Genomic DNA, 57,671 nt, shown 5'->3' with positions numbered 1-57,671 from the left:
CAGCCGGCGCAGCAGTTGCTTGAGCACCATGCGCAGGCGCAGCGGCACCCGGCGCGCGATGCGGCGTCTGAGGCCCGCCGGTACCAGGGTGCGGTACGCGCCTACCGCGGCGGAGGCCTCGGGGTTGCCCATGCTCACGGCTGCTTGTCCGTCTCGTCGTGTCCGTCGGTGCCCGGACCGCCCTCGAAGATGCTCGGGACGGGGAAGTATCGGTGCAGAAAGCTCGTGACGGCCTTGGTGCCGCCGCGGGCGCGGGCCTCGTCGGTGCCGAGGCCGAACAGCTGGATGTGCTGGCTGTCACGGCGGACCAGGAGCCGTTCCAAGTGGTTGGCGATGCCGGGCAGCGCGGCGTGCAGGGCCACGGTGGCCTCGCCGGAGGGGTCGGCCAGGCCCGCGGTGTGGCCGAGGTGGTGGACCACTCCGTCCAGCGGGTGTGTGCCGGGCACGACGGGCAGCCACTGCGCGTCCTCCAGCGGCAGCGGCGCGACGCCGGTGGCGGTGAGCCGGGCGAGCGTCTCGACGCGGTGCGGCTGGGGGCCGTGCGCGTAGCCGTGCGCGACGACGCGGCCGGCGGCCGAGTGGGCGGTGCGGGTCCACGGGGCGAAGGACTCCTGGGCGTTCCAGGGGCCGCGCCGTGGGCGGGTGGTGCCGTTCGGGGTGAAGTAGTCGAAGGGCCGCACCGGCCGGCCGAGCAGGGCGCCGGGGCGCAGCAGCAGGAAGTGCTCGGCCAGGTCGGGCAGTTGGTCCAGATGCCACTCGGAGCCGGGCCGGGCGCGGACGACGGTGAGCCGGTCGTCGGCGACCAGCCAGGCCGGCGGCCTCGCCTCGGCGACCACGTGGACGACGTCCACCCAGGGCGCGTACTGGTGCAGGGAGCGCAGTGCGGCCCGCAGCAGCTGCTCGCCCCAGGGGGTCGCGTGCTGCCACAGCAGGACGGCGTCGACGGGGAAGGTGATCTCCTCCAGGCGCAGGACGTCAAAGTTCTCCAGGGTGATCGTCGGCTCCAGGTCGCCGTCGATGTCGCAGTAGCCGGACAGCCGTTCCAGGCCGATCTCGACGCCGGGTGCGTCGCTGGGCACCGAGCGCTGCACACGGTTGGGCCGCGGGCCTACCAGCCGCTCGGTGGCCAGGTCGGTGTTGGTGCTCCAGAACTCGATCTCGATGCCCTGGTCGTCGCCGACCCAGAGGTTCTCGGTGGGATCGGTGCGCAGCCAGGTCAGGCGGATCACCTTGGCCCTGCCGTAGTGCTTCCACGCCTTGACATGGCTGCCGGGCAGCTCGCGGGTGTCGTTGTTCGCGGGTGAGACGCAGACGACGTAGCCCGTGTGGTCCTCCAGCAACGCGCGTAGTACGCGGCGGACGGCGCCCTTGTCCTTCTGGTCGACGGCCAGGCAGATCCGCCGGTCGTCGAGGGCGGGCACGGCGAACCAGGGGATCTCGGCGGCGTCCAGGGCCTGGGTGACCAGGTCGTGGTCGAGCCGGCGGGCCAGGTCGGTGGTGAGGCCGCTGTGCACGTGGCCGACTCTGCCGTCGGGTGCCTCGGTGCGGCGCTCGGAGCTGCCGAGTCCGGCCCTGCGCACCCGGCGCAGGGCGCGCCGGTGCAGCCGGGCCTCGCGGCGGCTCAGGGTGCGCGCGAGACCCCGTTTGACCTTGCGCCGTACGCCCACCGGGAGGGTGGTGGCGGCGGCGGAGCGTACGGGCTGGGGGACGAGGCGCTTGTAGACGTTGGCCGCGGAGCTCATGGACGTCGGGTCCGACACGTCATGAACTCCGTTTCATCTCTCGTGGGGGCTGGGTGTGGGGAAGTACGCGTTGAGGAAGCCGTCCAGCAGTTCCTGCTGTGCCTCGATGTCCTCGGGTGTCGAGAAGGCGTCGTTGAGGCAGAAGGAGTCCTGGTCCCGGCCGTCCAGCAGCCGTTGCAGCCGGTCTGCGAGGTCCGGCACCGCCAGTTGCAGGTAGGTGAAGGGCATCGATCCCGGTTGCGCACGGCCGGTGAGGGCCGCGTAGTACAGCGCGAAGGACGAGGTGGGCGACAGGTCGGTCATCGCGCGGAAGCGGCTGGCCGCCGTGCGGGCCCAGGCCTCGGGGAAGTCCCGTTCGGCCTCCTCCATCGCGGACCGGCGCAGGGCGTAGGGGATGTGTTCCATCGGCTGGGTGATCACCCTGCCGAAACGTTTCCTCAGCAAAGCCCGGTTGTTCTTGCACGCCGCGTCGACCGGGGTGTCGGTCTCCACGACGGGGCCCTGCGGGATGCGGTTGCGCGAGGGGAAGTAGCGGGCGGTGCCGCTCGGCGTGAAGAAGGCGTGCGGGGCCACCGGGCGGCCCATGAACATGTCGTCGTTGAAGTACAGGAAGTGCTCGGCCAGGCCCTCGATGTGGTGCAGCTGCGACTCGATGGCGTGCGAGTTGAACACCGGCAGCACCGAGCGGTCGCGGAAGATCTCGCGGTGGGTGGCGATCCGCACCCCGGGCAGGTCCTCGCGCAGCCACGGCGGGACCTGGTCGTCGGTGACGATGTACACGTTGCGGATCCAGGGCGCGAACAGGTGCAACGAGCGCACCGAGTAGCGCAGTTCGTCGCGGCTGATGAAGCGCGCGTCGCTGGCCGACTCCGCGTGGTAGACCTCGCCCTTCGCCTGCGCCTTGCGCTGCTGCCAGGCCGGGTCGTTGCCGTCGACCCAGGTGTAGACCGCGTCGACGGGGAAGGTGATGTCGTCCGCGCAGTTCACCAGGAACTCGGAGCGGGTGGCGAGCGCGGGCGCCAGGTGCCGCGGGGTCCAGTCCGACACGAACCGACTGAACAGTCTGGCCGCCCCGAGGACGTTCGGGCCGTCGGCCGCGACGGCCCAGGTGGCGCGGTTGGCACGCGGCGCGACGAGGTAGCCGCCGTTGCGCAGCCAGAACTCGACCGCGCAGCCGTACTCGTGCCCGAGCAGCAGATGCCGCCCCGGGTCGGTGCGGTACCAGCTGACCTGCAGGACGCGCGCGGCGGTGACCTCGCGCCAGGCCCTGGAGTCCCGGGAGGACACGGGCTTGGACGGACGGGGTGCGTCGGGGTCGATCACGCTCAGGTGCCCCGGGTACTGGCTCAGCCCGCGGAACACCGCGCCCAGCACCCGCTCCCGGTACTCCTCGGCGACGGCGACGACCGTGCCGTGGTCGGCGGTGCCGCGGACGGCGAAGTGGGGGACGCCGGCCGAGTCGAGCAGGGCGGTCAGCGCGCTGCGGTTGGCCTCGCGTGCCGACAGCGGCGTCAGGCCGGGCTCGACGTAGACGTCACCGTGCTCCGCGGTCGCCGTGGTGGGCACGGAGCCGGCGGCGGGACGCGCCGCGGCACCGCCTCGAGCGGTTCGACCGGCGGCCGGACGCGGCGCCCGCCCCACAGCATGATCGGATACGGCCGTCACGTCGATCGCCCCCCACGGGCCGACGCACACAGCAGCACAGCCACCCCACCCTCCCCTTGCTCACCCGGCACGGCCGAAGGTGAGTACTCGTGGTCGCTCGCCTTCGTGCCCCCCGGCTCGAAATGCGACCACATCGGCGACGGCAGGCAGCCGTCGCCGGTTCACACCGAATGTTTAACCTTCACAGGACCGGCACATCATCAGCAAGCGCATACACAGCTGTCAAGATCAGTCAGAAATGACAGAAAACACATACAACCCTTAATTGCTTCTGAACGTCTGATGACCGGTGGACGACCGTCCACCACCGCAGACGGGCCCGGCCTCTCCCCCCACTCGTGCCCCGAGCCATTTGGTTGAGGAGAGAGGACCGAACGCACATGACGCACGCCCAGACGGAGACGGGGCCCCGGGACTCAGGGCACGCACCGTCACGCCGCCGGGCCAGGCCGCCCCGTCGGCGCCGTCGGATCTGGCGCTGGATCGCGCTGAGCCTCGTCCTGCTGGTGCTGGCCGCGGGCGGTGCCGGTTACTGGATCTACAGCGATCTCAACGGCAACATCAAGGGCGTCGATCTGGACAAGGCGATCGGTGACAACCGCCCCGAGAAGCTGCCCACGTCGGGGCAGAACCTCCTGGTCCTCGGCTCGGACTCGCGCTCCGGCGCCAACGCGTCCCTGGGCACGGGCAAGGTCGCGGGGGCGCGCTCCGACACCGCGTTGGTGATCCACATACCCGAGGGCCGGCGGAAGGCGGTCGCCGTGAGCATCCCGCGCGACACGCTGGTGACACGGCCCGAGTGCCGGGCGAAGGACGGCTCGCAGCTGCCCTCCGCGAAGCGCGTGATGTTCAACTCGGTCTACTCGCTGGCCGGTCCGGCCTGTGTGGTCAAGACGGTCGAGCAGATGTCGGGCGTCCGCCTCGACCACTTCGTGGAGATCGACTTCGCGGGCTTCAAGGGGCTCGTCGACGCGATCGGCGGGGTGGACATCACCGTCGACCAGGACATCCACGACAAGTCCAGCGGCCTTGATCTGACGGCCGGTGCGCATCGGCTCGACGGCACGCAGTCGCTGGAGTTCGTGCGCACCCGGCACGGCATCGGCGACGGCAGCGACCTCGGACGCATCGGTCTGCAGCAGCAGTTCATGATCGCCCTGCTGAGCGAGATCAAGAAGCAGGACCTGCTCGGCAGCCCCACGAAGACCTACCGGATCGCCAACGGCCTGACCAAGTCCCTCACCACCGACTCGGGGCTCGCCTCCCTCACCAAGCTCGCCAGGTTCGCCCGCAGCATGAACGGCATCGACCCCGCCACGATGGAGACGATCATGCTGCCGGTGAAGTACGACGTGCAGGACCCGAACCGCGTGGTCGCCGCCCAGCCGAACGCCGACCGCCTCTGGGCGGCCCTGCGCAAGGACCAGGAGATCCCCGAGTCGGCGAAGAAGTCACCGGCGCGGGGCGGGGGTTCGGGGTCGAGCTCCTGACGGCCGGGGCGGGGGCGGCACGGCACCCTCCCCCGCCACCCGCCGCGTCCGTCCGCGCGCGCCCGTCCGTCCGCCCGTCAGACGCGTACCGACGGAGACAGCGCCAGGCCCGGCCCGCCCGACTGGCGGGCTATGTGGAGGGCGCCGTCCTTGGTGACGGTGGCCATGACGACGCGGCCGTGGGCGTCCAGGGACAGGGCGGGGGCCCCGGCGGAGGACTCACCGGTGGGCGACCACCAAAGGCCCGCCTGTTCGTTCTCGGTGCCGCACACCGCCAGCATGACCTCGCCGTCGAGGCCGCGGTGCGCGAGCACGGTGCAGTCGTAGCCGTCGAGCGGCGCCCGCAGCAGCGCGGGGGGCTCGGCGGCCGGGGCGCCCCCGAGCGGGATCAGCCAGCCGCCCGGCCGGTGGGCGACCAGCCCGCCGGTGTTCCGGTCGGCCCAGTAGTACGTCGCCCGGTCCGGCGCCGTCTCCAGCGCGGCCGCCGTGCCCGGGGTGACCTGCAGCGCGATGTTCGGCTCCTGCCCGAAGCCTCCGTCGGGTTCGGCCTGCCGCCACCACATGGCGTCCTGGCCGCCGCCCGCCAGCACCTCGATGCGCCCGGACGCGTGGGAGGTCACCGCGAGTCCGTCCCGCACCCCGCTGCCGTGGAGGTCCTCCCACGGCTGCCACTTCCCGGTCGGGCCCTCGCGGCGCAGCATCAGACCGCGCCCCGCGTTGCGCGCGAAGACGTGCACGCGCCCCGACCCGCTCACCGCGCCCACGGGTGTGCCGAAGCGTGCGGCCTTCTCCCGGTCCTTGTGCGGATTGCCCAGCGAACGCCACTCGGTGACCGGACGGCTCGTCTGGTACTGGATGGCGTGCACGATGTCCACGGCGGGCGGCCCGTCGCCCTTGCGCACCTCACGTCGCCCCAGGAAGTGGACGTAGCTGTCCGCCCCCTGGACCACCGACAGATGGGTCAGGTCCGCCACGGGGAAGAACTCGGGGCCCGTCCAGTGCGGACCGCCCGGCCGGAGCTCCGTCCAGCGCAGCAGCCCGCCACGGGTGCGGGCGTAGGCCGTCAGCCGGCCGTCCTTGCCGCGCAGCAGCCAGCGGCCGTCCACGGTCGCCTCCGCCGCGTGGCCCCCGTGTCCGCCGTGACCCCCGGTCTCCCGGTGTGCGACAGCGTGCTCGGTCGTTCTGCGTCGGGCGGCGCCGCGCCCGGATCCGGTCCGCATGACGTGGCCCGCCCCTCCCTTGCCGCCCGGCGTGGCTGACCTGCCGTTTCCCGGACACCTGTTGCACGGGGAAGCCGGGCGCGCCCCATCATAGGTCGAACGTTCTGCGAACACCGTGTGACCAAGGCGTGGAGGCCGCCGCCCCTCACACCTCCCGCCAGGCCTCCAACGCCAGCCCCGGCTCGTCCTTGCGCCGGGTGAGGAACAGCTGTCCCGTCGACGGTGACAGCGTCGCCGCCACCACGCGGCCGTCCTCGTCGGTCGCGAGGGAGACCGTGGCGTCCGAGGGGAGCGCGGGGCCCGACTCGGTCCACCAGGCGCCCGCCGACTCCTGCTCGGTGGGGTACGCGGCGAAGGCGACGCGCCCGCTCGCCGAGCGCTGGGCGAGCAACGTGCAGTCGTGGCCGTCGAGTTCGCAGCGCACCGCGGAGACCGGGCCCGGTCCGGCCGACGGCAACAGCGTGACCGCCTTGCCGCCGGGGCGCCAGGCGCACAGGTCGCCCGAGTCGTCGGTGTAGAAGAGGGTGGTGCTCTGCGGGGAGGTGGCGAGGGCGCGCAGGGTGCCCGGGCGGACGGAGGCCTCCAGTGCCTCCTCCAGCGCGGGCTGTTCCCCCGCCTTCTCCTGCCGCCAGTACACGAGGCCGCCGGGGACGGCCGCGTACAGCTCGACGCGTCCGGACTCGCCGGTGACGGCCGCCAACTCCTCTTGCACCTCACGCCCCTTGAGGTCGCGCCAGGGCCCCCAGCCGCCCTTCTCCTTCTGGCCGAGCATGCTCACCCCGCCGCCCCCGTTGCGGACGAAGACATGGGCGCGGCCCTCGGCGTCGACCGCGACCGCCGGGGTACCGGTCCGGTCGCCCTTCTTGTTGGGGTGGCCGATCGGGTTCCAGTCGAGGGCGGCGAGCCGGGGCCGGAAGTGGGTGGAGTGGACCAGGCCGGCCTCGCCGGGGACGGTGGGCCGCCAGGAGACCAGATGGGCGTAGGCGTTGCGCCCCTGGCCGACGGCGGGGGACGGGAGCAGCTTCTGGTCGCCGCCGATCCGGTGCGCGGGTGTCCACGCGCTGCCGGGTCCGCGTTCCGCGCGGCACAGGACCGCGTCGTCCGTCGGCAGATAGACACTGAGCCGGCCGTCGCGGCCGCGTATGAGCCAGTCGCCGTTCACCGGTTCACTCTATGCGGGGCGGCGCGCCCGGCGCGTCCCGGCCCCCGCGTGACGCACGGCTCCGAACGGGTCCGGTGCGCGCGACGGGGCACCCGGCGGGCAGGCTGTACCCAGCAACCACCGCACAAGGGCAACCCCGCACGAGTAAGGAAGCCGACCTCATGACCGACCAGCTCACCGTGAGCGTCCTGGGCACGGGCATCATGGGCGCCGCGATGGCGCGCAACCTCGCCCGCGCCGGCCACACCGTCCGCGCCTGGAACCGCACCCGCGCCAAGGCCGAGCCGCTCACCTCCGACGGCATCCACGTCTGCGACTCCCCCGCCGAGGCGGTGCGGGGCGCCGACGCCGTCCTGACGATGCTCTACGACGGTCCCGCCGCCCTGGCCGTCATGCGCGAGGCCGCCTCGGCGCTGCGCCCCGGCGCCGCCTGGGTGCAGGCGACCACCGCGGGCATCGAGGCGACCGGCGACCTCGCCGCGTTCGCCCGGGAGCACGAACTCGTCTTCTACGACGCCCCCGTGCTCGGCTCCCGCCAGCCCGCCGAGGCCGGTCAGCTGACCGTGCTGGCCGCCGGGCCCGTCGAGGGCCGCAAGACCGTGCAGCCGCTGTTCGACGCGGTCGGCGCGCGCACCGTGTGGACGGGCGAGGACGGCGCGGCGGGCAGCGCGAGCCGGCTGAAGCTGGTGGCCAACAGCTGGGTGCTCGCGGCCACCGCGGCGACCGGCGAGGTCCTGGCGCTGGCGAAGGCGCTCGACGTCGCCCCGGACAGCTTCTTCGACCTGATCGCCGGCGGTCCGCTCGACATGGGCTACCTCAAGGCCAAGGCGGCCCTGGTGCTGGAGGACCGGCTCACCCCGGCCAGCTTCGCGGTGGACACCGCGGCCAAGGACGCCCGGCTGATCGTGGAGGCCGGCCGGCAGCACGGGGTACGGCTGGACGTGGCCGCCGCGAGCGCGGAGCGCATGGAGCGGGCCGCCGCCCAGGGCCACGCCGACGAGGACATGGCCGCGGCGTACTTCGCCAGCTTCGACGAGAAGGAGAACGAGAAAGGGAACGAGAACGCGAAAGAGAACGAGGACGGGAAGCGGGCCGGCTGACTCATGGGGGCCGATGACCGGGGTGACTCCCCGCTGCTGCTGATCGTCGACGCCGCGAACGTCGTCGGGTCGGTCCCCGACGGCTGGTGGCGCGACCGCAGGGGCGCCGCGGAACGCCTGCGCGACCGGCTGGCGGCCGACGGCCTGCCGGGCCACGACGGGCCCGTCGAGATCGTCCTCGTGGTCGAGGGCGCCGCCCGCGGGGTGGAGTCCGTGCCCGGCGTACGGGTGGAGCCGGCCCCGGGCAGCGGGGACGACCGCATGGTCGAGCTGGTGGCGGGCGCGGGCGAGCGGCCCGTCCTGGTGGTGACGGCGGACCGGGAACTGCGGCGGCGCGTACAGGATCTGGGCGCCGAGGTCGCGGGCCCACGGACCGTCAGACCGTCGTAGCGCCTCGACTCACGAGAACGCCCCGCGGCCCCCGTCCGTCCTCTCCGAAAGGGGACGCACGGGGGCCGCGGATCTGAAGACGACGTCTACTGACTGCTCGTCACAGCCCCTTCTCCGGACCGGGCGAGCCGGCTGTGGGAGCGGCTGTAGAAGAAGTACACGACGAGGCCGATCACCATCCAGATGGCGAACCGCAGCCAGGTCTCGGCGGGCAGGTTCAGCATCAGCCACAGCGAGGCCAGCACCGACACGATCGGCAGGAAGGGCACCAGCGGGGTGCGGAAGGAACGCTCCAGGTCGGGGCGGCTCCTGCGCAGGATGATCACGCTGATCGCGACGATGATGAAGGCGAAGAGCGTGCCGATGTTCACCAGTTCGGCGAGCTCGCTGAGGCTGGTGAAGCCGGCGACGATCGCGATGATGACGCCGAGGAGGATCGTCGGCCGGTACGGGGTGCGGAACCTGGGGTGCGTGTGCGAGAAGAACCGCGGCAGCAGCCCGTCGCGGCTCATCGCGAAGAACACCCGGGACTGGCCGAGGAGCAGGATCATGCACACCGTGGTCAGGCCGACGGCGGCGCCGAAGCTGATCAGACCGGCGAACCACGGGTGCCCGGTGGCCTTGAACGCGTCGGCGAGCGGCGCGTCCACGGAGAGCTTGCTGTACTTCTGCATGCCGGTCACCACGATCGACACGGCGACGTAGAGCGTGGTGCAGATGATCAGGGAGCCGAGGATGCCGCGCGGCACGTCCCGCTGCGGGTTGCGGGTCTCCTCGGCGGCGGTGGCCACGACGTCGAAGCCGATGAAGGCGAAGAAGACGACGGACGCGGCGGTGAAGATGCCCATCACACCGAAGTCGGACGGCGCCCAGCCGAACATCAGCTGGATCAGTGGCGCCTTCAGATCGCCGCCCGCCGGTACGGCCTGTTCCTTCGGGATGAACGGGTCGTAGTTGTCGCCCTTGATGAAGAAGGCGCCCGCGATGATGACGACGAGGACGACGGCCACCTTGATGGCGACGACGATCGAGGTGACCCGCGCGGAGAGCTTCATGCCGAGGACGAGGATCGCGGTCAGCACCAGCACGAGGGCCGCGGCGAGGATGTCGAAGCCGAACCCGGAGGCGCCGTCCCGGCCGCTGAGCGCCTCGGGCAGATGCCAGCCGGCGTTGTCCAGCAGCGAGTGGATGTAGCCGGACCAGCCGACGGCCACCACCGCCGTGCCGAGCGCCAGCTCCAGGACCAGGTCCCAGCCGATGATCCAGGCGGGGAACTCGCCCATTGAGGCGTACGAGAAGGTGTACGCGGAGCCCGCGACCGGGACCGTGGAGGCGAACTCGGCGTAGCACAGGGCGGCGAGCGCGCAGACGACTCCGGCGACGACGAAGGAGAGTGAGACCGCGGGGCCCGCGGTGTTCTTCGCCGCCGTGCCGGTCAGGACGAAGATGCCGGTGCCGATGATGACACCGACGCCGAACACCGTCAGGTCGAGAGCCGACAGTGACTTCCTGAGCGCGTGTTCCGGTTCCTCGGTGTCCTGGATGGACTGTTCGATGTTCTTCGTCCTGAAGAGCGTGCTGCTCACGTACCTACCTCCCACGTTTGTGAGACCTCGATATGGCTCAACATGATCGAGAGGGCCGGGAGTGCGTATGCCCCGGCAAGGGCAGGTTCACGCAAACGGGCCGGTTCCGCCACCTGTAGGAGTGGCGGAACCGGCCCGTGGGGGCGCTGTTCTCCGGTCGGTTCTCTAGTCGCGCGCGGGCTCCACGGCGTCCACCCCGCTCGCCGTACGGTCGAAGCGGCCGTCCAGCTTGGAGACCAGACCGGTGACCTGGCGGGCGATGTCGGGCGCGGTGAGGCCGATCTCCGCCATGACCTCGGCGCGGGAGGCGTGGTCGAGGAAGCGCGGCGGGATGCCGAAGTCGCGCAGCGGGACGTCGACGCCCGCGTCGCGCAGGGCCTGCGCGACGGCCGAACCGACGCCGCCCACGCGGGAGTTGTCCTCGACGGTGACGACCACGCGGTGCCGCTCGGCGAGCGGCGCCATGGCCTCGTCGACGGGCTTGACCCAGCGCGGGTCGACGACGGTGGTGGTGATGCCCTGCTTGTCGAGCAGGGTGGCGATCTCCAGGCACATGGGGGCCAGCGCGCCGACGGAGACGAGCAGCACGTCCGGGGTCCGGGTGCCGGGCTCGCGCAGGACGTCCATGCCGCCCACGCGTCCCACGGCGGGTACGGCGGGGCCGACGGCGCCCTTGGAGAAGCGGACCACGGTCGGGGCGTCGTCGACCTCGACGGCCTCGCGCAGCTGGGCGCGCACCTGGTCGGCGTCGCGCGGTGCGGCGAGCCTGAGGCCCGGGACGACCTGGAGGATCGACATGTCCCACATGCCGTTGTGGGAGGCGCCGTCGGTGCCGGTGATGCCGGCCCGGTCCAGGACGAAGGTGACGCCGCGCCTGTGCAGGGCGACGTCCATCAGGACCTGGTCGAAGGCGCGGTTGAGGAAGGTGGCGTAGACGGCGAAGACGGGGTGCAGGCCGCCCTGGGCCAGGCCCGCGGCCGACACGGCGCCGTGCTGCTCGGCGATGCCGACGTCGTAGATCCGCTCCGGGAAGGTGTCCGCGAACTTCTTCAGGCCGACCGGCTGGAGCATCGCGGCGGTGATCGCGACGATGTCCTTGCGTTCCTTGCCGAGCTTGACCATCTCGTCGCCGAAGACGGAGGTCCAGTCGGCGCCCGCTGCCTTGATGGGCAGGCCGGTGTCGGGGTGGATGGGGCCGATGCCGTGGAAGCGGTCGGCCTCGTCCTGCAGGGCGGGCTGGTAGCCGCGGCCCTTCTCGGTGAGGCAGTGCACGATGACGGGCCCGCCGAACCGCTTGGCGCGGGTGAGGGCCGACTCCAGGGCCTCGATGTCGTGGCCGTCGATGGGGCCGACGTACTTGAGCCCGAGGTCCTCGAACATGCCCTGGGGCGCGATGAAGTCCTTCAGGCCCTTCTTGGCCCCGTGCAGGGTCTCGTAGAGGGGCCTGCCGACGACGGGGGTGCGCTCCAGGAGGTCCTTGCCGCGGGCCAGGAAGCGCTCGTAGCCGTCGGTGGTGCGCAGGGTCGCGAGGTGGTTGGCGAGGCCGCCGATGGTCGGTGCGTAGGACCGCTCGTTGTCGTTGACGACGATGACGAGGGGGCGGTCGCCGTCGGCGATGTTGTTCAGCGCCTCCCAGGCCATGCCGCCGGTCAGGGCGCCGTCACCGATCACGGCGACCACGTGGTCGTCGCGCTCCAGGATCTGGTTGGCCTTGGCGAGCCCGTCGGCCCAGCCGAGGACGGTGGAGGCGTGGCTGTTCTCGATGACGTCGTGCTCGGACTCGGCCTGCGAGGGGTAGCCGGACAGGCCGCCCTTCTGCTTCAGCTTCGAGAAGTCCTGGCGGCCGGTGAGCAGCTTGTGCACGTAGGACTGGTGGCCCGTGTCCCACAGGACCCGGTCCTTGGGGGACTCGAAGACCCGGTGCAGGGCGATGGTCAGCTCCACCACACCGAGGTTCGGGCCGAGGTGGCCGCCGGTCTTGGAGACCGCGTCGACGAGGAAGCTGCGGATCTCCTCCGCCAGCTGGTCCAGCTCCTCCAGGCTGAGCCGGTCCAGATCGCGCGGTCCCCTGATGCGGGTCAGCAGCGGCACCCGTGCCTCCTTGCAGTAGAGCTGTTCGAGCTTTCGCCGGGCTCGCCCGAGTCTAATGTCCCCCACCGCGAGCACGCCGAGGGGCACTGCAAAGGGGCGCGGGGAACTGCGCGACCGGCCACAACGGACCGGCACGCGCAGTCGACCCGCGCCCCTACGGCGAGATACGACCCTTGCGCTAGGCGCGCCCAGCGGTCTTCTGCGTCTTGCGGGTGACCGCGTCGATGACGACGGTCGCCAGCAGAACACCACCGGTGATCATGTACTGGACCGGGGAGGCGATGCCCTCCAGGGCCAGGCCGTACTGGATCGAGACGATGACCAGCACACCGAGCAGCGCGTTCCAGGTGCGGCCACGCCCACCGAACAGGGACGTACCGCCGATGACCGCGGCGGCGATCGCGTTCATCAGCAGGTCGCCGGCGCCGGCGCCCTGGTTGGCGGAGGCGATCTTCGAGGCGATGAACAGACCGCCGATCGCGGCGAAGGTGCCCGAGATCGCGAAGACCGAGATCCGGATCATCTCCACGTTGATACCGGCACGCCGGGAGGCCTCGACACTGCCGCCGAGCGCGAAGATCTTGCGGCCGTACGGGGTGCGGCGCAGCACGAAGTCCGTGATCAGCAGGACGCCGATGAAGATCACGACGGCCAGCGGCAGGCCCTTGTACTGGTTGTAGACCACGGCCACCGCGATCGAGAGGACCCCGAGCAGCACCGTGCGCAGGATGATCTCGCTCAGCGGCCGCGAGGGCACACCGGCGGCCTCGCGGCGGCGGTTGCCGAGGAAGGAGGTGACGAAGTACAGCGCGGTCACCACGATGGCGAGGGCGTACGCGGCGGCGACGTCCGTGAAGTAGTACGTCGTCAGCTTGGCGACCATGCCGTCGCTGTTGAGGTTGATCGTGCCGTTGCTGCCCAGGATCTGGAGCATGAAGCCGTTCCAGAACAGCAGGCCGGCCAGGGTGACCGCGAACGCTGGCACACCGATCTTCGCGAAGAAGAAGCCGTGGATCGCGCCGGCGACGGTTCCGGTGAGGATCGCCAGCACGAAGGCCAGCGCCTCGTTCATGCCGTGGTTGATGTTCAGCACGGCGAAGGAGGCGCCCGCGACACCGGAGACGGAACCGACCGACAGGTCGATCTCACCGAGCAGCAGCACGAAGACGATGCCGACGGCGATCATGCCCGTGCCGACCATCGCGATCGAGATGTCGGAGAGGTTGTTCGCGGTGAGGAAGTTGGAGTTCAGGCTCTGGAAGATGATCCAGATGATCGCCAGGCCGATGACGACCGGGATGGAACCCAGGTCGCCGGCCTTCATCTTGCGCTTGAACTCGCTCAGGTAGCCCGCGAAGCCCTGCTCGCGGACCAGCAGCCGGGGGTCGACGACGGTCGCGGCACCGGTGGCGGCCTCGGGGTTCTCCACCACGTGGTCGCCGGGAGGCGTGGAGGTCTTGTCGATGCTCACTTCTTGATCTCCCCAGTGGTGCGCGCCGCACGACGGGTCACGGCGTTTTCCGTGGCACCGGTGATGGCGGAGATGATCTCTTCCTGCGAGGTCGTCTTGACCTCGAAGACGCCGTTGTTGCGACCCAGACGCAGCACCGCCACCTTGTCGGCGACGGCCTTCACGTCAGCCATGTTGTGGCTGATGAGGATCACGGCGTGGTTGCGCTCGCGCAGCCGCTCCACCAGGTCGAGGACCTGGGCGGTCTGCTCGACGCCGAGGGCGGCGGTGGGCTCGTCGAGGATGACCAGCTTGGGCTCGCCGAGCATGGAGCGTGCGATGGCCACGGTCTGGCGCTGACCGCCGGAGAGCGAGGCGATCGGGATGCGGACGCTGGGAATGCGGATGGACAGCTGGTCCAGCAGTTCGCGGGAGCGGCGCTCCATCTCGACCTCGTCGAGGATGCCGAACTTGCGGACCTCACGACCGAGGTACAGGTTGCCGACGACATCGATGTTGTCGCACAGCGCGAGGTCCTGGTACACCGTCGCGATGCCCAGGTGCTGGGCGTCGTGCGGCCGGTTGATGTTGACCGACCTGCCTTCCCACTCGATGAAACCCTCATCGATGGGATGCACGCCGGCGATCGTCTTGACCAGCGTGGACTTTCCGGCGCCGTTGTCGCCGACCAGGGCGACCACCTCACCGGCGTGGACTTCAAGCTCTACGTCGGTGAGCGCCTGGACGGCACCGAATCGCTTGGAGACCCCGCGCAACGCCAGCACGGGCGTAGCGGACACGTGAACCATCTCCTTCGCCGCCTGACCCGGCGGGAGGTTGTGCAGAAAAAGGGGGGTTGATCCGTCCGGCGCCCCGCGACGAGCTTGCGGGGCTGTTTGATGCGCGGGGCGCCGGAGGAGCCTTCGGAGCGGGCGTCCCGCAGGGGAATTCAAGGACGAATTCCCCTGCCTGGAAAGGACGCCCGGCTGCTTACTTCAGACCGATCTTGTCGCAGGCGGCCTTGTACTGGGCCGTGCAGATGTCGGCGACCGTGTAGACGCCGTCCTTGATGACGGTGTCCTTGATGTTGTCCTTGGTCAGCGACTGGACCGGGACCAGGACCGAGGGGACCTGCTTGGTGGTCGGGCTGTCGACCTTGTCCTTGGCGACCGAGTCGAGCGACTTGCCCTGGGCGAGGTCCACGGCCATCTCGGCGGCGGCGTTGGCCTCCGGCGCGTAGGGCTTGTAGACGCTCATGTACTGGGTGCCGGCGACGATGCGCTGGACACCGGCGAGCTCCGCGTCCTGGCCGGTGACCGGGATGTTGGTGATGCCGGCGGCCTTGAGGGCGGTGATGATACCGCCGGCCATGCCGTCGTTGGCGGAGTAGACGCCGATCAGGTTCTTCTTGCCGATCGCCGAGATCGCGCCCTCCATGTTGGCGTTGGCGTTCTCCGGCTTCCAGTCCTTGGTGTCGTAGGACTTGCCGATGTTCACCTTGCCCTGGAGGACCTCGAGGGCGCCCTTCTTGAACTGGGCGGCGTTCGGGTCGGTGGAGGACCCGTTCATCATGACGATCTTGCCGGACTTGGCCTTGGAGCCGAGGGCCTTCAGCAGGGCCTGGCCCTGGGTCTTGCCGACGGTCTCGTTGTCGAACGAGGTGTACGCGTCGATGGGGCCCTGCGCGAGACGGTCGTAGGCGACGACCGGGATGCCGGCATCCTTGGCCTTCTGCACCGAGTTCTTGATCGCCGCGGAGTCGACCGCGTCCACGATGAGGACGTCCACCTTGTTGGTGATCATCGTGTCGACCTGCTGGTTCTGCGTGCTGGCGTCCTGCTTGGCGTTGGCGTAGACCAGCTGGGCCTTGTTGTTCGTGAGCTCCTTGATCTTCTTCTCGATCAGGGGCTTGTCGAACTTCTCGTAGCGGGCCGTCTGGTTCTCCGGCAGGAGCAGACCGACCTTGATGTTGTCGCCCTTCTTGGCGGACGACGACGAGTCCGAACCACCGCCGGACTCCTTGGCGCTTCCACAAGCGGCGAGGGAAACAGCCATCGCACCCGCGGCAACGGCAAACGCGGCACGACGCATACGCGTGTTCACTTCAGAAACCTCCCTGACGAGGCCGCGACACTGCGGCCGAGGTGGCTGGAAGTCAACTCGGCCGCAGGTGCGACGTCAAGAAGTAAATCCTTAACGAGATGGCAACGGTGCCATCCGTTCTCTAAGTGAAGGCAGGGGTGACTGCTGTCAGCGTGCCGTCCAAAAGGGTCGAATCGCCCATCTCGCTGAGCGCGAGAGCGAGCGCTCCGAGCACCTCCGCACGGCCCCCAAGTGCCCCCGGGAGAACGGACAGTTGGCGCCCTGCGCTGGGGATCGCGTAGCGGCCGACGGACTCCCTTATCGGGCCGAGCACCAGCTCACCGGCCTCGGCGAGATCACCGCCGAGGACCACACGGCTCGGGTTCAGCAGATTGCAGAGATTCGCGACTCCACTGCCGATGTGGCGGCCGACGTCGGCGATCACCCGACGGCAGCCCGGGTCTCCGTCCCGGCCCAGCCGTACGACGCCTTCCATCGTGAGGTCGGTGCCGTGGCTGGACTGGAGCAACGGAAGCACATAGCGCGCCGCAGCAAAGGTTTCCAGGCATCCGCGGTTTCCGCAGCGGCAGACGGGACCTGATTCGTCGAGTGTAATATGTCCGATTTCGCCGGCGGTGCCGCCGGGACCCCGGTAGATCTTCCCGTTGATCACCAGCCCGGCGCCGACACCGCTCGCGACCTTGATGTACGCCAGGTCCTTTACCCCCCGCCCGCTGCCCCAGACCAGCTCGCCGAGGGCGCCGAGGTTGGCGTCGTTGTCCACGTGCACCGGCACGCCGAGCCGCCCCCGCAGCTCCTCGGCGGGCCTGGTGCCGCTCCAGCCGGGCAGGATCGCGGTCGAGCCCAGGGTGCCGGACTCGACGTCGATCGGGCCGGGCACGCCGAGGCCCACTCCGGCGATCTTGGACCGGTCGACGCCCGTTGCTGCGATCAGGCGATTGACCAGCTCCTCCGCCCGGTCGAAGCCCTGTGCCGAGGACGCGTCCACGTCCAGCGGCTCGGACTCCTCGGCCAGCACCTGGTGGGCGAGGTTGCCGACCGCGACCCGTAGATGCGTATGTCCGAAGTCCACCCCGATGACAATGCCGGCGTCGCCGCTCAGCGAGACGCTGCGGGCCCTGCGGCCGCCCGCCGAGGTGGGCGTGACCTCGACCGTTCCGCCGTCCTTGAGCTCGCGGACGATGTTGGAGACCGTCGCCGCCGACAGTCCCGTGGTCCGCGCGATCTCCGCCTGCGTGAGTGACCCGGCCAGCCGCACGGCACGTACGACCCGCTCCAGGTTGGCTCGGTGCAGTGACGACTGCGACCCCGGAGTCTCCACGACGACCTCCTGCGCGCGGGACCGCTTCGATGAGGCCCCGACTATGTCCAACTAGTGAACTCTAAGCTGAGCTGTTCGGGTCGCCTCCCGTCAAGAGGTTGAACCGCATCCGGGTTCTTGCACACACATGTGCGCGCCGCCCCCGCGGTCGGGGACGGCGCGCTCGAAGGCTTCGGTTCGCTACTTCAGCGCCCCCGCCGTCAGCCCCTGGACGACCTGCCGCTGGAAGATGATGTACGCCGCAAGGACCGGCAGCATCGCCATCACCAGACCGGCGAACAGGCCCGACCAGTCGCCCTTGTAGCCCTGACTGGCGGCGAGCTGCACCAGACCCTGGGTGAGCACCCGTTTGTCCGGGTCGGTGTTGAGCACCGTCGGCAGCATGTACTGGTTCCACTGGCCCAGGAAGTTGAAGATCCCCACGCTGATCAGGCCGGGCTTGGCCATGGGCAGCATGATCTGGAAGAACGTCCGGCTGTGCGAGGCCCCGTCGACGAAGGCCGCCTCCGCGACCGAGGTCGGCAGCGTTCGGAAGAACGCGTGCAGGAAGAAGACCGTGAACGGCAGCGAGTAGGCGATGTAGACCAGGATCAGGCCGTGGATGGTGTTCAGGAGGCCCATGTTGTTCACGACGTAGAACAACGGCACCAGCGCCAGCATGATCGGGAAGCTCATGCCGCCGATGAACAGGAAGTAGATGAACCTGTTGCCCGGGAAGTCGAACCGGGCGAGGACATAGGCCGCCATCGAGCCGAGGATCAGGGTGCCGATGAGCGAACCGCCCACCACCAGGATGGTGTTGAGGAAGTAGTCGCTCATGTTGGCGTCGGTCCAGGCCCGCGCCCAGTTGTCGAAGTGCAGCTTGTCGGGCAGGGCCCAGGGCGAGCTGAAGATGGAGCTGTCGTCCTTGAAGGACGTCATCACGGCCCACAGCAGCGGCATCACGACCATGAACGCCCACAGGATGAGGAAACCGTGGGAGAAGGCGTTCAGGACGCCTCCCTCCTTCTTCGGCTTCTTCTGCGGGCGGGCCGCTGTGTCGACCTTGCTGACGGTGGCGCCGGACTCGGCGGGCACGGGGGCGGGGGTCTCGGTCGTCTTCATCTGATCAGTACTCCAGCCGCTCGCGCCGACCGAAACGCATCACGATCGCCGCGAAGGCCAGCGTGACGACGAGCAGGGCGACGCCGATCGTGGTCGCGTAGGCGGCCTGTCCGTCACGGAACGCCTTCTGGTACACGTACAGGACCATGACGGTGGTCGAGTAGTCGGGACCGCCGGGTCCGGTCGTCATGATCTGTACGACCGCGAACGACTCGGCACCGAGGGCGAGGATGCCCATGTACACCCAGCCGGACTGCACGGTGTCCCACAGCAGCGGCAGGGTGATGCGGAAGAACGTGGAGATGCGGTTCGCGCCGTCGAGCAGCGCGGCCTCGTACAGGTCCGCCGGGATGGAGGCCATACCGGCGGAGAACAGGACCACGAAGAAGCCGACCGAGGACCAGACGAGGACCGCCATCACGCACCACAGGGCCAGGCTCGGATCGCCCAGCCACAGCGGCTGGAGGCTGTCGAGCCCGATGCCCCGCAGAAACGCGTTGATCGCGCCGCTGTCCGGGTTGTACGCGAAAGCGAACAGCAGGGCGACGATCGCGATGGAGAGCACCTGCGGGAAGAAATAGACGATTTTGTAGAAGGAGGAGCCCCGGACACCGGAGATCACCGGGCCGCCCCTCCTTCTGCGTCCGCCGACATTGATCATGAAGGCGAAGAACAGCGCCAGACTGATCGTCACCAGCGGCAGCACCAACGCGAACAGCAGGCTGTGCCAGAGCGACTTCCAGAAGATGTCGTCGTGGAACATCCGCTGATAGTTGTCGAAGCCGACCATCTTGAATTCGGGGCTCAGTCCCGTCCAGTCCGTGAACGAGTAGTAGATGGACTGGATGAACGGCCAGACGACGAAAAGCGCGTACAGCCCGAGGGGAACCGCGAGGAACCCCACGATGAACCGGTACTTGCCGTGCTGCATTACTGCCTACCCCGATCTTCCGGGCCTGTGCTGCCGCTGGTGACGGGCGTTCACTGGTGCTTGTAGTGCTTGATCGAGCTGTCCTTGGCGGCCGCGTCGGCGAAGCCCTGGATCTTCTTGATGGTCTCGGCCGGGGTGGCGCGGCCGGCCATCATCTCGCCGAGGCCACCGACACCGATCTGCTCCTTCTGCAGCTGCACGTACCAGTCCTGGATGCGCGGGTTCAGGACGTTGTCCTTGGCCAGGTCCAGCGCCGCGACACCGGACTTGAGGCCCGGGGTCAGGGTGATGCCGGTCGTGCCGCCGTTGAACGCGGTCAGCGACTTCACCTTGGTGGTGAAGTTCTTCGAGGACGCCTCGCTGAGCATGATGCGCAGCTGCTCCATGCCGCCCTCGGGGTTCTTCGCCTTGGCCGGGACGATGAAGGGCTCACCGCCGGAGGCCCAGATGGTGCCGAAGGGCAGCTTGTCGGAGCTGTCGATGCCGGACGGCGCGGAGACGGCGAGGTTGAAGTCCTTGGGGATGACGTTCGCCGACTCGTTCTCCACCCAGGAACCGTTCGGGATGAACAGCGCCTTGCCCTTGGCCCACGCGGTCTGCGACTGGATGTGGTCCAGGCCGGGCGTGCCCTTGAGGATGTAGCCCTTCTTGTAGAGCTCGTAATAGGCCTCGAAGCAGGCCTTGACGGCCGGGTGCTTCCAGGCGTTCGGCTCCAGGTTGTCGATGGCGTCCAGGACCTCGCGGCCCCCGACCTTGCCGATCATCGGGTAGAGCGAGAAGGGGATGTAGTACGGGTACTTGCCCGCGTACGTCCAGCCGGCCATGCCCTTTTTCTTGGCCTTCTCGCACACGGCGAGCATCTCGTCCCAGGTCTTGGGGTACTCCGCGTCGAGCGAGTCGAGGGCCTTCTGCGAGTACCAGACGCCGTAGATCGTGTAGGCGTAGTACATGATCCAGACCGGGTCGCCGTCGAACTGGCCCATCTCCACGATGCCGGGGCGCAGCGTGTCGCGGACCTTCTTGTTCGGGTCGTCGTAGGACGCGGCGTCCAGCAGCGGGGTGAGGTCGGAGAGCTGCTTCTTGCCGACCAGGACGCCCATGTCCATCTGCTCGGCACCGGAGTTGTCGATCAGGTCCGGCGGGGTGCCCTGGTTGAAACGGGGCTGCAGGGTGGACTGGATCTTCTGGGTGGCGGAGAACTTCACCTTCACCTTGGGGAAGTTCTTCTCGTAGATCTTGACGGCGTCCTGGGCGTACTCCTTGCCGAAGCCGCCGTCGAACAGGACGAACTCCATGCCCGCGGTGTCGTTCACGCCGAGCGGGTTCTTGGCGGTCTTCTTGCCCGCCTTGGCCTTGTCGCCGTTGTCGTCGCCGCCACCACTGGCACAGGCCGACAGAAAGCTCATCGTGGGTACGGAGATCAGGCCGAGCGCGGCGGACCGCTTGATCAGATCGCGGCGGCCGACACCCGTCGTGCCGTTGTTCTCGGCGGAAGTGGATCCCATGCTCAAGTCCTCGCCTTCTCCAGGACTCAGGCGGTGAACCGGATCCTCCCCGGCACCGCGGTCAGGTCAAGCAGGGTCGTGCAGGAAGTGCGGATCGTGTAGTACGGATGGGGTGAATCGCCGACAGGTATAGTCCACTTCCCGCCAACGGAGCAAGATCGAATGCAAGGTTGGCCGATGGTCTTATCCGAGTTGAGACCTCGCGGAAATATGAGCCCCCTGTGACCACCTTGCCGGAAAAATCCGCGACATAAACCCCGAATGCCGCAGGCAACACCCTTGACATCACTGACCACTTGACCCACTACTGGTCTCTGCGCGGCTAAGTTGACAACGTTGTCCACAAGCCCAGGGAGGGTGCTGGCACATGGGGCACAGAACTCGGCACAGATGGGGTCCGGCCGTCGTGCTGACGGCCGCTTTTGCTTTGGCGGTGGGCACGCAGGGAGCGGCCACCGCACTTCCGGCGAAGGCACCGGCCGCCGACCGGTCGTTCGCCTCCTCTTTCGAGGCGGGCGATCCGGCGCCGGACTGGCTCAACACGGTCGACACCAGGCCGGACGGGACCAAGCGGGCCTCCGGCGTGGACGGGGGATACAGCAGCGGCATCCCCGGAAACGTCAACGACCATGTCACCGACGTGAGGGCCAGCGGTGAGAACACCGGCGGCGGCGAGGTGAAGGAGAACCTCGTCGACGGCGAGTCGGCCACCAAGTGGCTGACCTTCGAGGCGACCGGCTGGGCGGAGTTCGACCTCGACAAGCCGCTGAAGATCACCAACTACGCGCTCACCTCGGCCAACGACTTCGCCGAGCGCGACCCGAAGGACTGGACCCTGCAGGGCTCCACCGACGGCAAGGACTGGAAGACCCTCGACTCCCGCTCCGGGGAGTCCTTCGGCGAGCGCTTCCAGACCAAGAAGTACGACCTCGCCGAGCCGGCCGAGTACCAGCACTTCCGGCTCGACATCACGAGGAACAACGGCGCCGCGGACATCCTGCAACTCGCCGACCTGCAGCTTTCCACCGGTGACAGCGACAACCCGGTCCCGCAGGACATGCTCTCGCTGGTCGACCACGGCCCGAGCGGCTCACCGACCGCGAAGGCGGCCGCGGGCTTCACCGGAAAGAAGGCACTGCGTTACGCCGGACGGCACACCGCCGACGGGCGGGCGTACTCGTACAACAAGATCTTCGACGTGAACGTGGCCGTCGGCCGCGACACCCAGCTCTCGTACCGGATCTTCCCGCAGATGGCGGACAAGGTCCTGGACTACGACGCCACGAACGTCTCCGTCGACCTGGCCTTCACCGACGGCACCTATCTCAGCGACCTCGACGCGGTCGATCAGCACGGTTTCGGGCTGACGCCGCAGGCGCAGGGTGCCGCCAAGATCCTCTACGTCAACCAGTGGAACAACGTCACCTCGCGGATCGGCTCGGTCGCGGCCGGCAAGACCGTCGACCGGATCCTGGTGGCGTACGACTCCCCCAAGGGCCCGGCGAAGTTCCGCGGCTGGCTGGACGACATCGCGCTCAAGTCCGTGGCGCCCGAGAAGCCGAAGGCGCATCTGTCGGACTACGTGCTGACCACCCGCGGCACCAACTCCAGCGGCAGCTTCTCGCGCGGCAACAACTTCCCCGCGACGGCCACTCCGCACGGGTTCAACTTCTGGACGCCGGTGACCAACTCGTCGTCGCTGAGCTGGCTGTACGACTACGCGCGGGCGAACAACGACGACAACCTGCCGACGATCCAGTCGTTCAGCGCGAGCCACGAGCCCAGCCCCTGGATGGGTGACCGGCAGACCTTCCAGCTGATGCCGTCGGTGGCCTCCGGCACCCCCGACACCGGCCGCGAGGCCCGTGAGCTGGCGTTCCGGCACGAGAACGAGACCGCGCGGCCGTACTACTACGGGGTGCGGTTCGAGAACGGCCTGAAGGCCGAGATGGCCCCGACCGACCATGCCGCCTCGCTGCGCTTCACCTACCCGGGCGATGACGCGAGCGTGGTCTTCGACAACGTCACCGAGCAGGCCGGGCTCACCCTCGACAAGGACAACGGCATCGTCACCGGTTACTCGGACGTGAAGTCCGGACTGTCGACGGGCGCCACCCGGCTCTTCGTCTACGGCGTCTTCGACAAGAAGGTGACGGACGCGTCGTCGAGCGGGGTCAAGGGCTACATGCGGTTCGACGCGGGCTCCGACCACACCGTCACCCTGCGCCTGGCCACCTCGCTGATCAGCGTCGACCAGGCGAAGGACAACCTGCGTCAGGAGATTCCGGACGGCAGGTCCTTCGACGCGGTCAAGAAGCAGGCCCAGCACACCTGGGACAAGCTGCTCGGCAAGGTCGAGGTCCAGGGCGCGACGCCGGACCAGCTGACCACGCTGTACTCCAGCATGTACCGGCTGTACCTGTACCCCAACTCCGGCTTCGAGAAGGTGGGTTCGAAGTACCAGTACGCCTCGCCCTTCTCGCCGATGCCGAACCCGGACACCCCGACGCACACCGGCGCGAAGATCGTCGACGGCAAGGTGTACGTCAACAACGGGTTCTGGGACACCTATCGGACCACGTGGCCGGCGTACTCCTTCCTGACGCCCTCTCAGGCGGGCGAGATGGTCGACGGGTTCGTGCAGCAGTACAAGGACGGCGGCTGGACCTCGCGCTGGTCCTCCCCCGGCTACGCGGACCTGATGACCGGCACCTCCTCGGACGTGGCGTTCGCGGACGCGTACGTCAAGGGCGTGAAGTTCGACGCCAAGTCGGCGTACGACGCGGCCGTGAAGAACGCCACCGTCGTCCCGCCGTCCTCCGGCGTGGGCCGCAAGGGCATGACCACCTCGCCGTTCCTCGGCTACACGAGCACCGACACCGGTGAGGGCTTCTCGTGGGCGATGGAGGGCTACGTCAACGACTACGGCATCGCCGAGATGGGCAAGGCGCTCTACAAGAAGACCGGCGAGAAGCGCTACAAGGAGGAGTCGGACTACTTCCTCAACCGCGCCCAGGACTACGTCAACCTCTTCGACTCCAAGGCGGGCTTCTTCCAGGGGAAGGACGCCAAGGGCAACTGGCGCCTGGACTCCGCGAAGTACGACCCGAAGGTGTGGGGTTACGACTACACGGAGACCGACGGCTGGGGCTACGCCTTCACCGCCCCGCAGGACAGCCGAGGCCTGGCCAACCTGTACGGCGGACAGAAGGCCCTCGGGGACAAGCTGGACGAGTACTTCTCGACACCCGAGACGGCCTCGCCCGACAACGTCGGTTCCTACGGCGGTGTCATCCACGAGATGACCGAGGCGCGGGACGTCCGGATGGGCCAGTACGGGCACTCCAACCAGGTCGCCCACCACGTCAACTACATGTACGACGCGGCCGGCGAGCCCTGGAAGGCGCAGAAGAACGTCCGCGAGGTGCTCTCCCGCCTCTACACCGGCAGCGAGATCGGGCAGGGCTACCACGGCGACGAGGACAATGGCGAGCAGTCGGCCTGGTACCTCTTCTCCTCGCTCGGCTTCTACCCGCTGGTGATGGGCAGCGGCGAGTACGCCATCGGCTCCCCGCTGTTCAAGAAGGCGACGGTGCACCTGGAGAACGGCCACGACCTGGTCGTCCGGGCGCCGAAGAACAGCACGAAGAACGTGTACGTGCAGGGGCTGAAGGTCAACGGCCGTACGTGGTCGAAGACTTCGCTGCCGGACTCACTGCTCAAGAAGGGCGGGGTCCTGGACTTCGACATGGGCTCGAAGCCCTCCAAGTGGGGCAGCGGCAAGGACGCGGCGCCCGTGTCGATCACCAAGGACGACAAGGTGCCGACGCCGCGGGCGGACGTGCTCAAGGGCGACGGGGCGCTGTTCGACAACACCTCGGCGACCGACGCGACGGTCACGTCCGTGGACCTGCCGGTCTCCGGTGCGGTCAAGGGCCTGCAGTACACGCTGACGTCGTCCGGCGACCACACCAAGGCACCGACCGGCTGGACGCTCCAGGGCTCCGACGACGGGACCACGTGGAAGACGCTGGACAAGCGGTCCGGGGAGTCCTTCCGCTGGGACAAGCAGACCCGCGCGTTCTCCGTGAAGTCCCCCGGTACGTACGGCAAGTACCGCCTGGTGCTCGACGGCGAGGCGGTGGTCTCGGAGATCGAACTGCTCGCGTGAGCGGCTGAACAGTGAGGGGGCCGCGTCGCATGCGACGCGGCCCTCTTTCTCTGTGGTCTTTCTCTGTGGTCGGGCCCGGGCGTCAACTGGCTTGACGTCGTTGTCCGTTCAAGTAGTAAGGTTGTTCGCAAAATGCTGGACAACGTTGTCGCACAGCGCAGCGTCGCCATGAGACCAGCACCATCCGGACCAGGTACTCCCCCGGCCTGCCCGGCTCGCGGACCCGGTGGCCCGACACACCCCACCGGGTCCGCCCTGAGCGGAGCCCCATCACGCTCGGATTCTGATCTCACGGCACTGACACGACGAGGGCCGCGCCCCCGGTGAACCGGGGGCGCGGCCCTCAACTGCCTTGAGTTGTCGCTTACTTGCGGATCAGCGAGCGCAGTACGTACTGCATGATGCCGCCGTTGCGGTAGTAGTCGGCCTCGCCGGGGGTGTCGATGCGGACGACCGCGTCGAACTCGACGCCCGTGTCGGTGGTGACCTTGACCGTGCCGGGGGTGGTGCCGTTGTTGAGCTCCTCGACGCCGGTGAAGGAGAAGGTCTCCTCGCCGGTCAGGCCGAGGGAGGCCGCCGAGGCGCCCTCCGGGAACTGCAGCGGGAGCACGCCCATGCCGATGAGGTTCGAGCGGTGGATGCGCTCGTACGACTCGGCGATGACGGCCTTGACGCCGAGGAGCGCGGTGCCCTTGGCGGCCCAGTCGCGGGACGAGCCGGAGCCGTACTCCTTGCCGGCCAGGACGACCAGCGGGATGCCCTGCTCGATGTAGTTGCGCGAGGCGTCGTAGATGAACGACACCGGCGCGTCGGCCTGCGTGAAGTCGCGGGTGTAGCCGCCCTCGGTGCCCGGCGCGATCTGGTTGCGCAGGCGGATGTTGGCGAACGTGCCGCGGATCATGACCTCGTGGTTGCCGCGGCGCGAGCCGTAGCTGTTGAAGTCGCGGCGCTGCACGCCGTGCTCCGTGAGGTACTGGCCGGCCGGGGTGTCGGCCTTGATGGCGCCGGCGGGCGAGATGTGGTCGGTGGTGACCGAGTCGCCCAGCTTGGCCAGGACGCGGGCGCCGGAGATGTCGGAGACCGGGGCCGGCTCGGGCTGCATGCCCTCGAAGTACGGGGGCTTGCGGACGTAGGTCGACTCGGCGTCCCACTCGAAGGTGTTGCCGGTGGGGATCGGCAGCGCCTGCCACTGGGCGTCGCCCGCGAAGACGTCGGCGTAGGACTTGTTGAACATGTCCTCGCCGATGGCGTTCGCCACGACGTCGTTGACCTCGGCCTCGGAGGGCCAGATGTCCTTCAGGTAAACCGGGTTGCCGTCCTGGTCGGTGCCCAGGGCGTCACGGGTGATGTCCACCTTCATGGAGCCCGCGATGGCGTACGCGACGACCAGCGGCGGGGAGGCCAGGTAGTTCATCTTGACGTCGGGGTTGATCCGGCCCTCGAAGTTCCGGTTGCCGGACAGGACCGAAGTCACCGCGAGATCGTGGTCGTTGACGGCCTTGGAGACCTCCTCCGGCAGCGGGCCGGAGTTGCCGATGCAGGTGGTGCAGCCGTAGCCGACGAGGTTGAAGCCGACCTTGTCGAGGTACGGGGTCAGGCCCGCCTTGTCGAAGTAGTCGGTGACGACCTTGGAGCCCGGGGCGAGGGTGGTCTTGACCCACGGCTTGCGGGTCAGGCCCTTCTCGACCGCCTTCTTGGCCACCAGGGCGGCGGCGACCATGACGTACGGGTTCGAGGTGTTGGTGCAGGAGGTGATGGCCGCGACCGTCACCGCGCCGTGGTCGATCTCGTACGTCGAGCCGTCGGGGGCGGTCACCGTGACCGGGTTGGACGGGGCGCCGTTCGGGGCGATGGCCGGGGCGTCGGAGGCCGGGAAGGACTCCTGGCCCGCCTCGTCCACGCTGTCGACGTAGTTGCGCACGTCCTGCTTGAACTGCTCGGCGGCGTTCGCGAGGACGATGCGGTCCTGCGGGCGCTTCGGGCCGGCGATGGAGGGGACGACCGTGGAGAGGTCCAGCTCCAGCTTCTCGGAGAAGTCGGGCTCGGCCTTCGGGTCCAGCCAGAGGCCCTGCGCCTTGGCGTACGCCTCGACCAGCGCGAGCTGCTGCTCGCTGCGGCCGGTGAGCCGCATGTAGTTGATGGTCTCGTCGTCGATCGGGAAGATCGCGGCTGTGGAGCCGAACTCCGGCGACATGTTGCCGATGGTGGCGCGGTTGGCGAGGCTCGTGGCGCCCACGCCCTCGCCGTAGAACTCGACGAACTTGCCGACGACGCCGTGCTTGCGCAGCATCTCGGTGATGGTGAGCACCAGGTCGGTGGCGGTGGTGCCGGGCTTGAGCTCGCCCGTCAGCTTGAAGCCGACGACGCGCGGGATGAGCATCGAGACCGGCTGGCCGAGCATCGCGGCCTCGGCCTCGATGCCGCCGACGCCCCAGCCGAGGACGCCCAGGCCGTTGACCATCGTGGTGTGCGAGTCGGTGCCGACCAGGGTGTCGGGGTACGCCTTGCCGTCACGGACCATGACGACGCGGGCCAGCTTCTCGATGTTGACCTGGTGGACGATGCCGGTGCCGGGCGGGACGACCTTGAACTCGTCGAAGGCGGTCTGGCCCCAGCGCAGGAACTGGTAGCGCTCGCGGTTGCGGCCGTACTCCAGCTCGACGTTCTGCTTGAAGGCGTCGTTCGTGCCGAACTTGTCGGCGATGACGGAGTGGTCGATGACCAGCTCGGCCGGGGCCAGCGGATTGATCTTGTCGGCGTCGCCGCCGAGCTCCTTGACGGCCTCACGCATGGTGGCGAGGTCCACGACACAGGGCACGCCGGTGAAGTCCTGCATGATCACGCGGGCCGGCGTGAACTGGATCTCCTGGGACGGCTGCGCCTGGGAGTCCCAGCCGCCGAGCGCGCGGATGTGGTCGGCGGTGATGTTCGCGCCGTCCTCGGTGCGGAGCAGGTTCTCCAGCAGGACCTTGAGGCTGTACGGCAGCCGGGCCGAGCCCTCCACCTTGTCCAGCCGGAAGATCTCGTACGACTCGTCGCCCACCTGCAGCGTGCTGCGGGCGTCGAAGCTGTTCGCCGACACGACAGTCTCCTTCATTGATGTGCGCGTACTCACCACATCCGCTAAGGTAAGGCTAAGTTAGGTAACCCTTACCGGGCTTGGCGCTGCGGTGCTCCTCGGCAGATATCTCGATGTCGAGATAACTCTAGTACATGGGCACGGGATGGTCATGCCCGGGTCCCCACTGTGGCGCGCTCCACGGCTTCGCGCGCGGCGGCATCGGAAGCCGAGCGCGGCAGTACCGGATGGTCGGGCGCGAGGGCGTCCGACGTCATACGACATCGAGGGATTTGCCCGGATCTTTCGAACGGCGGCGCACCTGTGCGACCAGGCAGCTTTGACGGCGCGTCACCCGAACGGACCCCCCAACAGGCCCCATCTCATATCTGAGATAACCTCAACCCCATGGCAGACGACTACCTCGTACGCATCGGCAGGCTCATCCGGGACGCGCGGCAGCACCGCGGCTGGACTCAGGCGCAGCTGGCGGAGGCGCTCGGCACAAGTCAGAGCGCTGTCAACCGCATCGAGCGCGGCAATCAAAACATCAGCCTTGAGATGATCGCCCGCATTGGTGAAGCTTTGGACAGCGAAATCGTCTCGCTGGGCTACTCGGGGCCGATGCATCTGCGCGTCGTCGGCGGCCGCCGGCTCTCCGGTGCCATCGACGTCAAGACGAGCAAGAACGCGTGCGTCGCGCTGCTCTGCGCGTCCCTGCTCAACAAGGGCCGCACCGTGCTGCGTCGGGTCGCGCGGATCGAGGAGGTCTACCGGCTCCTGGAGGTGCTGAACTCCATCGGGGTGCGCACCCGGTGGGTCAACGACGGCGTCGACCTGGAGATCGCGCCGCCCGCCGAGCTGAACATGACGGCGATCGACGCCGAGGCGGCCGTACGGACGCGGTCCATCATCATGTTCCTCGGCCCGCTGCTGCACCGCATGGACCGCTTCAAGCTGCCGTACGCGGGCGGCTGCGACCTGGGCACGCGGACCATCGAGCCGCACATGATCGCGCTGCGCCGGTTCGGTCTGGAGGTGACCGCCACCGAGGGGCAGTACCACGCCCTGGTGGACCCGGCGGTGCGGCCCGACCGGCCGATCGTGCTGACCGAGCGCGGGGACACCGTCACCGAGAACGCGCTGCTGGCCGCCGCCCGTTCGGACGGGGTCACCGTCATCCGCAACGCGTCCTCCAACTACATGGTCCAGGACCTGTGCTTCTTCCTGGAGGCGCTCGGCGTCCGGGTCGAAGGCATCGGCACCACCACCCTCACCGTGCACGGCGTGCCGGACATCGACGTCGACGTGGACTACTCCCCCTCCGAGGACCCGGTCGAGGCGATGAGCCTGCTGGCCGCCGCCGTGGTCACGGAGTCGGAACTGACCGTGCGCCGGGTGCCGATCGAGTTCCTGGAGATCGAGCTGGCGGTCCTGGAGGAGATGGGGCTCGACCACGACCGTACGCCCGAGTACTTCGCGGACAACGGCCGTACGCGCCTGGTGGACCTGACCGTCCGGCCGTCCAAGCTCGAAGCCCCGATCGACAAGATCCACCCCATGCCCTTCCCGGGCCTGAACATCGACAACGTCCCCTTCTTCGCGGCGATCGCGGCCGTCGCGCAGGGCAAGACCCTCATCCACGACTGGGTCTACGACAACCGCGCCATCTACCTGACGGACCTCAACCGCCTCGGCGGCCGCCTCCAGCTCCTCGACCCGCACCGCGTCCTGGTCGAGGGCCCCACCCGCTGGCGCGCCGCCGAGATGATGTGCCCGCCGGCCCTGCGACCCGCCGTGGTCGTCCTGCTGGCGATGATGGCGGCCGACGGGACGTCCGTCCTGCGGAATGTGTACGTCATCAACCGGGGGTACGAGGACCTGGCCGAGCGGTTGAACTCCGTCGGCGCGCAGATCGAGATCTTCCGGGACATCTGAGCCTTCGAGCCCTCCGAGCTCTCCATGCCCTCCGTGGCGCCGGGCCCCGTACCGCGGGCCCGGCGCCACGGTGCGTTCCGGCTCTTTTCCACGGTGCGTTCCGGTCCCTTTTTGTTCTACAGAACCTTGACGCCATGACGCTCTTCTGTAGACCATCGAAGGCATCGGTACCCGCACCGGTGCGAGGAGGCGCTCGGCATGGTGGAGGTGTCCTTCGACCGGAGCCCGGACATGTACCGGCACTGGGGGCTGCGCACGGACGGGCCGGTGGCCTGGCTGGAGCTGGACGTCGACGAGCAGGGCGGGCTGGTGCCGGGGTACGAGCTGAAGCTCAACTCCTACGACCTCGGGGTGGACATCGAGCTGTACGACGCGGTGCAGCGGCTGCGGTTCGAGCATCCCGAGGTGCGGGCGGTGGTGGTGACCAGCGCCAAGGAGAAGGTGTTCTGCGCGGGGGCGAACATCCGGATGCTCGCGGGTTCGGCGCACGAGTGGAAGGTGAACTTCTGCAAGTTCACCAACGAGACCCGCAACGGCATGGAGGACGCCTCCGAGCACTCGGGGCTCACCTTCATCGCCGCGGTCAACGGCTCCTGCGCGGGCGGCGGTTACGAGCTCGCGCTCGCCTGCGACCGGATCCTGCTGATCGACGACAACTCCTCCTCGGTCGCGCTGCCCGAGGTGCCGCTGCTCGGTGTGCTGCCCGGTACCGGCGGACTGACCCGGCTGACCGACAAGCGCCATGTGCGCAAGGACCTCGCCGACGTCTTCGCCACCCGCAGCGACGGCGTGCGCGGCAAGACGGCCGTCGACTGGGGGCTGGTGGACGAGGTGGTGCCGCGCCGGGACTTCCGTACGGTCGTCGAGCAGCGGGCGCGGGAGGCGGCGGCACGCCATCCCCGTCCGGCGGACGTGCGCGGCATTCAACTCGCCCCGCTGGAGCGGGAGATCAGTGACGAAGGGATCTTCTATCGGTATGTGCGGGGCGAGTTCGACCGGCCCGGCGGGCTCGTCCGGATCACCGTGCGCGGGCCCGACGGCGGTGACGGCTGGCTGCTCGCCCTCACCCGTGAGCTCGACGACCTGATCCTGCGGCTGCGGGCGAACGAGCCCGAGCTGGGCACCTGGGTGCTGCGCACCGAGGGCGACCGCGAGCGCGTACTCGCCGAGGAGCAGCGACTGTTGAGCGCGAAGGACGACTGGCTGGCGAACGAGATCCTGCACTACTACAAGCGCACCCTGAAGCGGCTCGACGTCACCAGCCGCAGCCTCGTCGCCCTGGTCGAGCCGGGCAGCTGCTTCGCCGGGCTGCTGCTGGAGCTCGCCCTCGCCTGCGACGTGCAGTACATGCTGGACGGGCCGCCGATCGAGGACCCGGACAGCGAGGAGCGCGCCCAACTCACCCTGTCCGAGGCCAATTTCGGCACCTTCCCGATGGGCAACGGACTCTCGCGCCTCCAGTCCCGTTTCTACGGCCACGAGGACCACCTCGACTGGCTGCGGCGGGAGGCGGGGCAGCCGCTGTCCGCCGCCCGGGCCCGCGAGCTGGGTCTCGTCACCGACGCTCCCGACGACCTCGACTGGGAGGACGAGATCCGCATCGTCCTGGAGAACCGGGCGGCGCTGAGCCCGGACGCGCTGACCGGGATGGAGGCCAACCACCGGTTCACCGGCCCCGAGACCATGGAGACCAAGATCTTCGGCCGGCTCAGCGCGTGGCAGAACTGGATCTTCGTACGCCCCAACGCCTCAGGCCCCGAAGGCGCGTTGCGCCGCTACGGCACCGGGCAGCGGGCGGTCTACGACCGGAAGCGAGTGTGACCCGATGCCCACCGCCATCGACTACGACTCCAAGATCCCCAACAATGTCGGCCTCGCCGACGACCGCCGGCTGCAGCGGGCGCTGGAGGGCTGGCAGCCCAAGTTCCTCGGCTGGTGGGGCGAGATGGGCCCCTCGCTGGAGAACCACGGCGTGTATCTGCGCACCGCCGTGTCGGTGGGCCGCGACGGCTGGGCGCACTTCGACCATGTCAACGTGCCCGACTACCGCTGGGGCATCTTCCTCGCCGAGCCCACCCCGGACCGCCGTATCGCCTTCGGCGAGCACAGGGGCGAGCCGGTCTGGCAGCAGGTGCCCGGAGAGTACCGCGCCGATCTGCAGCGGCTGATCGTGATCCAGGGCGACACCGAGCCCGCCTCCGTGGAGCAGCAGCGTCTGCTGGGGCTGAGCGCGCCGAGCCTGTACGACCTGCGCAACCTCTTCCAGGTCAACGTGGAGGAGGGGCGGCATCTGTGGGCGATGGTATATCTGCTGCACGCCTACTTCGGCCGCGAGGGGCGCGAGGAGGCCGAGGCGCTGCTGTACCGCAACTCCGGCAGCCCCGACTCGCCGCGCATCCTGGGCGCGTTCAACGAGGAGACCGCCGACTGGCTGGCCTTCTACATGTTCACGTACTTCACCGACCGGGACGGCAAGTACCAGCTGGGCTCGCTCAAGGAGAGCGCCTTCGACCCGCTGTCGCGGACCTGCGTCTTCATGCTGAAGGAAGAGGCGCACCACATGATGGTGGGCACCACGGGCGTCGACCGGGTGGTCACCCGCAGCGCCCAACTCGTGCGCGAGCACGACACGTTGGACATCGCGGCCTGCGGCGGCATCCCGCTCGACATCATCCAGAAGTACATCAACTTCCACTACACGGTCTCCCTGGACCTGTTCGGCAGCGAGACCTCCACCAACGCGGCCAACTACTACACCGCCGGTCTCAAGGGCCGCTGGCAGGAGGAGCGGCGCGGCGACGACCATCAACTCACCGAGGACGGCGTGCGGTTGGACAAGCCCGTCGCGGACGGCACCTGGGGGGTCGACGAGGTGCCCGCGCTGCTCGCCCTCAATCTCGACCTGCGCGACGAGTACATCGCCGACTGCCGGACGGGCCTCAAGCGCTGGAACCGCATCCTGGAGGAGCACGGCATCGACTTCCGGCTGACGCTCCCGCATCCCGGCTTCAACCGCGGTGTCGGCCTCGCCTCCGGCCATCACGTCACGCCCGACGGCACGATCGTCGACGCGGAGACCTGGGAGGCGAACCGCGGGCACTGGCTGCCGACGGCCGAGGACCTGGCGTTCGTACGGTCGTTGATGCAGCCGGTGTACGAGCGCGGGAAGATCGCGAGCTGGGTGGCGCCGCCGACGAGCGGCATCAACGGCAAGCCGTTCGACTACGAGTACGTCCGACTGGTGTGAGGCGGCCGTCATGCCCGAGCTGTTCAACGCGGCACAGTGGCTGGTCGACCGGCAGGTGACGGAGGGGGGCGGCGGCCACACGGCCGTCGTGACGCCCACCCGGTCCCTGACCTACGAGGAGCTGGCCGGTGAGGTCCGCCGGGTGGCCGCAGGGCTGCAAGCCCTCGGGGTGCGGCCCGAGGAGCGCGTCCTGTTCTGCATGACGGACGACGTCGAGCTGTTCACCGGCATCCTCGCCGCCTTCCGCATCGGCGCGGTGGCCGTGCCCGCCTCGACCATGCTCACCGGCGCGGAGCTGGGCGGCCTGGTCACGGACTGCCGTACGCGCGTGGTGCTGGGATCGGCCGAGTTCGCCCCCGTGGTGCGGGCGGCCGTGCGGGAGGCCCCGGAGGTCGAGCACGTCGTCCTCGGCGAGGAGTGGCAGCGGCTGCGGGCCGCCGACCCGGGCGCGCACGAGGAGCCGTACCCCACCTGGCCGGACTCCCCCGCCCTGTGGCTCTACACCTCCGGCACCACGGGCACGCCCAAGGCGGCCATGCACCGGCACGACGACATCAGGCTGGTCGCCGAGAACTACGGGCGGCAGGTCCTCGGCATCGGCCCCGAGGACCGCTGTCTGTCGGTGGCGAAGCTGTTCTTCGCGTACGGGCTCGGCAACTCGATGTTCTTCCCGCTGTCGGTGGGCGCCACCGCCCTGCTCGAACCGGCCCTGCCCTCCCCCGCGCTGTTCGCCAAACGGGCGGCGGCCGACCGGGCCACGATCCTGTTCGGCGTGCCCGGCTTCCTCGGGGCGCTGCTCGCGGGCCTCGACATCCCCGACGACGCCTTCGCGACCGTACGCGCGGGTGTCTCGGCCGGTGAGGCGCTGCCGGCGCGGATCTACCGGGGGATGCTGGAGCGGTTCGGCGTCGAGGTCCTCGACGGGATCGGGTCGACCGAGATGCTGCACATCTTCATCTCCAACCGGCAGGGGCGGGTCCATCCGGGCTCCTCCGGCGAGCCTGTTCCGGGGTACGCCGTGGAGCTGCGGGACGGGGAGGGCCGGGTGGTGGCGGGCGAGGGCGTGCCCGGCGAGCTCTACGTCCGCGGGGCGTCGGCCGCCACCGGCTACTGGTGCCGCGCCGACACCACCCGTCAGGTCTTCCTCGGCGACTGGGTGCGCACCGGGGACACCTACGTCCGCAACGGCGACGGCACCTACACCTGCATGGGCCGCACCAACGACCTGCTCAAGGCGGGCGGCATCTGGGTCTCGCCCACGGAGGTCGAGGAGCGGCTGCTGGCCCATCCGGACGTGGCCGAGGCCGCCGTGGTGGGAGCGCGGGACGCGGACGGGCTGGACAAGCCGGTCGCGTGCGTGGTGCCGAGAGCCGGGCGCGAGGTCGACGCGGAGACGCTGGTCGCCTGGTGCCGGGAGGGGCTGGCCGCGTTCAAGCGCCCGCGCGCCGTCGTCGCGCTGACCGAACTGCCGCGCACGCCCACGGGGAAGATCCGGCGCAATGTGCTGCGGGAGCTGGTCGGCTCCGAGGAGGCGCCGTGATCGACGGCGAGACGGTGGTGGACGCGCACGTCCATGTCCCGCGGCTGTCCACGCTCAAGCCGTCCTGGTTCGAGTGGGCGCAGACGTTCTCCGGCGGGCACCCCTGGCGCGACGCCTACGACGACCACGGCGATCCGGTGCCGGAGCGGCTGGACGCCCAGCTGGAGTCCGAGGGGGTGGACCGCGCACTGCTGTTCTGCGAGTACAGCCCGCGGGCCACCGGGATCCAGCCCATCGAGGACCTGCTGCCGGTCGTCGCGTACAACCCCGAGCGGTTCCGGCTGGTCGCGAACGTCAACCCGCATCTGCACCACCCGGTGGCGGCCGAGGCCGAGCGGCAGCTGGAGCTCGGCGCGGTGGCGGTCAAACTCCATCCCGTGCACGCCGGTTTCGACCCGGCCGACAAGGAGCTGTACCCGCTCTACGCGCTGTGCGCCGAGCGCGGTGTCCCGGTGATCGTGCACTCGGGCACGTCCACCTTCCCGGGCGCGCGGGCCCGGTTCGGCGACCCGCAGCTGATGCTCGACGCCGTGGAGGATTTCCCCGGCGTGCAGTTCGTCTTCGCCCATGGCGGGCGCGGCTGGTGGTACGACACCGCGGCGTTCCTCGCGCTGGCCCGCCCGAACGTCTGGCTGGACCTGGCCGGACTGCCCCCGCGCAGACTCCCCGAGTACTACGCCCGCTTCGACCTGCCCCGGCTGGCGGGCCGCTGGATCTTCGGCACGGACTGGCCGGGGGTACCAGGCACCGCCGCCAACGTCACCGCCCTGCGCAAGCTGGGCCTGCCGGAGGAGACCCTGCGGGGCGTGCTGTCGGGGAACGCGGCGAGGGTGTTTCCGGGCCTCGGACTCCAGGACGGCTCGGGTTTCAGGACGGGCCCCTAGCCCTCCAGTTCCTCCCACCGCCGCTGCGCCCCCGCGCTCCATTCGGCGTGCTTGGTGTGGAAGAGGGCCGCCGCCCGGGCGCCGCTCCAGCCCGCGGGGAGCAGCTTCGAGGGCAGGCGCGGGTCGAGGAAGGGGAAGCGGCGCCATTCGTGCACCAGCCCGGTCAGGGCGTGCAGCAGGGCGTCGCCGTCCGCGGGGTGCAGGCCCGTGAACTCGTCGATGAACGCCTCGTAGCGGTCCGCCACCTCGCTGAGGTCCCAGGCGCGGGCGACCATGGCGGTCTCGCTGCCCACGGCGCCGTATGCGGCGGTGAAGGACATCGCGTCGTCGGCCAGGCCGAGTTCCTTCAGCACGCCGAGCGCCTCCGTCTCCCGGTCGGTGCGGGGGGTGATCCACACGCCGGGTTCCGGGGAGCCGAAGCCGGCCCAGCTGAGCCGGGTGCGGACCCGGTGGCGCAGGTCCCGCTTGGACTCCGGTACCGAGACCAGGACCATCAGCCAGGTGCCGTCCCAGGTGCGCTCCTCGCTGCCGAAGTCGTAGATGCGCTGCGCGCCCTCGGTCAGCAGGCGGCGTCCGGGTGGGGTGAGGGCCCAGCGCGTCCGGCGGCCCACCCGCTCGGCGGCCAGCCAGCCCTCGGCGGCGGTTCGGGCCAGCGACTGGCGGGCCGACTTCTCCTCGACGCCGAACAGGGCGAGCGCCTCCACGAGGGCGGAGGTCCACACCGGGCGGCCGCGGGGCAGGACGTACTCGCCGAGCATCGTCATCAGCAGGGAACGGGCGCTGGTGTCGCCGACCTCCCGGCGGCGGCTGACCACCGGCCGTGCGGAGGTGTCGTTCGCCATGCCCGTCACTTCCCTCGTCAGGTTCCTCGCCGTCGGCTGCTCGTCGGCGTAGCTGCACAATATCTGTAACTACACAATATCTTGTCGTCGCGCGAGCGATAAGTAGAGCGTCGAGGTGTTGGCGACCGACCCGACTCCTGACATGCCACGCGCCGCCGACCATACGGTTCGGCGGCGCGACTTGGCGGCAGGTGGTGGGGCGGCGGTCAGTCCTGGGTCAGGGTGACGTCGTGCCGCTGCACGGCGTGGAAGCGGGGCAGGGGCAGGATGCCGTGGAACTCCAGCTCCGTGACCGTCGCCTCGACGCTGACCTTGCCCGGCTTGACCTCCGGCGACGGCGTGCTGCTGTTCTCCCAGCGGTGCGTGGCGCCGTCGCAGACGGCCATGGTGCCGCCGACGCCCTGGACGACGGTCACGCTGCTCGGGCTCGTGGCCGAGTTCGTGGAGGTCGTACGGATGTTGGAGCTGACGAAGGCGGGACCCGTGCTGTCGACGCAGCGATAGGTGCCCGTCAGCGTGACGGTGCCGTCGTCGGCGATACGGCCCGTCGGGTCGACGGTCACCGTCTCCTTCACGTCCGCGGCCCGGTGCGGGGCGGCGGACGCCGGGGCGGCCGGAGCGGCGAGCAGGACGATCGCGGCACCGGCCGCGAGGGCGAGGGCGGGGCGCTTGGTCATGGGAAACCTCCTGTAGGTGGGGTTTCCACTGGTACCCGGCAAGGGCGTCGACGGCCGTGACCGTCACCCCTTCGGTGGCGAGTCCGCTGCGAGCGTCGTGGAACCGTCCGGAGGTTGTCCGCGTGTTGTCACGCTTCACGGCGGGCCGTTCCGATGAGTTCACGACGGGAGCATGGTCTGTACATAGGGACCGGACGGACGGTCCCGACCGACGTGGAGGTGCGCCATGTGTTCCCACCAGTCCTCGTGCCCTTCCTTCGACACCGCCGCCGTGCACATCGTCGCCGCCCACCCCGAGCAGGGCTGGAGCCTTCGGTGCGACGGCGCGATCGTCTTCGACGACACCGGTGAGCTGACGCCCGACGGCCGTGCGGTCGCGCCGCACCGGGTGCCCGTCGAGCGACTGGCCATCGCGGCCTGAGCACACCGCGGCCCGAGCCCACTGCGGTCGGGCACGGCTGTCTACGGCAGCACGGCGAACCCGTCGAGCTCCACCATCGCCTGCTCGTCCCACAGGCGTACGACCTCGACGACAGCCATCGCCGGATAGTCACGGCCCGCCAACTCGCGCCAGATACCGCCCAGTTCGCGCGCATGGACGCGATACGCGGCGACGTCGGTGGCGTAGACGGTGACGCGGGCGAGGTCGGCCGGGGTGCCGCCCGCCGCGCGCAGGGCCGTCAGCAGATTGGTCAGGGCCCGCTCGAACTGCTCGGGGAGGGTGTCGCCGACGATCTTTCCGTCGGTGTCCAGAGCGGTCTGGCCGGCCAGGAAGACCACGCGGGTCCCGGTGGCGACGACGGCGTGGGAGAAGCCGGTCGCCGGGGAGAGTTCGGACGGGTTGACGCGCTCGGTGCTCACCGCGATCCCTCCACTGCCTGCATTCCGGCGTACAACTCCTTGGCGATGATGCCGCGTTGGACCTCGCTCGCGCCCTCGTAGATGCGCGGGGCGCGCACCTCCCGGTAGAGGTGTTCGAGGAGATGGCCGCGGCGCAGGGCCCGGGCGCCGTGCAACTGGACGGCCCTGTCGACGACATACTGCGCGGTCTCGGTGGCCAGCAGCTTCGCCATGGCCGCGCGCTTGGGGACACCGGGGGCGCCCTCGTCGTACGCCGTCGCCGCCGCGTACACCATGAGGCGGGCCGCTTCGATGCGCAGCGCCATCTCGGCGACCTGGTGGGCGACGGACTGCAGATCCCGCAACGTGCCGCCGAACGCGTCCCGTCGGTCGGTGTGCGCGAGGGTCGCGTCCAGGGCCGCCTGCGCCATGCCGACCGCGAACGCGCCGACGCTGGGGCGGAATTGGTTGAGGGTCCCCATGGCGACCCGGAAGCCGCGGTCCACCTCGCCGAGCACGTCGTCCGCGGTGACGGGTACGGCGTCGAAGTCGAGGGCGCCGATGGGGTGCGGGGAGAGCATGTCGAGGGGCGTGCCGGTGAGCCCCGGCCGGTCGGCCGGCACCAGGAAGGCGGTCACCCCGCGGGCGCCCGCGCCGGGGGTGGTGCGGGCGAATACGGTGTAGAAGTCGGCCTCCGGCGCATTGGAGATCCAGCACTTCTCGCCGGTGAGCCGCCAGCGGGCGGGGCCGTCGGGCTCGGCGACCGGCGGCTCGGCGACAGACGCGCTGCCCGGCGGGGCCGCCTCCGATTCCGGGGCCTCCCCCGAGTCCCGGTCCGGGTCCGCCCGCAGTGCGAGGGCCGCCGCGTCCGAGCCCGCTCCCGGCTCGCTCAGTGCGAACGCGGCCACCGCCGTGCCGTTGGCGACCCGGGGCAGCCAGCGCTCGCGCTGGGCCGGGGTGCCGTGGGCGTGCACCGGGTGGGCGCCGAGCCCCTGCAGGGCCAGGGCGGTCTCGGCCTCGGTGCAGGCGTAGGCGAGGGACTCGCGCATCAGGCAGAGGTCGAGGGCGCCCGAGGTGAACAGGCGCCCCAGGAGTCCGAGCCGACCCAGTTCCGCGACGAGCGCGCGGTTGACGTGCCCCGGTTCGCCCTTCTCGGCGAGCGGGCGCAGCTGCTCGGCGGCCAGGGCGCGCAGCTCGCCACACCAGGCGATCTGTTCCGGTTCGAGTGAGAATGCGGGCATTGGCGGTCCCCTCTGCTCCGTACCTGCCACGAGGTTATCGCGCACCGTTGACTGTCGTCACCAACACGATACGCTCAGAGCGCTGGACGGACCCCAGGCCCACCACGACGCCGAACACGGCAAGGGGGCGCACCGCCATGAACGTCTCGGCCCATGTCGACACCTTCGCGCGCGACCACCTGCCGCCGCCCGCGGAGTGGCCCGAACTCCGCTTCGACCTGCCGGAGCTGCGTTACCCCGATCGGCTGAACTGTGCCGCCGAGCTCCTGGACCACGCGGACCCCGGCCGCCCGGTGTTCCACACCCCCGCCGGGCCGTCCTGGACGTACGGCGAACTCCGCGCCCGTGTCGACCGCATCGCGCACGTCCTCACCCGGGACATGGGCGTCGTCCCCGGCAACCGTGTGCTGCTGCGCGGGCCGACCACGCCGTGGCTCGCGGCCTGCTGGCTGGCCGTGCTGAAGGCGGGCGCGGTCGCGGTGACCGTGCTGGCCCAGCAGCGCCCGCACGAGCTGAGCACGATCTGCGCCATCGCCGAGGTGCGGCACGCGCTGTGCGACATACGGTCCGTCGACGACCTGGCCAAGGCCGAGATACCGGGCCTGCGCATCACGACGTACGGCGGCGACGCCCCCGACGACCTGCTGTGCAGGCCCGCGCCCGACACCCCGTACGAGGCGGTCGACACCGCGGCCGACGACGTCGCGCTGATCGCGTTCACCTCGGGCACCACCGGCCGCCCCAAGGGGTGCATGCACTTCCACCGCGATGTGCTGGCGATAGCGGACACCTTCTCGGCGCATGTGCTGCGACCCCGCGCGGACGACGTCTTCGCGGGCAGTCCGCCACTCGGTTTCACCTTCGGGCTCGGCGGTCTGGTCGTCTTCCCGATGCGGGCCGGAGCCAGCTCGCTCCTGCTCGAACAGGCCCATCCCAAGCAGCTGTTGGCAGCCGTCGCCGAACACCGGGTCTCCGTGGTGTTCACCGCGCCCACGGCCTACCGGGCGATGCTCGACGAACTCGACGCCCACGACGTCGCGCCCCTGCGCCGCTGTGTGTCGGCCGGGGAGAACCTACCCGCCGCCACCTGGCAGGCCTGGTACGAGCGGACCGGGCTGCGCATCATCAACGGCATAGGCGCCACCGAGCTGTTGCACATCTTCATCTCCGCGGCCGACGAGCAGATCCGGCCCGGCACGACCGGAATCCCCGTACCGGGCTGGCAGGCACGGGTGCAGGACGCGCACGGCGACCCGCTGCCCGACGGGGAACCGGGGCTGCTCGCCGTACGCGGCCCGGTCGGCTGCCGCTACCTCTCCGACCCGCGCCAGCGCGTCTATGTCCGGGGCGGCTGGAACGTCACCGGTGACACCTATGTCCGCGACGGCGACGGCTACTTCCGCTATGTCGCGCGCGCCGACGACATGATCATCTCGGCCGGGTACAACATCGCCGGGCCCGAGGTCGAGGACGCCCTGCTGCGCCACCCGGACGTGGTGGAGGCGGCCGTCGTGGGGCGCCCCGACGAGGCGCGCGGGCAGGTGGTGGTGGCGTACACCGTGCTCAAGGAGGGCGCCGGACGGGACGTCGAGGCACTGCGCGCGTTCGTCAAGTCCGAGCTGGCGCCGTACAAATGCCCCCGCGAGATCGTCTTCCTCGACGCCCTGCCGCGCACCGCGACCGGCAAGCTGCAGCGCTTCCGGCTGCGCGACGAGACCGGGGCCGAAGCCACCGTCGAACGTGACACCGAAGGTGACCAGCACTGATGCCGACGACCTAAGATGATCAACGTGTCCGACCAGCATGCACCACGGTCTCTCATCGTCACGCTCTACGGCGCCTACGGACGCTTCGCGGAGGGTCCCGTACCCGTCGCCGAACTGATCCGGCTGCTCGCCGCGGTGGGCGTGGACGCGCCCTCCGTACGGTCGTCGGTGTCCCGCCTCAAACGCCGCGGGCTGCTGCTGCCGGCCCGCACGGCGCAAGGCGCGGCCGGGTACGAACTGTCCCCGGACGCCCGCCAGTTGCTCGACGACGGCGACCGGCGCATCTACGCCTCGGCGCCGCCCGACGACGAGGGCTGGGTGCTCGCCGTGTTCTCCGTTCCGGAGTCGGAGCGGCAGAAGCGGCATGTGCTGCGCTCGCGGCTGGCCGGCCTCGGCTTCGGCACCGCGACGCCCGGCGTGTGGATCGCTCCCGCCCGGCTGTACGAGGAGACCCGGCACACCCTGCAGCGGCTGCGCCTCGACCCGTACGTCGACCTCTTCCGCGGCGAGCACCTCGGCTTCGCGGCGACCCGGGAGGCGGTCGCCCGCTGGTGGGACCTGGCCGCCATCGCCAAGGAGCACGAGGCCTTCCTCGACCGCCACGGGCCCGTGCTGCAGGGCTGGGAGCACCGGCCGCACACCCCGCCCGAGGATGCCTACCGCGACTATCTCCTCGCCCTGGACTCCTGGCGGCATCTGCCCTACGCCGACCCGGGCCTGCCCGCCCGCCTGCTGCCCGACGACTGGCCCGGCGTCCGCTCGGCCGCCGTCTTCCGGGGGCTGCACGCGCGACTGAGGGACACGGGAGCCGAGTTCGTAGGGGTGTGAGACCAGGCACACCTTCGGTCACTCACGCAACGCTCAGGCTCCTCTGTCCCTCTTCTCAAGTTTCTTACCTAGCCTGCGCCTGGCTGTCGCCAGGTAAGAAATGCCGGGTAAGAAATGAGGACTGTTGCGCAAGACCACCACGGCACGGGCTCAGGGAGCCACTGTCTGGCTCACCGGACTGCCGAGCGCGGGCAAGACGACCGTCGCCCGTCTGCTCGGCGAACGCCTCAAGGCCGAGGGGCATCGTGTGGAGATCCTGGACGGCGACGAGATACGCCGCTTCCTCTCCGCGGGCCTCGGCTTCTCCCGCGCGGACCGCAACACGAACGTGCAGCGCATCGGCCTGGTCTCCGAGGTCCTAGCGCGCAACGGCGTGCTCTCGCTCGTGCCCGTCATCGCGCCGTACGCGGACAGCCGCGAGGCGGTGCGCAAACGGCACGAGGCCAGCTCGACGCCGTACGTCGAGGTGCATGTGGCCACTCCGGTCCAGGTGTGCGGCGAACGGGACGTGAAGGGGCTCTACGCCCGGCAGGCCGCGGGCCAGTTGGTGGGGCTGACCGGGGTCGACGACCCGTACGAGCCTCCGGTGGACCCGGACCTCGTACTGGCCACCCAGCACCAGACGCCCACGGAGTCGGCGGACGCGGTGCACGCGCTGCTGGCGGAGCGGGGGCTGCTGTGAGCGCGGCGAGGTCAACTCACGCGGTGCGCCCGCGACGTGGCGCCCACGCTCAACTCCCCAGCGTCAGCCGTGGCTTGGGCGCATCCGTGCGACCCGTCTGCGGCCGTCGGCTGCCCGCGCGGTACGGGACCGGCCAACTGATGCCCGGGCCGGTGTAGTTCTGCTCGGCTGCCGCGTGCAGGGTCCAGTGGGGATCGTAGAGGTGGGGGCGGGCCAGGGCGCACAAATCGGTGCGGCCCGCCAGGATCAGGGAGTTGACGTCGTCCCAGGAGGAGATGGCGCCAACCGCGATCACCGGGATGTCCGTGCCGTGGCGGATGCGGTCGGCGAAGGGGGTCTGGTAGGAGCGGCCGAACTCCGGGTGTTCGTCGGCGACGACCTGGCCCGTCGACACGTCGATCGCGTCGGCGCCGTGCGCGGCGAAGGCGCGGGCGATGTCGACGGCGTCCTCGGCCGTCGTGCCGCCCTCGGCCCAGTCGGTGGCGGAGATGCGGACGGTCATGGGCTTCTCCTCCGGCCAGACCGCGCGTACGGCGTCGAAGACCTCCAGCGGGAAGCGGAGACGTTTTTCCGGCGAGCCGCCGTAGGCGTCGGTACGCCGGTTGGTCAGCGGGGAGAGGAAGCCGGAGAGCAGGTAGCCGTGGGCGCAGTGCAGTTCGAGGAGGTCGAAGCCGGCCCGGGCGGCCCGCACGGCGGCGGCCACGAACTGCTCGCGGATGTCGGTGAGTTGGGCGCGAGTGAGTTCGCGGGGGACCTGGCTGCCCGGTTTGTACGGCAGTGCGGAGGCGGCGGCGAGCGGCCAGTTGCCGTCGTCGAGCGGTTCGTCCATGCCCTCCCACATCAGCTTGGTCGAGCCCTTGCGCCCGGAATGACCGAGCTGGACGCCGATCGCGGTGCCCGGGGCCTGGGCGTGCACGAAGTCGGTGATCCGCTTCCAGCAGTCGGCCTGCCGGGCGGTGTACAGGCCGGTGCAGCCGGGCGTGATCCGGCCCTCCGCGCTGACGCACACCATCTCGGTCATCACCAGGCCCGCGCCCCCGAGCGCGCGTGCGCCCAGGTGGACCAGGTGGAAGTCGCCCGGGTCGCCGTCGACGGCCGAGTACATGTCCATGGGCGAGACCACGACCCGGTTGCGCAGGGTCAGCCCGCGCAGCCGGAACGGCGTGAACATCGGGGGCGTACCGGGCGGGCAGCCGAACTCGCGCTCCACCGAACCGGTGAAACGGGCGTCGCGCAGCCGGAGGTTGTCGTGGGTGACGCGGCGGCTGCGGGTGAGCAGGTTGAAGGCGAACTGGCGGGGCGGCTGGTCGAGATAGAGCCCCAGGTTCTCGAACCACTCCAGGCTGGCGCGGGCGGCGCGCTGGGTGGAGGCGACCACGGGCCTGCGCTCCTCCTCGTAGGCCGCGAGCGCCTTGTCCAGGGAGGGCTGCTCCTCCAGACAGGCGGCCAGCGCGAGCGCGTCCTCCACGGCGAGCTTGGTGCCGGAGCCGATCGAGAAGTGGGCGGTGTGCGCGGCGTCGCCGAGCAGGACGACGTTGCCGCGCGACCAGTGCTCGTTGGTCACCGTGCGGAAGGTCGTCCACGCCGACTTGTTGGAGCGCAGCGGCCGGCCGCCGAGGGCTTCCGCGAAGATCTTGGCGCAGCGCTCCACGGACCCCGCCTCGTCGAGATCGGCGAAGCCGGCCGAGCGCCACACCTCCTCGCGCATCTCGACGATCACCGTGGAGGCGTCGGGCGCGAAGGGGTAGGCGTGCAGCTGCATCACGCCGTGTTCGGTCTCGGCGATCTCGAAGCGGAAGGCGTCGAAGGCCAAGTCGGCGGCGAGCCAGATGTAGCGGCAGCGGTGGGCGGTCACGCGGGGACGGAAGTCGGCGGCGTAGGTGTCGCGGATGGTGCTGCGCACCCCGTCGGCGGCGACGACCAGGTCGTGGGAGCGGGCCAGCTCGTCGGGGTGCGGTGCCTCGGAGCGGAAGCGGAGTTCGACGCCGAGGGTGCGGCAGCGCTCGTGCAGGATCTGCAGCAGACGGCGTCTGCCGAGGGCCGCGAAGCCGTGGCCGCCGGAGGTGTGCTGCTGGCCCCGGTGCACGATGTCGATGTCGTCCCACCGGACGAAGTCCTTCTGCAGTGCCTCGTAGACCAGCGGGTCGGCGTGCTCGATGCCGCCGAGCGTCTCGTCGGAGAGGACCACTCCGAAGCCGAAGGTGTCGTCGGGGGCGTTGCGCTCCCAGACGGTGATCTCGCGGGCCGGGTCCAGGCGCTTGAGCAGGGCGGCGGCGTAGAGACCGCCGGGGCCGCCGCCGACGATGGCGATGCGCGAGGTCTCCATCGCTAGCGCCCCCTCCACTTGGGCGGGCGCTTCTCCGTGAAGGCCGCGTGGAACTCGGCGTAGTCCTCGCCGTTCATCAGCAGGGCCTGGGTGGAGGCGTCCAGTTCGACGGCGGCGGCGAGCGGCATGTCCAGTTCGGACGTGAGCAGGGCCTTCGTCTGCGCGTACGCCAGGGCCGGGCCCTCGGCGAGACGGCGGGCCAGCGCCGCGGCGGCCTCGTCGGCGCGGCCCTCGTCGGTCAGCTCGCTGATCAGGCCGATGCGCTCGGCCTCGGGGGCGCGGACCGGTTCGCCCAGCATGAGCAGCCGGGTGGCGTGGCCGAGCCCGACGACCCGGGGCAGCAGATAGGCCGCGCCCATGTCGCCGCCGGAGAGTCCCACCCGGGTGAACAGGAATGCGAAGCGTGCGCTCGGGTCGGCGACCCGGAAGTCCGCCGCCAGCGCCAGCACCGCCCCGGCGCCCGCGGCCACCCCGTGCACGGCCGCGATCACCGGGAAGGGGCACTCCCGGATGGCCCGCACGGTCTGTCCGGTCATCCGGTTGAAGTCGAGGAGCTGGGCGGTGTCCATGGCCAGGGTGGCGCCGATGATCTCGTCGACGTCGCCGCCGGAGCAGAAGCCGCGGCCCTCACCGGCCAGCACCAGGGCCCGCACCGTCCGCTCGCGGGACAGCTCGGCGAGCAGGTCGCGCAGGTCGGCGTAGGCGCCGAAGGTGAGCGCGTTGAGTTTGTCGGGCCGGGCGAGCGTGACCGTGGCGACCCCGTCGGCGAGCTCCACGCGCAGATGTTCCCAGCGCCTGGTGCGGGCGGCCGATCCGGTGAAGGGACTCATGACGTGCGGCCTCCTCGGGGGCGGGCACTGCCGTACTGAGCTCTGCCCCTCGAAGTTATCACTCATTCGTGACTGTCGTCAGGAGTGCGCGATAGACCGACCCGGAACCGACCCCGCCGGGTCACATCCGTCACGGATCGTCGACAGACGGGCTACGGCCGCGGCAGCCGTGCGAGGCGAGGCGTCGTCACGGGTAAGCCGCCTGGCAGCGGGGCCGAAGGTCCCGCGCGGTGCCCTCCGGAGGATGCTGCCGGACGGAGCCGTACCATTCATACGGTTGAAAGCAGGACAGCCTGCTATGAACGGACCCGCCTTGTACCAACGCCCCTCCGCCTCGTGGCGCATCGCGCTGCCGCACTCCGTCGCGGCCGTGCCCGTGGCCCGTGCCCTGGTGCGCACGGCGCTGGCCGAACTGGACCACGGGGCCGACTGCGACACCGCGGAACTGCTCACGGCGGAGCTGGTGGCGAACGCGGTGGAGCACACCGTCGGGGACTCGCCCATAGAGCTCGTGGTGGAGCTGCTGCCGGGCGGCTGCCAGGTCGAGGTGCACGACCCCGACCCGATGCCGCCGTACGAGCTGACCTGGCCCAGCGACAAGATGCCCGACGTCTGGGACGAGGGCGGGCGCGGGCTGCTGCTGATCCGCGCGCTCAGCTCGTCCTGCGGGCATCGTCCGACCACCGCGGGCAAGGCCGTGTGGTTCAGGCTGCCCGCGGCGCCGCGGCAGCGGCGCCCCCTCTGAGCGCCGCCGAAGGATCAGCGCCCTCGGAGGGCTCAGCCCAGCGTGGCGACCAGGACCGCCTTGATGGTGTGCATCCGGTTCTCGGCCTCGTCGAAGACCACGGAGTACTCGGACTCGAACACCTCGTCCGTGACCTCCAGCTCGGTGAGGCCGTGGCGCTGGTGGATCTCGCGCCCGACGTCGGTGCCGAGGTCGTGGAAGGCCGGCAGGCAGTGCAGGAACCGCACGTCGGGGTTGCCGGTGGCGCGCAGGACATCCATGGTCACGGCGTAGGGGCCGAGCAGCGCGATGCGCTCGTCCCAGACCTCCTTGGGCTCCCCCATCGACACCCATACATCGGTGGCGATGAAGTCGGCGCCGCGCACCCCCTCCTTGACGTCCTCGGTGAGGGTGATCCGGGCACCGGAGGCCGCGGCGAGCCGCTGGGCGACCTCCACGATCGTCTCGTCCGGCCACAGCAGCCGGGGCGCGACGATCCGGACGTCCATGCCGAGCAGGGCGCCGGTGACCAGGTAGGAGTTGCCCATGTTGTAGCGGGCGTCGCCGAGGTAGGCGAAGGCCGTCGCGGTCAGCGGCTTGTCGGTGTGCTCGGTCATGGTGAGCACGTCGGCCAGCATCTGGGTGGGGTGCCATTCGTCGGTGAGCCCGTTGTAGACAGGCACGCCGGCGTGCGCCGCGAGTTCCTCGACGACACCCTGGCCGTGTCCGCGGTACTCGATCGCGTCGTACATCCGCCCCAGCACGCGCGCGGTGTCCTTCACGGACTCCTTGTGCCCGATCTGCGAGCCGGACGGGTCGAGGTAGGTCGTGGAGGCGCCCTGGTCGGCGGCGGCGACCTCGAACGCGCAGCGGGTGCGCGTCGAGGTCTTCTCGAAGACCAGCGCGATGTTCTTCCCGCTCAGATGCCTGGTCTCGGTCCCGGCCTTCTTGGCGGCCTTCAGCTCGGCGGCCAGCTCGATCAGCGCGAGGAACTCCTCCTGGGTGAAGTCGAGCTCCTTGAGGAAGTGGCGGCCGGCGAGGGCGGTCGGGACTGACGCCATGGGGGCACTCCAGAATGCGGGAACATCTACCCTGGAAGTCTATACGACGATTCGCAAATCTATACAGCCTCTCCCTACGGCCTCTCTATACGGCCGCTCTATACGGCCTCTCGTTCGACCGGGCAGCTCATGCAGCGCGGCCCGCCCCTGCCCCGGCCCAGCTCGCTGCCCGGGATCTCGATGACCTCGATGCCCTGCTTGCGCAGGTGGGTGTTGGTGGTGGAGTTGCGCTCGTAGGCGACGACGACGCCCGGCTCGACGGCCAGGACGTTGCAGCCGTCGTCCCACTGCTCGCGCTCGGCGGCGTGCACGTCCTGGGTCGCGGTCAGCACCCGGATCCCGCTGAGCCCGAGGGCGGCGGCGATCGCCCGGTGCATGTGCTCCGGCGGATGGTCGGTGACCTTGAGCTCCTTGTCCCCGGCCCCGGGCTCGATGGTGTACGAGCGCAGCATGCCGAGGCCCGCGTACTGGGTGAAGGTGTCGCCGTCGACCATCGTCATCACGGTGTCGAGGTGCATGAAGGCGCGCCGCTTCGGCATGTCGAGGGCCACGATCGTCGTGGCCGAGCCCGCCTCGAAGAGCTTGTGCGCGAGCATCTCCACCGCCTGCGGGGTGGTGCGCTCGCTCATGCCGATCAGGACGGCGCCGTTGCCGATCACCAGGACGTCCCCGCCCTCGATGGTGGAGGGGTAGTCGGCCTGCCCCTCGGACCACACGCGGAACGTTTCGTCACGGAAGAGCGGGTGGTGGCGGTAGATCGCCTCGAAGTGGACGGTCTCGCGCTGCCGGGCGGGCCAGCGCATGGCGTTGACGCAGACGCCGTCGTAGATCCAGGCGGAGGTGTCGCGGGTGAAGAGGTGGTTGGGAAGGGGCGCGAGGAGGAAGTCGTCGAGGTCCATGACATGGAAGCGCACCGATGTCGGCTCCAGGTGCGCGTCCAGGAACTCGCGCTTGGTCATGCCGCCGACCAGGGCCTCGGCCAGCTCCGGCGCGGGCAGGGTCTCGAACGCGGCCCTGAGGTGGTCGGTGGCGAGGACGCCGTACTCCTTCTCGTCGAAGACCCGGTCGAGGACGAGGGTGCGGGCCTCGGGCACCTGAAGGGCCTCGGTGAGCAGGTCGCCGAAGAGGTGGACGGCGACCCCCCGGTCGCGCAGGACGTCGGCGAATCCGTCGTGCTCGGCGCGCGCCCGGCGCACCCAGAGCACGTCATCGAAGAGCAAGGCGTCCTTGTTGCTAGGGGTGAGCCTTTTGAGCTCGAGATCCGGCCGGTGAAGGATGACGCGGCGCAGCCGCCCGGCCTCGGAGTCGACGTGGAATCCCATGCCTCCATCCTGACCATCGGCGAGCGTCTTGACCCGCCGATGGCCCTTTTCTGCCGCTCTTGTTTTCGTCCTCTTGACGATAAGCGCCTGCCCCGCTTATCGTCGGACAGACGAGAAACGAGGGGGTCCGATGGCCGACATCACCCGGCGCCTGGGCTGGCGCCACCTGCGCGGGGCGCCGACGGCGCACATCCGCCACCACCGCGACGGCGAGCTGGTGCACGACGGGCCGGGGCTCAGCTTCTGGTTCCGCGCGCTGACCGCGGCGCTGTCCGAGGTGCCGGTCGACGACCGTGAGCTGGCAATGACCTTCCACGCCCGTACGTCCGACTTCCAGGACGTGACGGTGCAGGCCACGGTGACGTACCGGATCAGCGACCCTGCGCTCGCCGCGGCCCGGCTGGACTTCTCCGTCGACCCGGACACCGGAGTGTGGCGCGGCTCGCCCCTGGAGCAGCTCGGCACGTTGCTGACGGAGACCGCGCAGCAGCACGCCCTGGACGTCCTGGCCCGTACGTCACTGTCGTCGGCGCTGGTCGACGGGGTGGCGGCGGTACGGGAGCGGGTGGCGGCCGGGCTCGGCGGCGAACCGCGGCTGCCGGCCACCGGTATCGAGGTGGTCGCCGTGCGCGTGATGGCGGTGCGGCCCGAGCCCGAGGTGGAGCGCGCGCTGCGCACACCGGCCCGGGAGCAGATCCAGCAGGAGGCCGACAAGGCGACCTACGAGCGGCGGGCCGTGGCCGTCGAGCGCGAGCGGGCCATCGCCGAGAACGAACTGGCCAGCCAGATCGAACTCGCCCGCCGCGAGGAGCAGTTGGTCGAGCAGCGCGGCACCAACAGCCGCCGCGAGGCCGAGGAGCATGCCGCCGCGGACGCGGTGCGCGCCGAGGCCGAGGCCGCCCGGACGGTGAAGCTCGCGGAGGCGGAGGCGACCCGGTCGGTGCGGCTCGCCCGCGCGGAGGCCGAGGGGGCACGCGAGACGGGTGAGGCGCGGGCGCAGGCGCAGGCGGCCTGGCTGCGGGTGCATGCCGAGGTGGACGTGGCGATCCTCAACGCCCTCACCGGGACCCGGCTGGCGGAGAACCTGCCGCGCATCGACAGCGTGGTCATCTCGCCGGACGTGCTGACGGGACTGCTCGCCAAGCTCGGCGGCGGAGAGCCGGCGTGAGTCTCGCCCCGCGCGCCGTGCTCGTCCACCGCACCACGGAGTACGAGGAGTTGGTGGCACGTCACGGCACGCACGGGCAGGCCGCGTTCTTCCTCTCCTCCCGGGGGCGGGACATCGAGGAGGTCGCCGAGCGGCACCGCCGTGCCCGGCGGGCGCTGGCCGAGGTGACCTCAGCGATTCCCCTGACGTGGCGTCAGTCCCTGGTCGAGCGCGGTGATCTGGACCGCTTCCTGTTCGCGCCGGAGGACGTGGTCGTCGTGGTCGGACAGGACGGACTGGTGGCGAACGTCGCCAAGTACCTCGCCGGGCAGCCGGTGTTGGGCATCGACACCGATCCCGGGCGCAACCCCGGCGTCCTGGTACGGCACCGGCCCGAGCACGCCGGGGCACTGCTGCGCTCCACGCAATCCGCGGCGAGCCCCTTCGACGAACTCACCATGGTCGAAGCGGTGGCGGACGACACCCAGCGGCTCGTGGCACTGAACGAGATCTACCTGGGCGCCGCCGGTCATCAGACCGCCCGATACCGCCTGGGCCTCGAGGGCGACGGGGGTGTCGTCGAGGCCCAGGCCTCCTCCGGGGTGATCGTCGGCACGGGCACGGGGGCGACCGGCTGGCTCCGGTCGGTGTGGCAGGAGAGGGGAGGGCGGCTGTCGCTGCCCTCCCCCACGGAGGAACGCCTGCTGTGGTTCGTGCGCGAGGCCTGGCCGTCCCCGGCCACCGGTACGTCACTGGTGGCCGGGGAACTGGCGGCCGCGTCCCGCCTCCGCCTCACGGTCGAATCCGAACGGCTGGTGGCCTTCGGGGACGGGATGGAGACGGACGCCCTGGACCTGACCTGGGGGCAGTCCCTGACGGTCGGAATGTGCGGGCAGCGGCTGCGGCTGGTCTGTTGACTGGCCCAGCTGTCACAGCCGCGGGTCCACCGGCTCCGACTCCAGTGCCAGCACCCCGAACACCGCCTCGTGCACGCGCCACAGCGGCTCGCCCTCCGCCAGCCGGTCCAAAGCCTCGAGGCCGAGGGCGTACTCGCGGATCGCCAGGGACCGCTTGTGGTTGAGGAAGCGGGAGCGCAGCCGGGTCAGGTTGTCGGGGCGTGTGTACTCGGGACCGTAGATGATCCGCAGGTACTCACGGCCCCGGCACTTGATGCCGGGCTGCACGAGCCGTCCCTCCTTGCCGCGCACCAGCGCGCCGACGGGCTTGACGACCATGCCCTCGCCGCCGCGGCCGGTCATCTCCAGCCACCAGTCGACGCCGGCCCGCACCGACTCCGGGTCGCCGGTGTCGACGTAGAGACGCCGGGTGGTCTGCAGCAGACCGCTCACGTCGTGCTCCACAACCCGGTCCAGCAGGGCGAGTTGCTCGTCGTGCGGCAGCCCGGTCAGGCTGCGGCCCTGGACGGCGAGGATCTGGAACGGCGCGAGGCGTACCCCGTCCAGCCCCTCGGTCGTCCAGCAGTAGCGGCGGTACGCGTCCGTGAACGCGGCCGCGTTCGAGGCGCGTTCACGCTGGCGGGCCAGCAGGTCGGTCACCTCGACACCCCGCGCGGCGGCGGCCTGAAGTGCGCCGAGCGCACCCGGGAAGACCGCGCCCGACGCGGCACCGACGGCGGCGTACTGCGAGCGCAGCAGCCCGGACGCCTTCAGCGACCACGGCATCAGCTCGGCGTCCAACAGCAGCCAGTCCGTGCCCAGTTCGTCCCACAGACCGGCCTCGCCGACCGCCGTGCGGACCCGCCCGAGGATCTCCTCGGTCACCGCCTCGTCGTCGAAGAACGGCCGTCCGGTACGGGTGTAGAGCGAGCCCGTCGGACCGTCCGCCCCGAACCGCTCGCGCGCCACCTCCGCGTCGCGGCACACCAGCGCCACGGCACGCGAGCCCATGTGCTTCTCCTCGCACACGACCCGCGCGACGCCGTCCGCCGCGTACTGCGCGAACGCCTCGACCGGGTGCTCCAGGTAGCCGTCCACCTTGGACGTGGCCGTGGGCGCCATGGTCGGCGGGAGGTACGGCAGCAGCCGCGGGTCCACCGCGAAGCGGCTCATGACCTCGAGCGCCGCCGCCGCGTTCTCCTCGCGTACCGCGACCCGGCCCTGATGGCGGGTCTCCACGGCCCGGCGGCCGTGCACGTCGTTCAGGTCGAGCGGCCGCCCGTCCTGCCCGCCGGGCGCCTCGGTGCGCAGCGGCCGGGCCGGCTCGTACCAGACCTGCTCGGCCGGTACGTCGACCAGCTCGCGCTCCGGCCAGCGCAGCGCGGTGAGCCTGCCGCCGAAGACGGCGCCGGTGTCCAGGCAGATGGTGTTGTTGAGCCAGGTCGCCGCGGGGACCGGCGTGTGGCCGTACACGACCGCCGCCCGGCCGCGGTAGTCCTCGGCCCACGGGTAGCGCACCGGCAGCCCGAACTCGTCGGTCTCGCCGGTGGTGTCGCCGTACAGGGCGTGCGAGCGGACCCGGCCCGAGGTGCGGCCGTGGTACTTCTCCGGCAGACCGGCGTGGCAGACCACGAGCCGGCCGCCGTCGAGGACGTAGTGGCTGACCAGGCCGTCGATGAACTCCCGTACCTCGCGGGTGAACTCCTCGCTCTCGCCCGCCATCTGCTCGATGGTCTCGGCGAGTCCGTGGGTGTGCTGGACCTTGCGGCCCTTGAGGTAACGGCCGTACTTGTTCTCGTGGTTGCCGGGCACGCACAGCGCGTTGCCCGACTTCACCATCGACATCACACGGCGCAGCACCCCCGGGCTGTCCGGGCCGCGGTCGACGAGGTCGCCGACGAAGACGGCCGTGCGGCCCTCCGGGTGGACGCCGTCGCTGTAGCCCAGCTTGCCGAGCAGCGACTCCAGTTCGGCGGCGCAGCCGTGGATGTCGCCGACGATGTCGAACGGACCGGTGAGGTGGGTGAGGTCGTTGAAGCGCCTCTCGGTCGTGACGGTGGCGCTCTCGATGTCCTCCACGCCGCGCAGGATGTGCACCTTGCGGAAGCCCTCGCGCTCCAAGTGCCGTATGGAACGGCGCAGTTCACGGATGTGGCGCTGGATGACCCGGCGCGGCATCTCGGCCCGGTCGGTACGGGCCGCGTTGCGCTCGGCGCACACCTCCTCCGGGACGTCCAGCACGATCGCGATGGGCAGCACGTCGTACTGCCGGGCCAGGTCGATCAGTTGCCGTCGGGCGTCCGACTGCACGCTGGTCGCGTCGACGACCGTACGGCGGCCCGCCGCCAGCCGCTTGCCCGCGATGTAGTGCAGGACGTCGAAGGCGTCCCGCGTCGCGCTCTGGTCGTTCTCGTCGTCGGAGACCAGGCCGCGGCAGAAGTCGGAGGAGATCACCTCGGTCGGCTTGAAGTGCCGCCTGGCGAACGTCGACTTGCCGGAGCCGGAGGCGCCGACGAGCACGACGAGGGAGAGGTCGGTGACGGGCAGGACCCGCCCCTCGCTCCGGGTGCTGTGCTGTGTCTCGGTCATGCCGCCTTCGCCTCCTTCTCGTTCTTCGGTCCGGCCTGGTCGATCTCGAAAACGGCCATCTGGGTGGGTGGCCCGACCTCGGGGTCGTCGGGGCCGACGGGCACGAACCGCACGCCGTAGCCGTGCCGTTCGGCCACCGCGTCCGCCCAGGCGCGAAACTCCTCGCGGGTCCACTCGAAGCGGTGGTCGCCGTGCCGGACATGGCCGGCCGGCAGGGACTCCCAGCGGACGTTGTACTCCACGTTCGGGGTGGTCACGAGGACCGTGCGCGGACGGGCCGCGCCGAACACGGCGTACTCCAGGGCGGGCAGCCGCGGCAGGTCGAGGTGCTCGATCACCTCGCTCAGCACGGCGGCGTCGTAGCCCTTGAGGCGCTTGTCGGTGTAGGCGAGCGAGCCCTGGAAGAGCGTGACGCGGGACGCCTGCCGCTCCCCCATGCGGTCCAGCTTCAGCCGCCGGGAGGCGATGGTCAGCGCGCGCATCGACACATCGACACCGGTGATCTGCGTGAACTGCGGGTCCTTGAGCAGCGCCTGCACCAACTGGCCCTGCCCGCAGCCGAGATCGAGGACGCGGGTCGCGCCGGACGCCTGCAGCGCCTCGATGATCGCGTCCCTCCGCTGCACGGCGAGCGGAGTCGGCCGCTGCTCCTCCTCGGTCTCGGCCCCGACGGCGTTGTCGATCTCCTCGACCTCGCTGTCGTCGGCCTCCGCGAGGCGCACCAGCTCCAGCCGCTCCATCGCCTGCCGGGTCAGCGACCAGCGGCGGGAGAGATAGCGGCTGGTGATCAGCTTCTGCTCCGGGTGCTCGGCCAGCCAGCCCTCACCGGCACGCAGCAGTTTGTCGACCTCGTCCGGGGCGACCCAGTAGTGCTTGGCGTCGTCGAGCACGGGCAGCAGGACGTACAGATGGCGCAGGGCCTCGGCGACGGTCAGCGCCTGCGACTCCAGGACCAGGCGCACGTAGCGCGAGTCGCCCCACTCGGGGAACTCGCTGTCCAGGGCGACCGGTTCGACGGCCACCGCCCAGCCGAGCGGCTCGAAGAGCCGCCGTACGAGCTCCGCGCCGCCGCGCGCGGGCAGCGCGGGCACCTCGACGCGCAGCGGGCGCGGTTCGGCGGGCAGCTCGGGCCTGGCGTGGCAGGTGCCCTTCATCGCGCTGGAGAACACGCTGCTCAGCGCCACGGCGAGCAGCGAGGAGGCCGCGTACGGGCGGTCGTTGACGTACTGCGCGAGTGCCGCGTCGGGGGCTCCGCCGCGACCCTTGCCCTTCCCCCGCCGCACCAGCGCCACCGCGTCGACCTCCAGCAGCAGCGCCGCCGTGCAGCGCTGGTCGTCCGCCTCGGGGTAGACGACGTGCGCCGTGCCGTACGAGGTGGAGAACGCCTGCGCCTTGTCGGGATGCTTGTGCAGCAGGTAGCCGAGGTCGGTGGCGGGGCGTTCGGGGGTGCCGGTGGTGGTGAGAGTCAGGAACATGGGCAGGGCCTCTCAGGCCGGTTGACGATTCTCGGTGCCGTGCGCGCGAAAGCCCCCAGGAAGGGTGATCCTGGGGGCTCGGCAGGACGACCGTCCCACCTTCGCATACGGGGGCCGACCGGCGCCTTTGTTTATTCCTACGGCATTCCTACGGCATCTCGCCGGCCGCTACGACAGCTGGGACTGGACGTGGGAGGAGATCAGCTCCAGGTGGTCCAGGTCGGAGAGGTCGAGGACCTGGAGGTAGAGGCGGCGGGAGCCGATCTCGGCGTACCGGCCGATCTTGTCGACGACCTCGGACGGGGTGCCCGCCAGGCCGTTGGCCCTCAGCTCGTCGGGCTCGCGGCCGATCGCGGCGGCGCGGCGGGCGACCTCCTTGTCGTCCTTGCCGACGCAGACGACGAGGGCGTTGGACAGGACGAGGTCGTCCGCGCCCCGGCCGGCCTCCTCGGCGGCGGCGCGGACGCGGGCGAACTGGCGCTCGCTGTCCTCCACGCCGGCGAAAGGCATGTTGAACTCGTCGGCGAAGCGGGCCGCGAGGCGCGGGGTGCGGGTCGCGCCGTGGCCGCCGATCAGCACCGGGATGCGGTCCTGGGCGGGCTTGGGCAGGGCGGGCGAGTCGGTGAGGTCGTAGAACGTGCCGTGGAAGTCGAAGCTCTCGCCGAGCTTGGTGCTCCACAGGCCGGTGACGATCTCGAGCTGCTCCTCCAGGCGGCCGAACTTCTCCTTCGGGAAGGGGATGCCGTACGCCTTGTGCTCCTCCTCGAACCAGCCCGCGCCCAGGCCGAGTTCGACGCGGCCGCCGGACATCTGGTCGACCTGCGCGACCTGGATGGCGAGGACGCCGGGCAGCCGGAAGGTGGCGGCCGTCATCAGCGTGCCGAGGCGGATGCGCTTCGTCTCGCGGGCCAGGCCGGCGAGCGTGACCCAGGCGTCGGTGGGGCCGGGGAGACCGTCCCCCGAGCCCATGCGGAGATAGTGGTCGGAACGGAAGAAGGCGTCGAACCCGAGGTCCTCGGTCGCCTTCGCCACGGCGAGCAGAGTGTCGTAGGACGCCCCCTGCTGGGGCTCGGTGAAGATGCGCAGATCCATGCACCCATCCTGCACGCCCCGGGCCCGCCCACCCCCACCGGTCCCCTACGCCTCTGCCGGGTCAAATTCTCCAGCCGGTGGAAATCCCCTGCCGGGTGAAATCCGTCAACGCCGCGCCCGGCGCACGCCCGTGCCAGTGACCGGGCACGGAAGCGATCGCTGGGCGAGCGGAGCCGGACAGCCCGGCCCCCGCACCGGCCGGCCGTCGCCGGGGTGTCACCCGCACGGGCCCTCCCGGGGCCCCGCCGGGCCGCAAGGCCGCCGAACCACCGGTTCGCAGAGGCATCGAGCCTCTGGCGGACCGCGTTTCCGGGCCTCCAGGCCACCGGGCCACCGGACCGCAAGGCCACCGGGCCACCGGTCCGCAGAGCCACCGACCCACCGACCCACCGACCCGAAGGATCACCGACCCAAAGGATCACAGGGCCGCCAGGCCCTAACTCGCCTCCCTCTTCGGCAGCGCCCCTTCCTCCCGCACCGTCTCCGGCAGTACCACCTCATGCAGCAGCCCCCTCTCCCCCGGTAACGCCTCCTCCCGGTCTGCGAGGCGGCGGAGCATTTCGCGGACTCGGTCGCGGGACTCGTCGGCGGCGTCGATGGACTCCATGCACTGCCAGTAGGTGCTCTCGTCGTCCGCGGCGCAGGCGAGGCCGACCAGGGCTATGCCGACCTCGCCGAGGAGGCCGCCCAGGCAGACTAGGGCCTGGCGGGCGTCGCCCAGTTCGGTGAGCTGGGCCGCGCGCAGATCCTCGGTGGCGAGGCGCGGGGTGTCCAGGACGCCGCATCCGCGTCCCGCCAGCTCCGTCAACCCCAGGGCCTCGCCCCGCAGTTCGGGTGGGCCGGCGACCGCGAGGCGGCTGCCTATCGCCTGCGCCAGGGCCTGCGCCTGCCACACCTCCGTCAGCATCTCCGGCGTGCCACCGCTCCCTGCCAGGGCACGTCTGCTCGTCACGATCAGCCGAACAGCGTCCATACGCTGCCCCCGTCTGTCTGGACGCGCTGCCCACACGTCCTCCGAACTCCGTTGTCCACTACCCAGAGTGAAGGTGTGTGGGACGAAAAGCCAGAGGAAGACCGAAATCTGTGGACAACAAATCGATTTCAGACGGGATTTTGACTCCGGAGAGTGAAAGCGGACTGAACAACTCCTCACCATTGCCTAAGGTCTGGGAAACCTTCGCTCGTTGCGGTCGATCTTCGCGTCCAGCGCCGCGAGCGGATCGATGCCCAGGACCTCGCAGAACTGAAGCAAGTAGGCGAGCACGTCCGCCACTTCGTCGGTCACCCGGTGCGCCGTGTCCGGGTCGTCCATGACCCCGGCCGACTCCTCGGGCGTCAACCACTGGAAGATCTCGACCAGTTCGGAGGCCTCGACGCTGAGCGCGGCGACGAGGTTCTTCGGGGTGTGGTACGGCTGCCAGTTGCGGGCGGTTGCGAAGTCGGCGAGCCTGCGCTGCAGTTTCGCCACGTCGAGGGGCTCGTGCGGGGGCTGCCCGTGCGGGGGTCCGCCTTGGGGATCGGTCACGGTTCCAGGTCTACCACCGTGAGCCCCTCGCTCACGCTCGCCCCGTCCCCACCACCCGCCCCCGCGATCCACGACGGATCGCTCACCGCCGCCACGACCCTGATGTGACC

At 70.2% G+C, this 57,671-nt stretch carries 45 protein-coding genes (2 of these 45 cut by a window edge); 16 read left to right on the top strand and 29 right to left on the bottom strand.

What is annotated here, in order from left to right; genetic code table 11:
• The 3 genes in view from JYK17_RS02710 to JYK17_RS02700 are tightly spaced (at most 15 nt apart) and all read right to left on the bottom strand, a layout consistent with a single transcriptional unit that may run on beyond the window.
• Positions 1 to 132, bottom strand: the beginning of a protein-coding gene (locus tag JYK17_RS02710; protein WP_234548202.1) for a stealth family protein. Its footprint begins 1,644 nt before the window's first position; the window shows 132 of its 1,776 coding nt (coding positions 1-132); it begins with the start codon at positions 130 to 132; its stop codon lies off the left edge, out of view.
• 2 nt (positions 133 to 134) lie between these two features.
• Positions 135 to 1,760 carry a stealth family protein gene (locus tag JYK17_RS02705; RefSeq protein WP_222809672.1) on the bottom strand — a complete coding sequence of 542 codons (1,626 nt, stop codon included), beginning with the start codon at positions 1,758 to 1,760 and terminating at the stop codon, positions 135 to 137.
• Between the two features lie 15 nt (positions 1,761 to 1,775).
• Entirely contained in the window at positions 1,776 to 3,407 is a 1,632-nt protein-coding gene (locus JYK17_RS02700; RefSeq protein WP_372464899.1) for a stealth family protein, read from the bottom strand.
• Between the two features lie 380 nt (positions 3,408 to 3,787).
• Between JYK17_RS02700 and JYK17_RS02695 the strand changes: the two genes are divergently transcribed.
• Positions 3,788 to 4,897 (top strand): LCP family protein, encoded by a 1,110-nt coding sequence (locus tag JYK17_RS02695; protein ID WP_108007003.1) that lies wholly within the window; start codon positions 3,788 to 3,790, stop codon positions 4,895 to 4,897.
• 77 nt (positions 4,898 to 4,974) lie between these two features.
• Here the strand turns inward: JYK17_RS02695 and JYK17_RS02690 are convergent, their stop codons facing one another.
• Complete coding sequence (locus JYK17_RS02690; protein ID WP_222809670.1) at positions 4,975 to 6,117, bottom strand: PLL family lectin; 1,143 nt, start codon at positions 6,115 to 6,117, stop codon at positions 4,975 to 4,977.
• A 145-nt stretch (positions 6,118 to 6,262) separates the two neighbouring features.
• On the bottom strand, positions 6,263 to 7,279 hold the full coding sequence (locus JYK17_RS02685) for a PLL family lectin (protein ID WP_222809669.1): 1,017 nt from the start codon (positions 7,277 to 7,279) through the stop codon (positions 6,263 to 6,265).
• A gap of 161 nt (positions 7,280 to 7,440) precedes the next feature.
• Here JYK17_RS02685 and JYK17_RS02680 point away from each other — a divergent pair, with 161 nt between their 5' ends.
• Complete coding sequence (locus tag JYK17_RS02680; protein ID WP_222809668.1) at positions 7,441 to 8,379, top strand: NAD(P)-dependent oxidoreductase; 939 nt, start codon at positions 7,441 to 7,443, stop codon at positions 8,377 to 8,379.
• A gap of 3 nt (positions 8,380 to 8,382) precedes the next feature.
• Positions 8,383 to 8,769: a PIN domain-containing protein gene (locus tag JYK17_RS02675; RefSeq protein WP_108007010.1), complete on the top strand. Its 387-nt coding sequence runs from the start codon at positions 8,383 to 8,385 to the stop codon at positions 8,767 to 8,769.
• Between the two features lie 86 nt (positions 8,770 to 8,855).
• Here the strand turns inward: JYK17_RS02675 and JYK17_RS02670 are convergent, their stop codons facing one another.
• The 9 genes from JYK17_RS02670 to ngcE all read right to left on the bottom strand — a co-directional run bounded on the left by JYK17_RS02670 (position 8,856) and on the right by ngcE (position 20,860).
• Complete coding sequence (locus JYK17_RS02670) at positions 8,856 to 10,355, bottom strand: amino acid permease (protein WP_128801677.1); 1,500 nt, start codon at positions 10,353 to 10,355, stop codon at positions 8,856 to 8,858.
• Between the two features lie 165 nt (positions 10,356 to 10,520).
• A complete protein-coding gene (gene dxs / locus JYK17_RS02665; RefSeq protein WP_108007014.1) occupies positions 10,521 to 12,446 on the bottom strand; it encodes a 1-deoxy-D-xylulose-5-phosphate synthase in 1,926 nt (641 codons plus the stop codon).
• 178 nt (positions 12,447 to 12,624) lie between these two features.
• Positions 12,625 to 13,917, bottom strand: a complete 1,293-nt coding sequence (locus tag JYK17_RS02660; RefSeq protein ID WP_108007016.1) for a sugar ABC transporter permease — start codon at positions 13,915 to 13,917, stop codon at positions 12,625 to 12,627.
• Entirely contained in the window at positions 13,914 to 14,705 is a 792-nt protein-coding gene (locus JYK17_RS02655) for an ATP-binding cassette domain-containing protein (protein WP_164932143.1), read from the bottom strand. Before JYK17_RS02655 ends, JYK17_RS02660 begins: the two co-directional genes overlap by 4 nt.
• Positions 14,706 to 14,886: 181 nt before the next feature.
• Positions 14,887 to 15,987, bottom strand: a complete 1,101-nt coding sequence (locus JYK17_RS02650; protein WP_164932359.1) for a sugar ABC transporter substrate-binding protein — start codon at positions 15,985 to 15,987, stop codon at positions 14,887 to 14,889.
• A gap of 133 nt (positions 15,988 to 16,120) precedes the next feature.
• Complete coding sequence (locus tag JYK17_RS02645; protein ID WP_108007022.1) at positions 16,121 to 17,320, bottom strand: ROK family transcriptional regulator; 1,200 nt, start codon at positions 17,318 to 17,320, stop codon at positions 16,121 to 16,123.
• Between the two features lie 180 nt (positions 17,321 to 17,500).
• Positions 17,501 to 18,424, bottom strand: a complete 924-nt coding sequence (locus tag JYK17_RS02640; RefSeq protein ID WP_108007024.1) for a carbohydrate ABC transporter permease — start codon at positions 18,422 to 18,424, stop codon at positions 17,501 to 17,503.
• 4 nt (positions 18,425 to 18,428) lie between these two features.
• Positions 18,429 to 19,355, bottom strand: coding sequence for a carbohydrate ABC transporter permease (locus JYK17_RS02635; RefSeq protein ID WP_108007026.1), 927 nt, complete (start codon positions 19,353 to 19,355; stop codon positions 18,429 to 18,431).
• A 50-nt stretch (positions 19,356 to 19,405) separates the two neighbouring features.
• Positions 19,406 to 20,860: an N-acetylglucosamine/diacetylchitobiose ABC transporter substrate-binding protein gene (ngcE, locus tag JYK17_RS02630; protein WP_108007028.1), complete on the bottom strand. Its 1,455-nt coding sequence runs from the start codon at positions 20,858 to 20,860 to the stop codon at positions 19,406 to 19,408.
• A gap of 367 nt (positions 20,861 to 21,227) precedes the next feature.
• On the opposite strand from ngcE, the gene JYK17_RS02625 reads away from it, so the two are divergent.
• A complete protein-coding gene (locus tag JYK17_RS02625) occupies positions 21,228 to 25,031 on the top strand; it encodes a GH92 family glycosyl hydrolase (RefSeq protein ID WP_222809667.1) in 3,804 nt (1,267 codons plus the stop codon).
• A gap of 364 nt (positions 25,032 to 25,395) precedes the next feature.
• Here the strand turns inward: JYK17_RS02625 and acnA are convergent, their stop codons facing one another.
• A complete protein-coding gene (acnA, locus tag JYK17_RS02620; protein ID WP_108007032.1) occupies positions 25,396 to 28,113 on the bottom strand; it encodes an aconitate hydratase AcnA in 2,718 nt (905 codons plus the stop codon).
• A 384-nt stretch (positions 28,114 to 28,497) separates the two neighbouring features.
• Here acnA and JYK17_RS02615 point away from each other — a divergent pair, with 384 nt between their 5' ends.
• The 5 genes from JYK17_RS02615 to JYK17_RS02595 all read left to right on the top strand — a co-directional run bounded on the left by JYK17_RS02615 (position 28,498) and on the right by JYK17_RS02595 (position 35,698).
• Positions 28,498 to 30,027, top strand: coding sequence for a helix-turn-helix domain-containing protein (locus tag JYK17_RS02615; protein WP_108007034.1), 1,530 nt, complete (start codon positions 28,498 to 28,500; stop codon positions 30,025 to 30,027).
• 198 nt (positions 30,028 to 30,225) lie between these two features.
• Positions 30,226 to 31,848 carry a 2,3-epoxybenzoyl-CoA dihydrolase gene (boxC, locus tag JYK17_RS02610; RefSeq protein WP_222809666.1) on the top strand — a complete coding sequence of 541 codons (1,623 nt, stop codon included), beginning with the start codon at positions 30,226 to 30,228 and terminating at the stop codon, positions 31,846 to 31,848.
• Positions 31,849 to 31,852: 4 nt separating this feature from the next.
• Positions 31,853 to 33,274: a benzoyl-CoA 2,3-epoxidase subunit BoxB gene (boxB, locus tag JYK17_RS02605; protein WP_222809665.1), complete on the top strand. Its 1,422-nt coding sequence runs from the start codon at positions 31,853 to 31,855 to the stop codon at positions 33,272 to 33,274.
• Between the two features lie 10 nt (positions 33,275 to 33,284).
• Positions 33,285 to 34,814: a benzoate-CoA ligase family protein gene (locus JYK17_RS02600; protein WP_222809664.1), complete on the top strand. Its 1,530-nt coding sequence runs from the start codon at positions 33,285 to 33,287 to the stop codon at positions 34,812 to 34,814.
• Complete coding sequence (locus tag JYK17_RS02595; protein ID WP_222809663.1) at positions 34,811 to 35,698, top strand: amidohydrolase family protein; 888 nt, start codon at positions 34,811 to 34,813, stop codon at positions 35,696 to 35,698. The genes JYK17_RS02600 and JYK17_RS02595 overlap by 4 nt, the downstream gene beginning before the upstream one ends.
• On the opposite strand, the gene JYK17_RS02590 is transcribed toward JYK17_RS02595, so the two are convergent.
• Complete coding sequence (locus JYK17_RS02590) at positions 35,695 to 36,540, bottom strand: PaaX family transcriptional regulator (protein WP_222809662.1); 846 nt, start codon at positions 36,538 to 36,540, stop codon at positions 35,695 to 35,697. The two genes, JYK17_RS02595 and JYK17_RS02590, sit on opposite strands and share 4 nt — an antisense overlap.
• Positions 36,541 to 36,746: 206 nt before the next feature.
• Positions 36,747 to 37,217, bottom strand: coding sequence for a DUF6299 family protein (locus JYK17_RS02585; RefSeq protein ID WP_128801683.1), 471 nt, complete (start codon positions 37,215 to 37,217; stop codon positions 36,747 to 36,749).
• Between the two features lie 226 nt (positions 37,218 to 37,443).
• Here JYK17_RS02585 and JYK17_RS02580 point away from each other — a divergent pair, with 226 nt between their 5' ends.
• Positions 37,444 to 37,638: a DUF5999 family protein gene (locus JYK17_RS02580; RefSeq protein ID WP_108007048.1), complete on the top strand. Its 195-nt coding sequence runs from the start codon at positions 37,444 to 37,446 to the stop codon at positions 37,636 to 37,638.
• A gap of 41 nt (positions 37,639 to 37,679) precedes the next feature.
• On the opposite strand, the gene JYK17_RS02575 is transcribed toward JYK17_RS02580, so the two are convergent.
• Complete coding sequence (locus JYK17_RS02575; RefSeq protein WP_108007050.1) at positions 37,680 to 38,078, bottom strand: RidA family protein; 399 nt, start codon at positions 38,076 to 38,078, stop codon at positions 37,680 to 37,682.
• Positions 38,075 to 39,298, bottom strand: a complete 1,224-nt coding sequence (locus JYK17_RS02570) for an acyl-CoA dehydrogenase family protein (protein ID WP_222809661.1) — start codon at positions 39,296 to 39,298, stop codon at positions 38,075 to 38,077. The genes JYK17_RS02575 and JYK17_RS02570 overlap by 4 nt, the downstream gene beginning before the upstream one ends.
• A 137-nt stretch (positions 39,299 to 39,435) precedes the next feature.
• Here JYK17_RS02570 and JYK17_RS02565 point away from each other — a divergent pair, with 137 nt between their 5' ends.
• The 3 genes from JYK17_RS02565 to cysC all read left to right on the top strand — a co-directional run bounded on the left by JYK17_RS02565 (position 39,436) and on the right by cysC (position 42,574).
• A complete protein-coding gene (locus JYK17_RS02565) occupies positions 39,436 to 41,064 on the top strand; it encodes an AMP-binding protein (protein WP_222809660.1) in 1,629 nt (542 codons plus the stop codon).
• Positions 41,065 to 41,079: 15 nt separating this feature from the next.
• Positions 41,080 to 41,892 carry a PaaX family transcriptional regulator gene (locus tag JYK17_RS02560; RefSeq protein ID WP_128801686.1) on the top strand — a complete coding sequence of 271 codons (813 nt, stop codon included), beginning with the start codon at positions 41,080 to 41,082 and terminating at the stop codon, positions 41,890 to 41,892.
• A 124-nt stretch (positions 41,893 to 42,016) separates the two neighbouring features.
• Positions 42,017 to 42,574, top strand: a complete 558-nt coding sequence (gene cysC / locus JYK17_RS02555) for an adenylyl-sulfate kinase (protein ID WP_222809659.1) — start codon at positions 42,017 to 42,019, stop codon at positions 42,572 to 42,574.
• A gap of 49 nt (positions 42,575 to 42,623) precedes the next feature.
• Here the strand turns inward: cysC and JYK17_RS02550 are convergent, their stop codons facing one another.
• On the bottom strand, positions 42,624 to 44,900 hold the full coding sequence (locus JYK17_RS02550) for a bifunctional salicylyl-CoA 5-hydroxylase/oxidoreductase (protein ID WP_222809658.1): 2,277 nt from the start codon (positions 44,898 to 44,900) through the stop codon (positions 42,624 to 42,626).
• Between the two features lie 2 nt (positions 44,901 to 44,902).
• Entirely contained in the window at positions 44,903 to 45,730 is an 828-nt protein-coding gene (locus JYK17_RS02545) for an enoyl-CoA hydratase family protein (protein WP_222809657.1), read from the bottom strand.
• A 298-nt stretch (positions 45,731 to 46,028) separates the two neighbouring features.
• Between JYK17_RS02545 and JYK17_RS02540 the strand changes: the two genes are divergently transcribed.
• A complete protein-coding gene (locus JYK17_RS02540) occupies positions 46,029 to 46,475 on the top strand; it encodes an ATP-binding protein (protein WP_108007064.1) in 447 nt (148 codons plus the stop codon).
• 32 nt (positions 46,476 to 46,507) lie between these two features.
• On the opposite strand, the gene argF is transcribed toward JYK17_RS02540, so the two are convergent.
• Positions 46,508 to 47,515, bottom strand: a complete 1,008-nt coding sequence (argF, locus tag JYK17_RS02535; RefSeq protein WP_108007066.1) for an ornithine carbamoyltransferase — start codon at positions 47,513 to 47,515, stop codon at positions 46,508 to 46,510.
• A gap of 98 nt (positions 47,516 to 47,613) precedes the next feature.
• Positions 47,614 to 48,837, bottom strand: coding sequence for an arginine deiminase (locus JYK17_RS02530; RefSeq protein ID WP_108007068.1), 1,224 nt, complete (start codon positions 48,835 to 48,837; stop codon positions 47,614 to 47,616).
• Between the two features lie 130 nt (positions 48,838 to 48,967).
• On the opposite strand from JYK17_RS02530, the gene JYK17_RS02525 reads away from it, so the two are divergent.
• Together JYK17_RS02525 and JYK17_RS02520 are read left to right on the top strand one after the other, a co-directional pair.
• A complete protein-coding gene (locus JYK17_RS02525; protein WP_128801690.1) occupies positions 48,968 to 50,005 on the top strand; it encodes an SPFH domain-containing protein in 1,038 nt (345 codons plus the stop codon).
• Complete coding sequence (locus tag JYK17_RS02520; RefSeq protein WP_108007072.1) at positions 50,002 to 50,901, top strand: NAD(+)/NADH kinase; 900 nt, start codon at positions 50,002 to 50,004, stop codon at positions 50,899 to 50,901. The genes JYK17_RS02525 and JYK17_RS02520 overlap by 4 nt, the downstream gene beginning before the upstream one ends.
• Positions 50,902 to 50,913: 12 nt before the next feature.
• On the opposite strand, the gene JYK17_RS02515 is transcribed toward JYK17_RS02520, so the two are convergent.
• The 6 genes from JYK17_RS02515 to JYK17_RS02490 form a co-directional block, all read right to left on the bottom strand.
• The gene (locus tag JYK17_RS02515) at positions 50,914 to 53,469 is read right to left on the bottom strand and encodes a polynucleotide kinase-phosphatase (RefSeq protein ID WP_222809656.1); all 2,556 of its coding nucleotides are present in this window, start codon (positions 53,467 to 53,469) and stop codon (positions 50,914 to 50,916) included.
• On the bottom strand, positions 53,466 to 54,944 hold the full coding sequence (locus JYK17_RS02510) for a 3' terminal RNA ribose 2'-O-methyltransferase Hen1 (protein WP_108007077.1): 1,479 nt from the start codon (positions 54,942 to 54,944) through the stop codon (positions 53,466 to 53,468). The genes JYK17_RS02515 and JYK17_RS02510 overlap by 4 nt, the downstream gene beginning before the upstream one ends.
• 168 nt (positions 54,945 to 55,112) lie before the next feature.
• Positions 55,113 to 56,036 carry an LLM class F420-dependent oxidoreductase gene (locus JYK17_RS02505; RefSeq protein WP_108007079.1) on the bottom strand — a complete coding sequence of 308 codons (924 nt, stop codon included), beginning with the start codon at positions 56,034 to 56,036 and terminating at the stop codon, positions 55,113 to 55,115.
• Between the two features lie 436 nt (positions 56,037 to 56,472).
• Positions 56,473 to 57,009: a DUF6099 family protein gene (locus JYK17_RS02500; RefSeq protein WP_219917644.1), complete on the bottom strand. Its 537-nt coding sequence runs from the start codon at positions 57,007 to 57,009 to the stop codon at positions 56,473 to 56,475.
• 186 nt (positions 57,010 to 57,195) lie between these two features.
• Positions 57,196 to 57,561, bottom strand: a complete 366-nt coding sequence (locus JYK17_RS02495; RefSeq protein WP_108007085.1) for a nucleotide pyrophosphohydrolase — start codon at positions 57,559 to 57,561, stop codon at positions 57,196 to 57,198.
• Positions 57,558 to 57,671 carry the 3' portion of an AAA family ATPase gene (locus tag JYK17_RS02490; protein WP_234548198.1) on the bottom strand. Its footprint extends 1,086 nt past the window's final position, so only the last 114 of its 1,200 coding nucleotides appear in the window; its start codon lies beyond the right edge, outside the window; it ends in the stop codon at positions 57,558 to 57,560. The genes JYK17_RS02495 and JYK17_RS02490 overlap by 4 nt, the downstream gene beginning before the upstream one ends.

Origin of the sequence: Streptomyces plumbidurans, from assembly GCF_019857225.1 — a bacterium.
Taxonomy (GTDB): domain Bacteria; phylum Actinomycetota; class Actinomycetes; order Streptomycetales; family Streptomycetaceae; genus Streptomyces; species Streptomyces plumbidurans.
The sequence above is the reverse complement of the archived record's forward strand: the minus strand, read 5'-3'. Positions and strand labels throughout refer to the sequence as shown.

Coding starts and splice junctions, on each gene's coding strand:
- JYK17_RS02580 (WP_108007048.1), top strand. CDS start 37,444: ATGTGTTCCCACCAGTCCTCGTGCCCTTCCTTCGACACCGCCGCCGTG.
- argF (WP_108007066.1), bottom strand. CDS start 47,515: ATGGCGTCAGTCCCGACCGCCCTCGCCGGCCGCCACTTCCTCAAGGAG.
- JYK17_RS02600 (WP_222809664.1), top strand. CDS start 33,285: ATGCCCGAGCTGTTCAACGCGGCACAGTGGCTGGTCGACCGGCAGGTG.
- JYK17_RS02530 (WP_108007068.1), bottom strand. CDS start 48,837: ATGGGATTCCACGTCGACTCCGAGGCCGGGCGGCTGCGCCGCGTCATC.
- JYK17_RS02510 (WP_108007077.1), bottom strand. CDS start 54,944: ATGTTCCTGACTCTCACCACCACCGGCACCCCCGAACGCCCCGCCACC.
- JYK17_RS02550 (WP_222809658.1), bottom strand. CDS start 44,900: ATGGAGACCTCGCGCATCGCCATCGTCGGCGGCGGCCCCGGCGGTCTC.
- JYK17_RS02500 (WP_219917644.1), bottom strand. CDS start 57,009: ATGGACGCTGTTCGGCTGATCGTGACGAGCAGACGTGCCCTGGCAGGG.
- JYK17_RS02525 (WP_128801690.1), top strand. CDS start 48,968: ATGGCCGACATCACCCGGCGCCTGGGCTGGCGCCACCTGCGCGGGGCG.
- JYK17_RS02565 (WP_222809660.1), top strand. CDS start 39,436: ATGAACGTCTCGGCCCATGTCGACACCTTCGCGCGCGACCACCTGCCG.
- JYK17_RS02585 (WP_128801683.1), bottom strand. CDS start 37,217: ATGACCAAGCGCCCCGCCCTCGCCCTCGCGGCCGGTGCCGCGATCGTC.
- JYK17_RS02650 (WP_164932359.1), bottom strand. CDS start 15,987: ATGCGTCGTGCCGCGTTTGCCGTTGCCGCGGGTGCGATGGCTGTTTCC.
- JYK17_RS02640 (WP_108007024.1), bottom strand. CDS start 18,424: ATGAAGACGACCGAGACCCCCGCCCCCGTGCCCGCCGAGTCCGGCGCC.
- JYK17_RS02655 (WP_164932143.1), bottom strand. CDS start 14,705: ATGGTTCACGTGTCCGCTACGCCCGTGCTGGCGTTGCGCGGGGTCTCC.
- JYK17_RS02560 (WP_128801686.1), top strand. CDS start 41,080: ATGATCAACGTGTCCGACCAGCATGCACCACGGTCTCTCATCGTCACG.
- JYK17_RS02545 (WP_222809657.1), bottom strand. CDS start 45,730: ATGAGTCCCTTCACCGGATCGGCCGCCCGCACCAGGCGCTGGGAACAT.
- JYK17_RS02590 (WP_222809662.1), bottom strand. CDS start 36,540: ATGGCGAACGACACCTCCGCACGGCCGGTGGTCAGCCGCCGCCGGGAG.
- JYK17_RS02540 (WP_108007064.1), top strand. CDS start 46,029: ATGAACGGACCCGCCTTGTACCAACGCCCCTCCGCCTCGTGGCGCATC.
- JYK17_RS02515 (WP_222809656.1), bottom strand. CDS start 53,469: ATGACCGAGACACAGCACAGCACCCGGAGCGAGGGGCGGGTCCTGCCC.
- ngcE (WP_108007028.1), bottom strand. CDS start 20,860: ATGGGATCCACTTCCGCCGAGAACAACGGCACGACGGGTGTCGGCCGC.
- boxB (WP_222809665.1), top strand. CDS start 31,853: ATGCCCACCGCCATCGACTACGACTCCAAGATCCCCAACAATGTCGGC.
- JYK17_RS02625 (WP_222809667.1), top strand. CDS start 21,228: ATGGGGCACAGAACTCGGCACAGATGGGGTCCGGCCGTCGTGCTGACG.
- JYK17_RS02675 (WP_108007010.1), top strand. CDS start 8,383: ATGGGGGCCGATGACCGGGGTGACTCCCCGCTGCTGCTGATCGTCGAC.
- JYK17_RS02615 (WP_108007034.1), top strand. CDS start 28,498: ATGGCAGACGACTACCTCGTACGCATCGGCAGGCTCATCCGGGACGCG.
- boxC (WP_222809666.1), top strand. CDS start 30,226: ATGGTGGAGGTGTCCTTCGACCGGAGCCCGGACATGTACCGGCACTGG.
- JYK17_RS02680 (WP_222809668.1), top strand. CDS start 7,441: ATGACCGACCAGCTCACCGTGAGCGTCCTGGGCACGGGCATCATGGGC.
- JYK17_RS02505 (WP_108007079.1), bottom strand. CDS start 56,036: ATGGATCTGCGCATCTTCACCGAGCCCCAGCAGGGGGCGTCCTACGAC.
- JYK17_RS02695 (WP_108007003.1), top strand. CDS start 3,788: ATGACGCACGCCCAGACGGAGACGGGGCCCCGGGACTCAGGGCACGCA.
- JYK17_RS02690 (WP_222809670.1), bottom strand. CDS start 6,117: ATGCGGACCGGATCCGGGCGCGGCGCCGCCCGACGCAGAACGACCGAG.
- JYK17_RS02570 (WP_222809661.1), bottom strand. CDS start 39,298: ATGCCCGCATTCTCACTCGAACCGGAACAGATCGCCTGGTGTGGCGAG.
- JYK17_RS02635 (WP_108007026.1), bottom strand. CDS start 19,355: ATGCAGCACGGCAAGTACCGGTTCATCGTGGGGTTCCTCGCGGTTCCC.